Raw genomic sequence first — 57,671 nt, 5'->3', positions numbered from 1 at the left:
AGACTGCTGACCTGAATCTGGCCGCGATGAATCTGGACAATGTGCTTGACGATGGCCAGGCCCAGACCGCTGCCGCCGGCCTTGCGGCTGCGGGCCTTGTCGACCCGGTAGAAACGCTCGAACAGCCGCGGCAGATGCTCGGCCTCAATCCCGCAGCCCTCGTCCTGTACGGCAATGACCAGCTCGTTCTGCTCGGCCCGACAGGACACCCGGATGCAGCCGCCGGTGCTGCTGTACTTGATGGCATTGTCAAGCAGATTGGTCAGCGCCTGCTCCAGCAGGGGCGCGTTGATGGCAACACGCCAGTCACCGTCGCACTGCCGGTCGATCCGGATATCGTGCTGACTGGCCTGCAGAACGCAATCGTTGATGGCCTCGGCCACCACCGGCGCCACCGGTGCCACCTCCAGCACGAAGCTGTGGCGTTCCTCGCCCTGCTCAATGCGCGACAGGCTCATCAGATCCTCGATAATGATCGACAGGCGCTCGACCTGCCGCTCGATAATCTGCAAAAAGCGTTCGGCCTCCTCGCGCCGGTCAAGGGCACCATCCTGCAGGGTTTCGACAAAGCCCTTGATGGCGGTGATGGGGGTTTTGAGTTCGTGCGACACATTGGCGACAAAATCGCGCCGCAGGGTTTCCAGCCGGCGCAGGCGGGTCATGTCGTTGAGCACCAGCAGGGCACCTATGACCTGACCCTCCTGAGCCCGCAGCTGGGTGCCGTGCAGTTGCAGGCACAGCTCTTCGCCGTCGGAAAACAGCAGCACATCCTTCTCCAGGGTGCTGTCCCGGTCGAGGGTCTGGCGCAGAGCGGCCAGCAGTTCGGCCTTGCGCACCACCTCGGCGGCGTTGCGGCCGCTGGCCGCTTCGGCATCGACTCCAAGCAGGCGCGCTGCCGCCCGGTTGATGCGCAGCAGGTTCTGCTGCGAATCCACCGCGATAACGCCCTCCACCATACTGGACAGCACCGCTTCCAGCTCATGGCGCTGTTTTTCGATGGTGGCGATGCGCTCGCCCAGCTGGTGCGCCATGCTATTGAGGGTCTGCGCCAGATCGACGATCTCGCTGGAACCGGACACCCGCAGCCGCTGCTGCAGGGCGCCTTCGGCATAACGCTGGGCCTCGCGCCGGATCCGCTCCAGCGGCCGGCTGATCCGGCGTGACAGCCACAGGCACAGCAGCGCCATCAGCAGCGAAATCACCAGCCCGCCGGCCACGACGCGCCGGCGCAGCTCGGTCACTCGCTCCTCAATGGCGTCGATGGCCATGGCGGCACGCACCACCGCCACCACCTGACCATCCTGCGCCACCGGCAGGGCCAGGTACATCATCTGCTGCTGCAGGGTGCGGCTGTAACGCGTTGTCATGCCCTGTTCGCCGGCCAGGGCGGCACGCATCTCCGGCCGCTCGGCGTGATTTTCCATGCGCTGCGGCTCTTCCTGGCTATCGCCAAGCACCTCGCCACCAGCGGCCATGACCGTCAGGCGCGTATCGGTCCGCTCGCCAGCCCGGCGGCACAGCTGCTGAATACCGGTGAGATCGCCACGCCGCAGCTGATCCTCCACCTGCAGCACCACCAGGGCGGCGCGCGCCCGCAGGGAAACCACATGATCCTGCAGCTGGTGTTCCTTGAGCACCGCCGTCACATACCAGACCCCCAGGGCCACGGCCAGCACGGTCAGACTGAGAAAGGCCGGATACATCTGCCACAGCAGGCGGCGGCTCGAACGGGGCGGCTTCATCGCAGGATTCCTTCGGGAAAAAAGGGCAGGTTGCGCAATGCGGCGCACTGACGCAGGTCAAAGCGGCCAGCGGGCGACAGCCACGCCGCCGCTGGTGTGTTTTTGCGCCGCCGGACGCTGTGGCCGGTCAGTCGCGGAAACGGTAGCCGACGCCGCGCACGGTTTCGATGCAGTGGCCGCAGGGGCCGAGTTTGCGCCGCAGGCCGACGATCTGCACATCGACGGCGCGATCGGTCACCGAATAATCCTCACCGCGCACGGCATTGACGATCTGGTAGCGGGTGAACACCCAGCCGGGCCGGCTGGCCAGGAAATGCAGCACCCGGAACTCGGTATAGGTCAGTTCAACCCGCTCGCCCTCGACCAGCACCTCGTTGCGGCCGGGGTGGATCGACAGGCCATGGCGTTCAATGCACACCGGCTCGGTCGCCGCAGCACTTTCGACCGGCTCGGTGTCACGCCGCAGCACCGCCTTGATGCGCGCCAGCAGCACCCGCGGACTGAACGGCTTGGTGACATAGTCGGCCGCGCCCAGCTCCAGCCCGGTAACGATATCGGCTTCCTCCCCCTTGGCCGTGATCATGATCACCGGCAGGCGGCGGGTGTCGTCCTGGCTTTTCAGCCGGCGGCACACCTCCAGGCCATCCATCCCCGGCAGCATCAGATCGAGCAACACCAGGTCCGGCTGCTGCTGGCGGGCCAGCGCCAACCCCTCCTCGCCACAGGTGGCACTGAGCACGGTATAACCGGCGCGGCTGAGGTTGTAGTGAATCAGGGCGAGAATGTCTTCCTCGTCCTCGACAATCAAAATCGTTTCTTTATCGCTCATGGGCAGCCCTCGGTTGGCAACAGTTCATCGCCTTTTTCTGTCAGGATTCTGTGAGCCTTTGGTCAGAAGCTGGTCAGGCCGCCGCCTCGGGCCGGCGCTGCACCGCCAGCAGGGTCACGTCGTCGGTCGGCGGCTGACCATGACCAAAGGCATGGACCACCTCCAGCAGGCGGTCGCACTGGCGCTGCAGCGGCAACTGACGACTGGCCTGCAGCACCTCCAGCAAGCGGTCGCGGCCGAACTGGACACCCCGGCCATTCTCATGCTCAAGAATGCCGTCGGTATACAGAAACAGCCGGTCACCCGGTTGCAGCTGACAACGCTCTTCCTCAAAGGGCACCAGCCCGCCAAGGCCGATGAGGGTACCGTCGCAATCGAGAAAGCGGCTGTGGCCATCCGCCTGCAACAGCAGCGGCGGCGGATGGGCGCCGCTGGCATAACGCAGGGTACCGCTGGCGGGGTGCAGCAGCAGATAGCTGATGGTAAAAAAGGCGTCGAACCGCTCGAAGGGATATTCCTGATCCAACCGACTGAGCACCTCGGCAGGCGGCACCAGGCGGTAACCGTCCTGGCCGTCACGCTGCTTGACCAGGCGGCCGGTCTGGGGCGACAGCGCCTGAAAAAGCGACACCGTCACCATCGCCGCCGGCACACCATGGCCGCTGACATCGAGCATGTACAGCGCCAGCCAGTCCTCGTCCAGCTGCATCAGGTTGAACAGATCGCCACCGACCGATTCGCAGGGCGAGAAGCAGCTGGCGAAAGCATAGTCCGGCAGATCGGGAAAGCGGATCGGCATCAGGCTCTGCTGAATGGCCACCGCCGAGCGCAGGCTTTCGTGCAGTTTCTGTTCGCGCTCGAACAGGCGCCCTTGGGCCAGATCGCGCTCCATCTGCGCCTGCGCCCGCTGCAGCAGACTGCGTACCAGCAGGCGCAGTACCGCCGGTGGCGCCAGCTGCGGCAACACCAGCCAGTCGTCAGGCAGGCCACCGGTGTTACGCGCCTCCTCGGCCGCCAGGCAGCACAGCAGGGTGGGCCGGCCACTGCACTCGCACCCCAGGCAGAAGGCAGCCCAGGCCGGCGCGGCGGGCAGCAGGCCATCCAGCAACACCAGCGCCGGCAGCCGCCGCAACAGGGCATCGGCCCGCGCTGGCGTATCGGCCCGCAACAGGCGGTAGTTCGACTTCAGCGCCTGATGCAACACCGCTCCCAGCTCTTCCCGCTCACTCACCAGTAACAGCCAGTCGCTCATGATCCGCCTCCCCCGCCGCTGCGCCAGCGGCTTGAGCATTGACGCCTTCGAAAAAAGATGACTTCACCAGAAGTCGTCATCAGCGTTTCTTGCCAAAAGCCCCCAACGGCTTACCCCAGCCAGGCAGCGAACGCGCCTGCAGGGTTTCAAACAGCGCCGCCATGTCGGCCTCTTCCAGACCACACTGACAGGCGCGCTTGTACAGTTCGTTGGCCGCCGCCGTCACCGCCAGCGGTACATGGTGCACATCGCCCAGCTGCACCGCCAGCCGCAGGTCCTTCTGCATGTGCTTGAGCGGAAACTGCGGTGTCGCCGTGTCGGCCCGGCGAATCTTGTCGCCCTTGGCCTGAAAGATCGGCGCGGCCAGGGCGCCGGCAGCCAGAATCTCCAGAAATGCCTGCCCATCAAGCCCGGCCGTCTGCACCAGGGTCAGGGCCTCGCAGAAGGCCGCCATCATGCCGCCCATCAGCATGTTGACCGCCAGCTTCATGCTCGACGCGGCACCCACCTCGCCCAGATAAAGATGCTTCTTGCCCAACAGGGCCAGAAGATCCCCGATCTGGTGATACAGCGCCTCGTCACCCGCCGTCATGATGACCAACTCGCCGGCCTGCGCCTGCGGCGTCGAGCCCGACACCGGCGCCTCCAGAAACAGGGCACCGCGCGCCTGCACCGAAATGCCGATCTTGCAGGCCGTCTCCGGGTCGATGGTCGACATCTCGACATAGGCCTTGCCCGGCCCCACGCCCTGAATCACCCCATGGGGTGAAAAACACACCGCCAGCGCCGCCGCCGGATCAGCCAGCATCGAAAAGGTCACCTCCGCCGCGGCCACCACCTCCAGCGGCGTGGCCACCTGCCGCGCCCCGGCCGCCACCAGCGGCGCACACTTGGCGCCATCGCGGTTCCACACGGTCAGCGGATAACCGGCCCGCAGCAGGTTCAGGGCCATGGGCAGACCCATCAGGCCGGCGCCGATAAAACCAAGTTGGGGTTTCTCCGTGTTCATCTGTGCTCCTTTGGATAGGGGGTCGGCCCTCGTAACAAGCGACATCCGACGTCTTTCAGGGCAGCCCCAGCTGCTGTTTTTCCAGCACCAGCAGGCGGTCACGCAGCTGGGCCGCTTGTTCAAAGTCCAGTTCGGCGGCGGCCGCCAGCATGGCCTCGCGGGTGCGGCGGATTTCCCGGCCCAGGGCGGCCGGATCGTGCCAGGCGGCCGGGGTTTCGGCCACCTGCGGCAGCTCCGCCTCGGCCAGGGTCAGATCCTCCAGAATGGTACGCAGTGATTTAGTGACGCTGCGTGGCGTGATGCCATGTTCGGCGTTGAAGGCCAGCTGCTGGGCGCGACGGCGCTCGGTTTCGTCGATGCAGGCCTGCATGGAACGGGTAATCTTGTCGCCGTAGAGAATAACGTGGCCATTGACATTGCGGGCGGCGCGGCCGCAGGTCTGGATCAGCGAGCGTTCACTGCGCAAAAAGCCTTCCTTGTCGGCGTCGAGCACGGCCACCAGCTCGACCTCGGGGATGTCGAGCCCTTCACGCAGCAGGTTGATGCCGATGAGGATATCGAAGTCACCCTGGCGCAGGCTGCGGATGATCTCCATGCGCTCGACGGTGTCGATGTCGGAATGCAGATAGCGCACCCGCAGATCGAGCTCTTCCAGATAACCGGTGAGATCCTCGGCCATGCGCTTGGTCAGGGTGGTGACCAGCACCCGGCCCTGGCGCGTCAGGGTGGCGCGGATTTCACCGATCAGGTCATCGACCTGCTCGCGCGCCGGCCGCACGCTGATGGGCGGATCGACCAGGCCGGTGGGCCGCACGATCTGCTCCACCACCACCCCGGCCGCCTTGGTCAGTTCGTAGTCGGCCGGCGTGGCCGACACATAGATGGTCTGCAGGTTTTTGGCTTCGAACTCGTCAAAGGTCAGCGGCCGATTGTCCAGCGCGCTCGGCAGGCGGAAGCCGTGGGCCACCAGGGTTTCCTTGCGCGAACGATCGCCGCGGTACATGGCGCCGATCTGCGACACGCTGACGTGACTTTCGTCGATGATCAGCAGGGCATCGGCAGGAAAGTAGTCGAACAGGGTGGCCGGCGGCGCGCCGGGCCGGCGGCCGTCGAGATAGCGCGAATAGTTCTCGATGCCCTGGCAGTAGCCCATTTCCTCCATGATTTCAATATCGAACAGGGTGCGCTGTTCGATGCGCTGGGCCTGCACCAGTTCGTTGCGCTCCCGAAACCAGGCGATGCGCTGCTGCAGCTCGTCCTGAATCTGCTTGATGGCGCGCTCCAGTGCCGGTCGGGTGGCGACATAATGGCTGGCGGGAAAGATGCTGGTGCGTTCCAGCCGGTCGATCACCTTGCCGGTGAGCGGATCGATCTCGCTGATGGCGTCGATCTCGTCGCCAAAAAACTCGATACGCAGGGCCAGATTCTCCTCATAGGCCGGGAACACCTCGACACTGTCGCCGCGCACACGGAAACTGCCGCGATGAAAGTCGGCGTCATGGCGCTCGTACTGAATCTCGACCAGCTTCTTCAGCAGGGCGTTGCGCTCCAGGCTCATGCCCGTTTCCAGCCCGACCAGCATGCCGTAGTAGGCTTCCGGCGAACCCAGGCCGTAGATGCAGGACACCGAGGCAACGATGAGCACGTCGCGCCGCGTCAGCAGGCTGCGGGTGGCGCTGTGGCGCAGCTTGTCAATCTCTTCATTGATGGCCGAATCCTTCTCGATGAAGGTGTCGGTGCTGGGAACATAGGCCTCGGGCTGATAGTAGTCGTAATACGACACAAAGTATTCGACGGCATTGGCGGGGAACAGCTCGCGGAACTCGCCGTAGAGCTGCGCCGCCAGGGTTTTGTTGTGGGCCAGCACCAGGGTCGGACGCTGCACCTGCGCCACCACGTTGGCCATGGTGAAGGTCTTGCCGCTGCCGGTGACGCCCAGCAGCACCTGATGGGGCACCCCCTGGCGCAACCCTTCGACCAGTTCGGCGATGGCCTGCGGCTGGTCGCCGGCCGGGGCATAAGGCGATTTGAGAACGAACTGGGCCATATCGGTCAGAATCCCCTGCTGCCCCGGCTGAACGGCGCCGGGGCGTTGAAAAAAAGAGGGCTCGGTTTGCAAACTGCTGATTTATTAGGCAGGCGCAAGCCGCGCTTGCGCCTGCCGGTGAGCCAAAGTGCCAGGATAAACGTTTCGCGACGGCAGCAAAAAAGAATCGTAGCACATTCGCGGGCCGCGCCGGTATGCCCGATATGCCGGCCGGCGCAAGGCCGGACGCCGGCGCCCTGCTTTGCTCATGAGGCTATTGCTCTCTTATGAAACTGTGGCACACTCGCTGCACGGCCAGGGCCAAAGCGCCCGACCACGCCGGCAACCCTGCCATTTGACGCCTCCGCGTGGGCAAAACACCGAACCCCGCAATGCCACAGCTCACCTGCCATCCCAATCAAGGAGGGAAAACCACCATGAGCATCCGCCTCAAACTCATTCTGACCGGCATCGGCCTGTTCAGCGGCTGCCTGCTGCTGGCCCTGATCGCCATCTGGAGTCTGCACCGCATCGAGCAGGATTTCGTAGAGTTCAAGGACGTCTCCATGGCCGGCAAGGTGGCGCTGCTGGAAATCAGTCGCGATGTCAACTATGTCAGCCGGCTGACACGCAACATCATGCTCGGCTCCGATATCGACAAGGATCTGGCCGCTCTTGACCAAACAATTGCTGCCATCGAAAAGGCCTATCAGGTGTTGGAACAACGCTCCGCCACGGCCGAGGAAAGCCGCCTGATCGCAGACGCCAAGGCCGCCACCCTGGCCTTTGTCGAGGATGGCCGCCGCCATGTGCGCGGCCTGAAAACCCTGCCGGTGGCCGAGCGCGCCGCCAGCTATGCCGACTACCATCGCACGGCCACGCCGCTGGCCATGCAGTCACGCGAGGTGTTTCCCAAGATCATTGCCGCCAAGGATGCCCAGGCCGACGCGGGCCTGCTGGCGGTACAGCAGCGCATCCACCGGCTGGAGCTGATGCTCTACGTCGCCCTGCCGGTGCTGCTGCTGGCCATTGTCGGTATCTTTGTCGCCATGGGCCGCAACGTGGCCCGCCCCATCAGCCAGTTGGCCCGGATGGCCGATGCCATCGGCCGGGGCGATCTGGCCGCCCGCCTGCAACTGCAGTCACGTGACGAGCTGCGCCATCTGGCCGACACCATGAACCAGATGGCCGCCATGCTGGCCGGCCGCGCCGATCTGGCCGAAGCCATCGCCGCCGGCCAACTGACCGGCGAGGTCGCGGTGCTGTCGGACAAGGACCGCCTCGGCCTGGCCTATCGCCAGATGTTCCATTCGCTCAATGATTCTCTCAGCCGGGTCAACGAAGCCGCCCTGCAGATCGACCGCAAGGCGGTCCAGGTGGAGGAAGCCAGTCAGAATCTGTCTCAGGGCGCGACGGAGTCGGCGGCGTCCCTGGAGCAGATTTCCAGCTCCCTGCAGCAGATGGCGGGCCAAACCAAGCACAATGCCGACAATGCCCACCAGGTCAATCAGCTTTCCAGCCAGGCCAAGCAGGCGGCGGAAGAGGGTAACCAGAAGATGCGCCGCATGGTCGAAGCGATGGACGATATCCGCACGGCCGGCCAGAACATCAACCGCATCATCAAGGTCATTGACGAGATCGCCTTTCAGACCAATCTGCTGGCGCTCAATGCCGCGGTCGAGGCCGCCCGCGCCGGCCAGCATGGCAAGGGCTTCGCCGTGGTGGCCGAGGAGGTCCGCAATCTGGCGGCGCGCAGCGCCAAGGCCGCCCGCGAAACGGCCGATCTGATCGCCGGTTCAACCGCCAAAACCGAAAACGGCAGCGAGATCGCCAGCCAGACCGCGCAGTCCCTCGAAGCCATCTTCACCGGCGTTTCGAAGGTGTCGGATCTGGCCGAGGAGATTGCCGCCGCCTCCAGCGACCAGGCCGAGGGCATCAGCCAGATCAGCCAGGGCTTGGGCCAGATCGATCAGGTCATTCAGCAGAACACCGCCACCGCCGAGGAAAGCGCCAGTGCCGCCGAGGAACTGGCTCATGAGGCGGCGGAGTTGCTGCAAATGCTGCAGCGTTTTATTCTCCGAGACGGCAGCCGGCCGGCGCTGGCAAAACCGGCGGCGCGCCAACCGGCCGCCAGGCCCGCCGCCCAGCCAGGCCGCACCAGCTGGGGAGCGCCCACGGCCGGCAAAACAGCCCAGATCGCGCTGGACGACAACGCCTTCGAGCATTTCTGACCCCGACAGGCGACACCGCCCCCGCCTGCACCACGAACGCCCGCCGGAAAAGCTCCCGGCGGGCGTTCGTGTGTTCAGCGACGACTGGTGAAATCAGCCAGCCTTGGCCGGCCAGATGAACAACTACCAGTTTTCGCCCAGCAGCTCGATAAGGCCATCCCCCGACAGGGTTCTGAGCAAACCGATAGAATAACCACCTTGTGTCGCCTGGCGCAAATTCCCATGTTTTCTCCACCGAAGCCTTTTGTAAACCAGATTGCCGCAACCGATGTGCCTGATCGTCGGTGTAAAGGCACCTCAGAGACCACGCCCAGGGAGCTATAACTTTTTTCAATATCTATTATCGAAAATATCATAAGTTCCTATTTGACGCTTTCCATATTCCTATCTACTATCTCTGCGTTTTGAATCCCCTTAAAACCCATCAAAAACCCACACTGGTACGAAAAGCGACCATGTCAAGTATGCGTATAAATATTGCCACACCCCTCTTCGGCAGAGCGAAATCATCTTGCTTGTCACCCACGGCACCAGTGAAGCAATCTCCCTGCCTGGGCACCAGACTTATCATGTCAACAACCCGGAACAGACTCTCCCGCCAGACACAAGAGAAGGCCCATGTCGCACCATGAGCATGGTGTGATAAGCCTGGGCATCGATATCGGCTCCACCGCCACCAAGGCGGTAGTGTTTACCGACCATATTCTCGGTCAATCCATGACACCCACGGGCTGGGATCCGAAAAAAGCCGGGCTGCAGGTACTGAATGAGGCACTGGATGCCGCCGGCGTCCAGCAAAGCCAGGTAGGCGCCATCATCGGCACCGGCTACGGCCGCATTTCCCTGCCCCTCTTCACGCGCCGGGTCACGGAGATCACCTGCCACGCCCTGGGAGCCCATTTTCTCCACAACGCAACGCGCACCGTTATCGACATCGGTGGCCAGGACTGCAAGGTCATCGCTCTGGATGAGGAGGGCGAAGTGACCGACTTCATCATGAATGACAAGTGCGCCGCCGGCACCGGACGTTTTCTGCAGATCATGGCGGCAATCCTGGATGTCAGCCTGGATGATCTTGGCGCCCTGGCCTCAACGGCCGAACCAGTTGCCCTCTCCAGCATGTGCACAGTCTTTGCCGAAGCGGAGGTGACGGGGCTGCTGGCGCGCGGCGTCGGAAAAGCCGGCATTGCCGCCGGCGTCATTGATACCGTTGCCCAGCGCATCCATGCCCTGTCCGGCAAAGTGCCCCTGATGGAAGGAGTGACCTTTACCGGTGGCATGGCGCGCAACGAGCAAATCTGTCACAGGATCGCCCACAACCTCGGTACCCGGCTGCACGTTCCGGCCAACCCGCAGTTCGTCGGCGCTCTGGGCGCAGCCCTGATCGGCCAGGACCTGCTGACCTCCCCTTCATCCCGAAAAGGCCTTCGACATGATCCAAGCCAAAACCTTTGCTGAAATCGCCACCCTGCGGGAAAAAAATACCCTGGCTCTGAAGGAAGCCAAGGACAAGGGACTGCGTGTGGTCGGGACCTACTGCATCTATTCGCCGGCCGAACTGGTGCTGGCGGCCGGCGCCCTGCCGGTATCGCTGTGCGGCACGAGCCAGACCCCGATTCCGGCGGCGGAAAAAATTCTGCCCCGCAGCCTGTGTCCGCTCATCAAATCCAGCTACGGCTTTGCCGTTTCCGATACCTGCCCCTACTTCTATTTCGCCGACCTCATCCTGGCCGAAACGACCTGTGACGGCAAAAAAAAGATGTACGAACTACTCGCCGAGCTGAAGCCGCTGCATGTCATGCAGTTGCCGCAGACGCAGGACGAAACGGCGCTGAAATACTGGTGCGAAGAAATGCTGCGGCTGAAAGCGCGGCTAGAGGAAGCCTTCGCCGTCGAAATCAGCGATGAAAAACTGCATGACGCCATCCGGCTGATGAACGATGAACGGCGCTCCCTGCGCGATCTGCAGGATGTCTGCCGCCACGTGCCGTCACCCATCAGTGGTCTGGACATGCTCACGGTGTTGCATAATCGCGGGTTTTCCTGCGACAAACAGGCGGTTATCGAGCTGGTCGATCGTCTCACGGCCGAGCTGCGCACCCTGGCCGAGCAAGGCCTGTCTCCCTATTCGGCGGCAACACCGCGTATTCTCCTCAGCGGCGTCCCCATCGGCATCGGCTCGGACAAGGTGGTCCAGATCATCGAGTCCTGCGGAGCCAATGTCGTCTGCTTTGAAAGTTGCACCGCCTACAAGAAGGTGGATCCCGTGAGCCAGGGCGGTGATCCCATCGCCGCCCTGGCCGAGCGTTACCTGCGCGTGCCCTGCTCCTGTATGACACCCAACCAGGGCCGCCTGGATCTGGTCGAGCAGCTGGCGCAGGACTTCCAGGTGGATGGCGTGATCGATCTCACCTGGCAGTCCTGTCACACCTACAACATCGAATCCATCAATCTGAAAAAACATGTGCGGGACAGCCTGAAGATTCCGTTTCTGCAGATCGAAACCGACTACTCCCCGTCGGATACCGAGCAGCTGAAGGTGCGCATCGAAGCGTTCATCGAGATCATCGGCCGTAAAAAAATCGCAGGATAAACCACCACGCAGTCACGCAGCCCACAATAGGCCGAGCACGCTCTGCCGGATTCGTTCAATGAAAGCGGAAGGAGTTTGAAGATGGCACGATCACGGGAAGAGATTCTCCAGGATTTGGCGGACGGAGTCCTCAATATGGATGAGGATCTGGCCATCAGCGTGGCACAGGAAGCAATCGACAGCGGACTGGATGCGTTTGATGCCATCACCAACGGCCTGGTCGTGGGCATGAACAGGGCTGGCGAACTTTACGATCAGGAAGAGTATTTCGTGCCCGAACTGCTGATCTGCTCGGATGCCCTGTATGCCAGTCTGGAGATACTCAAACCCCATATCAAAAAAGACAACGCTCAGAAAAAGATCGGTTGCGTCATCGGGGTTGTCGAGGGCGACACCCACGACATCGGTAAAAACCTGGTCAAAATCATGCTCGATGTCGCCGGTTTCGAAATCTACGATCTCGGTCGTGACGTACCCCTGGCGGAGTTCGTGCGCAAGGCGCTTGAGGTCAACGCCGGACTGATCTGCCTGTCAACCCTGATGACCACGACCATGGACAGCATGGCCACCATTATCCGGATGCTCGAACAGGAGGGCGTCCGTGACCGGTTCAAGGTGCTGATCGGCGGCGGGCCGATCTCGCAGGGCTTTGCCGACCGCATCGGCGCAGACGGCTATGCCGATAACGCCGCCGGGGCGGTGCGGGTCGCCACCCGGCTGTTTGCCGCAGACAAGGCGGCCTGAGCCGGAGCGCATCCAGCGCCCTGGTCCGTCCTCCATCCTCCTCTTTGAACGGAAAGCGCATGAACAAGGATCAAATGACTCCCATGGAGCGGTTTGCCGCCTATGCCAAGGGCGAGTCGATCGATCGTCTTCCCTGTGTGCCCGTGGTCGGCAACGGCGCGGCGCGGGCACTGGGGTGCAAAATCTCCGAATTTCGCGGCAATGGCCCGCTCATCGCCGCCGCCCACCTGGCGGCGTACCGCCGCTTCGGCTACGACACGGTCCGCATCTTCACCGACCTCTACGTGCTGGCCGAGGCCATGGGCGCGACGGTCTGCTATCCCCGCGACGAAACCGCCCACCTCGAAACCCCGGCCATCGCGGATATCGCCGATATCGGCCGGCTGCGGCCTGCCAACCCCTGGCGTGACGGCAACCTGCCGGCATTGCTACAGGCGCTTGAAATCGCCCAAAAAGAGGTCGGCCACCAGGTGCCGGTGTCGGGCGCGGTGGTCTGCCCATTGACCACCGCCTCCTTTTTGATCGGCACCGACAAGCTGATCCGCATGATGCGCCGCGACCCCGAAGGGGTCCACCGTCTGTGTGAAATCGCCCTGGAGTCGGCGCTCAACTACGCCGAGGCGGTACTCGACACCGGCAGCACCTTCGGTCTGACCGAACCGGTTTCCAGCAACACCATCATCAGCCCGGCCTATTTCGAGGAGTTCTCCTATCCCTACCTCAAGCGCCTGTGCGAATTCATGCATGGGCGCGGCAAGCCGGTGACGCTGCATATCTGCGGTAAGACCGAGCGGATCTGGCCGCTGATGGCCGACGCCGGAGCCGACTGCATCAGCATTGATGAAATGGAAGACCTGCGCAAGGCCAAGGAGTCCGTCGGCCACCGGGTGCGGGTCATGGGCAACGTGGCCACGGCTGAAACCCTGCTGCAAGGGAGCGTTGCCGACGTGCGGGCGGAGACCCTGGACTGCATCCGCAAGGCCTACGACAACCCCAAGGGGTTCATCGTCGCTTCGGGCTGCAGCCTGCCGACGGAGGTCCCCTTCGCCAATATCGACGCCATGCTCGATATGACGCGGGAAGTCGGCTGGCCGATTACCGCGGACAAACTCGCCGCCATGACGTGATCATGGCCTGAGTCTTGGACTGATCGGCCAGAACGAACAATCGGCCGCTCACGACACCCTGTACGACGATCGAACGGCAATATCGGTCGATTCCCTATCTCTCAAGGAGACAACAACAATGAAAAAATGGTTTTCGATGGCGGCGCTGCTCTGTGTGACCGCCGCACTGCTGCTCAGCGGATGCGACAACAAAAAAAAGATGGCTGCGGACAGCACGGCCCCCGTTCAGAAACTGGACAAGGTCAATGTCGGCTATCTGGCTTCGCCGGAGCACCTGCTGTATTTCGTGGCCAAGGAGAAGGGCTTTTTTGAAGAGGAAGGTCTCGACGCCGAGCTGTTTTTGTTTACCAATTCGGCCGAGGGACTGAATGCCACCATCGCCAACAAGCTTGATGTCGGCAGTTTCGGCGTCTCGGCGCCACTGGCGTTTACCGCCAAGGGTGCGGATGTCGTCGTCATCGGCGGTCAGAACTCCGGGGCCTGCGCCCTGGTCTGCGCGCCGGAGCGCTATGAGGAGTTGAAGGATATCCACAACTACCGCGGCAAGAAGATCGCCAGCGTGCGCCTCTCCACGGCCGACGTCATCTTCCGCGGGGCGCTGCTCGATGCCGGTATCGACTGGCGTAACGGCGATGCCACCATCACCGAAATGGAATCGCCGGCCGCCACCATGGAAGCGCTGAAAAAAGGCAGCGTGGACGCCGCCCTGATCTGGACGCCGTTCGTGGCCATGTCGGAAGACATGGGGGTGAAGGTGGCCATGTATATCACTGAATTGTTTGAAAACAACGTCTGCTGCCGTCAGGCCGTCATGCGCTCGAACCTGGAGCAGAACCCGGAACGCTGGCAACGCTTCATGGCCGCCCTGATCAAGGCCTACGATTTTTATCAGACCCATCATGAAGAAACCGTCGCCATCACCGCCAAATACGTCAAGGTCGATCCCAAATACCTCGCCAAGGAAACCTACGCGGCGGATGCCACCATGATCTGCAGCCCGGACCCGCTGAAAAAGTCCGTCAACCGCTACTGGAACATCATGAAAGATACGGGCTTTATCAACACCGAGATCGACATCAACGATCACATCGATACCAGCGCCTATGTGGCGGCACTGGAACGCCTGACCAGGGAAAACCCCGACAACGCCAATTACGCACAACTGGCCAGGGAATTCCCAGTCAACAACTGATCGTCCCGGCAATGACCCGCAACGATGAGCGCAGCACTTCCGCCCGCCGGTTTCCCGGCGGGCGGACGCCATGAGAGGCAAAGCAAATGGAAAAGATCAGACTGGAGAACGTCACGTTTTCCTACCTGCAGCAGGGCGTGACCGCCCCGGTGGTCGAGAAGGTGAGCCTGACCATCCGCGAGGGCGAGTTCATCAGTCTTATCGGCCCCAGCGGCTGCGGCAAAAGCACGCTGCTGCGGCTGCTTGCCGGGCTGAGCCGTCCCGGCGGCGGCCGCATTCTGCTCAACGGCACGGAAATTAAGGGCACAGGCCATGAGCGCGGGGTGGTGTTTCAGCATTACGCCCTGTTCCCCTGGATGACGGCCCGCGACAATGTGATATTCGGACTGCAGCAATGCCGCGACGGCCGGAGCCGCAAAGAGATCGAGGCCACGGCCCAGCGCTATCTTGATCTGGTCGGACTGCATGATGTCGGCGATAAATATCCCAACCAGCTGTCCGGTGGCATGCAACAACGGGTGACCATCGCCAGGGCGTTCGCCATGGATACGGACATCCTGTTGATGGACGAACCGTTCAGCGCGGTGGACGCACGCAACCGCATGAAACTGCAGGAACTGCTGCTGGAGTTGTGGCGCGCGGGGCAGAAGAAAAAAACCGTCATCTTCGTCACCCATGACGTGGATGAGGCCATCCTGCTTTCCGACCGCATCGTGGTGCTGTCGGCCTGCTCAAAGAGCGTTAAAGAGCAGATCACGGTGGACCTGCCTCGCCCCCGTCACTGGTCCGAGTTGGCCAACACGGACAGCTACACCGCGCTGCGCAACCGGCTGATCGGCCTGTTGTTCACCGACCTGGTGGAAGAAACCAGGCTTGCCGTATAGCTTTGCAAAACCTCAGACAGAAGGGGACGACATGGAACAGATCGCTGAAAATATTGAGATCGCGGGAAAGACGTCGCAGTTCAAGCCATTTTTGCAACTCGGCGCGCGCCTGCTAAACCATGCCAACATTCTGTTCGGCGTCGCATTGCTGCTGCTGGCCATGCCGGGAAAACGCCCGGTTACCGATGTCGATGCCTGGCACCTCGTCGGCTTTCTGCTGTTTGTGATCTTTCTGTACGGCGTATCATGCCTGCTCTGGGCCAGCAATGACAGCAAACGCAGATCGACAACGGATATCACCGCCATCGTCTTCGCCGTTGTCATCCTCTGGGAGCTGACCACGACCAAACTGGATCTGTTCGAACGACTGATTTTCCCCGTGCCGGGCAAGGTCATCGCGGTGTTCATCGGGGAAATTCCCATGTTCATGAAATGCCTGGGCAGCTCCCTGCAGCTGCTGGGCGCGGGATACGGTCTGGCCCTGGTCACGGCCATTCCGCTGGCGCTGGTGATCGGTTGGCGCAAACGACTGTTTGCCGTGGTCAATCCCATGACCAAGGTGCTGGGGCCAATACCGCCCATCGTCTATATCCCCTATTCCATTGCCATCTTTCCGACCTTCAAATGCTCGTCGATCTTCATCATTTTCATCGGCGCATTCTGGCCGGTGTTCATCAACACGCTGAACGGCACCTTCAACATCGAACCGAAGATCATCGATTCCGCGCGGGTGCTTAACGTCAAGGAAAAGACCCTGCTGTTCCGCATCATCCTGCCGGCGATTCTGCCGGCCATCCTCAGCGGCGCGACCCTGGGCCTGGTTTTTTCCTTCATCCTGCTCACGGCGGCGGAAATGATCGGCTCTTCCTCGGGGCTGGGCTGGTATGTCAAGTATTTCTCCGATTTCGCGGATTATCCGCGTGTGGTGGCCGGCATCTTCTTTATCGGTCTGGTCGTCACCGCCATCACCTTTTTCTTTGAATTGATCGAAAAGAAGCTGCTGCGCTGGCGCAGCTGATCTGGCCGGAGACGTATACCATGACCCAGAAAGAACGCCTGCTGAGGACGCTGGCCGGTCAGACAGCGGACGGCCCGCCCTTCATCTGCCCCGGCGGCATGATGACCATGATCGTCACCGAGGTGATGAAGGCGGTCGACAGTTTCTGGCCCGAGGCCCATGCGGATGCGGCCAGGATGGCCGCGCTGACCCTTGGCACCAATCGCCTGACCGGTATCGAAAATCTCGGCCTGCCCTTCTGCATGACCGTGGAGGCCGAAGCGATGGGTGCGGCGGTGGATCTGGGCAGCAAAACCAGTGAACCGCACGTCATATCCTATATCATGGATGAGCTGGCGCAGCTGGACCGCCTGCGCTTTATCGATGTCACGCAGGGGCGGGCCCATGCTTGCGCCGAGGCCATCGGCCTGCTCAAGAAGAAGGCGCCCGACGTGCCCATCATTGCCAATCTCAGTGGGCCAGTCAGCCTGGCCACTTCCCTGGTCGACCCCCTGCTCTACTACCGTGCCATACGGCGCGACAAGCAGGCCGCCCACGCCCTCAACGATTGCGCGCTGCAAAACGCGCTGGCCCTGGGCGACGCCCTGATGGAGGCGGGCGCGGACGCGGTGTGCATCGCCGACCCGAGCGCCACCGGCGACCTGATCGGCCGCCGCGCCTTCGAGGAATTCGTCCTGCCCTGCCTCAACCGCATGGCCGAGCACTTCTCCCGCCGTCACAACCGGCCGACCATCGTCCATATCTGCGGCGATGTCAAAAGTCTGGGCGGCGCCCTGCAACAGCTAAGCGCCGCGGCCGTCAGCGTCGATTCGGTGGTCGGCATTCCTCAGTTGCGTAACCTGGCGCCCGGCAAGGTGAGCATGGGCAATATCAGTACCTTTCTGCTGGAGCGTGGCACGCCGGAAAAGCTGGCCCGGGTCAGCGGACAGTGTCTGGAGCAGGGCGTCGGCATTCTGGCGCCGGCCTGCGGCATCGCTCCCGGCACGCCGCTCAAAAATCTGCAGGCCGTTTCTGAAACGGTGCGCCATCACCGTTCAGCGGCTTAGCGCGAGGGCAGCCCGGCATGGTTACCGTCCGTTTTCTTCCTGAACACCAGTCCGTCACCGTCACCCCTGGCACGACGCTGCTCGAAGCGGCCCGCCAGGCCGGCGTTTTGCTCGAATCGCCCTGCAACGGCATCGGCACCTGTGGCAAATGCAGGGTGTTGCTCGCCGGCGAATCCCTGCGCCATATCAGCCTCCGGGGCGCCGACCCCGTCTCGCTCCCGACGAAGGACGAACACGTGGCGCTCCTCTCCTGCCAGGCCGAGGTGCATGGCGACCTTAGCGTGGAAATCCCGGTCGACAAACAGCGCGACCTGCTGCAGGTATTGAGCCACGGCCAAGCGGTTGCCGTCGAACAGGCTCCCTGTATCCGCAAGCTCTACGTCGAAGAACAGCAGGTGACCAATGTTTTTGCCGGGGATCTGTTGCTGGCTACCGAAGCGGGGGACACGCGCAGCTGCCATGTCGGCCTGGTCGTCGATATCGGCACCACCACGCTGGTGGCGGCCTTGGTCGATCTCGCCAGCGGGCGCGAAATCGCCACCGCCTCGGCCCTCAACCCCCAAAGCCGCCAGGCCCAGGATGTGCTTTCGCGCATTCATTTCGCCGCGCAGGAAAACGGCCTGCAGAGCCTGCACGCCGATCTGACCGGGGAGATCAACCGGCTGGCGGCGGAGTTGGCGCAGCAGGCGGGGTTGGACAGCCGCCGCATCTACGAGGTGGTGTACAGCGGCAATACCTGCATGCTCCATCTGGCCACCGGCACCAGTCCCGCTGCCCTCGGGCGCTACCCCTACACCCCCGTCATCCGTGGCGGCAATCATGTGGCCGCCGCCGGCCAGGGACTGGCAATCGCCGCCAGTGGCCTGATCTACCTGCCACCGGTCATTTCCGGCTATGTCGGCGCCGACCTCACCGCCGGCATCCTGGCCACCGGCATCCATCGCCGCCGGGGGATCACCCTGCTGGTGGACATCGGCACCAATGGCGAGATGATCCTGGCGCGTGACGGTGAACTCCGCGCCACCTCCACCGCCGCCGGACCCGCCTTCGAGGGCATGAACATCTCCTGCGGCATGCGCGCCTGCCGCGGCGCGGTGGAATCCTTTGCCGTCGCTGCCGACGGCAGCATGCACCTTGGCACCATCGGCAATGCCACGGCGACCGGCATCTGCGGCAGCGGCTTGCTCGATGTCGTCAGCGAGCTGGTGGCGCACGGCGTCATCAGCGGCAACGGCCGCTTCGCTGCCACTGACAACGCAGCCCAGCTGCCCGCTGCCCTCAAGGAAAAGCTGGTGCTGCGCGAGGGCAAGCCAGCCTTTGCGGTGACGGACGATATTTTTCTTTCACAAAAGGATGTCCGTCAGGTGCAGCTGGCCAAGGGCGCGATTCGCGCCGGCATCGAATTTCTGCTGCAGGACAGCGGCATCACGGCCGAACAGGTCGATCAGGTGTTGATCGCGGGAGCCTTCGGCTATCATCTGCGGGAGCAAAGCCTGCTCAAGCTCGGGCTGCTGCCGCGGGCCTTCGCCGGCAAGATCAAGTTCGTCGGCAACACCTCCAAAGCCGGTGGCTGCGCCCTGCTGCTCAATCAGGACCTGCGCGATGAAATGGCCGCCCTGGTGACGGCGATCGAGGTCATCGAGCTGGCCAATTTTCCGGATTTCGATCGGGTATTTGTGAAATGTCTCGGCTTCTGATTTCCGCTGCGACGCCGGAGAGCGAACCACAGGGTGATGGCGTGCGACTAGGCGTCATTGCCTGCTCCGCCCTGCGGCTGGAACTCGAAAACCTGCTGGCAGACGTCCCGGAGGTGAGTCGGGTTATCTTTCTTGACGCCACCTTGCATAATGAGCCGCAGAACATGCGCCAGCGGCTGGAAACGGAAATCCGCGCCCTGGCTTCCGAGGTGGATGCGATTTTTCTCGGTTATGGCTTCTGTCGCTCCCTGCGCGACCTGGAGCAGGCATTCGACCTTCCCGTCATTCTGCCGCAGTTTGATGACTGCATCTCCTTGCTATTGTCTCCGGAGCGTTATAACGAGGAGATCCGTCGCGAAGCCGGCACCTGGTTCATCCCGCCCGGCTATGCCATGATCAGTGCCAAAATGGTGATTGAGTCCCTCAAGCTGGACCGTGTCGTTCGCTACGGCAAGGATCCCATGGCCATGGCACGGCGGCTGTTCAGCCATTACCGGCGCGGTCTGTTCATCGATACCGGTGCGGGCGAGCGCGAGACACTGCTGGCCGCAGCCCGTCAATTCTGCAACGATTTCAACCTCAGCCTCGAAACCACCACCGGCGATACCCGTCGCCTGGAACTCTGGCTGGCCAAGGCCCGCGTGGCAGCCGCGCGGGCGGCAAAGCGGCGCTGCGCCGCCGCGAGTTCCTCCTGTCACTCTGATGGGGCCATTTAGGCAGGGGATGGCGATGTGGCGTCGAAAGGGCATGGCCCTGGTTTGCCTGGTGATCGTTCTGCTGGCCATCAAGGTGCTGGCGGCGACGTTTGTCACGGACCGGCTGCTGCAGGACAAGGTGGCGCTGCTTTATCTGGTCGTCATTTTTCTCGGCAGCCTGATCATCGTGGGCGGTTCCAAAGGAGTGAAAACAATCGTCACCCTGACCATCACGGTGCTGCTTATCCTCAAGGTGCTGCTGCCGCTGATTCTGGCGGGATACAACCCGGCCCTGGTCGCGATCCTGATCTGCGAGATCATCACCGTCATGGCCCTGCTGTTTGTCAGCGGCTTCAACCACAAGACCCTGGCTGCCATCATCGGCACCAGCGGCGGCATCGGCATTGCCGGATTGCTGGCCTTTGCCATCGGCTCTATGGCCCATCTCACCGGCCTGGGCAATGACGAGGCCATCCACCTGATCCTCTACAGCCGCCAGCTCGATTTCAAGGGTCTGCTGTTCGCGGGCATCATCATCGGTGCCATGGGAGCGGTCATGGATGTGGGGATTTCCATCTCTTCGTCCATTCATGAAATCAAGACCAACAACCCCGGCATGACCATGGGAAGCCTGATGAGCGCGGGCATGAATGTCGGCCGCGACATCATGGGCACCATGTCGAACACCCTGATCCTGGCCTATGCCGGCAGCAGCCTGAATCTGCTGCTATTGTTCACCACCTACGAAATCCCCTTCAACGAAATCATCGGCCGCGACAACCTCGCCGCGGAAATCGTCCGCGCCCTGGCCGGCAGCGTCGGGCTCATTGCCACCATTCCCCTGACAGCTCTGATCGCAGCCATGCTGGCGGAAAAAAGTTCGCGCAGGACCTGCGTCGCCTGCCGCACAATAACCCGCTGGATCAACAATCCTTTCAAACAGAAACAGAACCGATAACAGCGCTCCCAAGCGAAAAAGCCTGTTTCACTCATGGATGAGCACCCCACATCAAGCCCTGACCTGTTTGCAGGAAATTTCCATCCAGGGTGAATCTCCCTTTTTCGGTTAGCGCTCTAAAAAGGCCCTGAATAGGATTTTTCTCCCGCCGGCTGTCTTTCACACAACAATGGCCTCCCGTTGCATGGGAGGCCATTGTTGATGCTGTTTAAGATCAAGATGAAAACGGTTATGGAACAGATTAGCTGCTGCCATGAAAAACCGCAGCGTTCAGATCACCTCAACCCGGCAATGTTGCACTTGGCATCCTGATCGCAACAGGCTGAAAACTCACCAGTTTTCGCCCAGCAGCTCGAAGTGGGCCTGCGGATGAATACAGGCGGCGCACAGTTTGGGCGCCTCGGTACCCTCGTGCAGATAACCGCAGTTGCGGCAGCGCCACACCACCGGCGTGTCGCGCTTGAACACACGGCCACTCTCGACATTGGCCAGCAGTTCGCGGAAGCGCTTTTCATGCTGCTTTTCCGACACCGAAATGGCGCGCCAGGCGGCGGCGATTTCAGGGAAACCCTCGTGCTGGGCCACCGAGGCGAAGGCCGGGTACAGATCGGTGTGCTCTTCGTGCTCACCCTCGGCCGATTCCTGCAGGTTCTCAATGGTGGTGCCCATCCTGCCGGCCGGGTAGCTGGCGGTGATCTCCAGCATGCCGCCTTCGAGAAACTTGAAGAAACGCTTGGCGTGTTCCTTCTCCTGATTGGCCGTTTCCTCAAAGATATCGGCAATCTGCACATAGCCTTCCTTCTTGGCAATGCTGGCGTAGTAGGTGTAGCGCATGCGGGCCTGGCTTTCGCCGGCGAAGGATTTGAGCAGGTTCTGTTCGGTCTGGGTGCCTTTGACGGATTTGGACATCGGTACTTCCCTCCTGGTTGGAATGAACAATAAATCAGGCGCCATGCCTGAGGCTTGAGGTTGCCGGAGCCCCCGCGGGGGCTCCGATCGGATAAGAAAAATCAATCGCTAAGTTCGGTCAAGTCGATATCCATGGCGGCGGCGACGCCGGCGCCATAGGCCGGATCGGCCCGGTAACAGTTGCGCGCGTGCCGCACCTTGATCTCGCGCGGCGCGTCGCCCATGGCGCGGGCGGTGTTGCCGAACAGGGCCTCGCGCTGGGCCGGAGTCATCAGCCGGAACAGATTGCCCGGCTGGCTGTAATGGTCGTCGCTGTCGTCATAGTGACTGTAATGGGCGGCCGCGCCCTCCAGCTGCAACGGCGGCTCACTGAAATCCGGCTGCTCCTGCCATTCGCCGTAGCTGTTGGGCTCGTAGCCCAGGGTGCTGCCGTGATTGCCGTCCACCCGCATGGCCCCGTCACGATGGTAGCTATGGAACGGGCAGCGTGGCTGGTTGACCGGAATCAGGTGATGGTTGACCCCCAGGCGATAGCGCTGGGCATCGCCATAGGAAAACAGCCGGCCCTGCAGCATCTTGTCGGGCGAGAAGCCGATCCCCGGCACAATGTTGGCCGGATTGAAGGCAGCCTGCTCAACCTCGGCAAAGTAGTTGTCGGGGTTGCGGTTGAGCTCCAGAATGCCGACATCCTGCAGCGGATAGTCGCCATGCGGCCACACCTTGGTCAGATCGAAGGGGTTGAACGGGAAGTTGGCCGCCTCGGCTTCCGGCACCACCTGAATCTGCATCTGCCAGCGCGGGAAATCGCCCCGCTCGATGCTGTCGTACAGGTCGCGCTGGTTGCTTTCACGGCACTTGCCGATAACGGCCTCGGCCTCGGCATCCGTCAGGCATGCGATGCCCTGCAGCGTCTTGAAGTGAAACTTGACCCAGTAACGCTGGTTGTCGGCGCTGATCAGACTGTAGGTATGGCTGCCGTAGCCGTTCATGTGGCGATAGGAACGCGGAATACCGCGTTCGCTCATGGTGATGGTCACCTGATGCAGCGCCTCGGGCAGCAGCGTCCAGAAATCCCAGTTGTTCTTGGCGCTGCGCAGGTTGGTGCGCGGGTCGCGCTTGACCACATGATTGAGGTCGGGAAACTTCTTCGGGTCTTTCAGAAAAAACACCGGCGTGTTGTTGCCGACCAGATCCCAGTTGCCCTCCTCGGTATAGAACTTCATGGCAAAACCGCGGATATCGCGTTCGGCATCGGCGGCGCCACGCTCGCCGGCCACGGTGGAAAAGCGCACGAACAGCTCGGTTTTCTTGCCCACCTCGGCAAAGATTTTCGCCCGGCTGTAGCGGCTGATATCATGCGTCACGGTGAAGGTGCCAAAGGCACCGGAGCCCTTGGCGTGCATGCGCCGTTCGGGAATGACCTCGCGATCAAAACTGGCCAGTTTTTCCAGAAACCAGACATCCTGCAGCAGCATCGGACCGCGCGGTCCGGCGGTAAGAGAGTGGTTGTTGTGGGCGACGGGCGCCCCGCCATTGGTGGTCAGTTTTTTGCTCATCGAGGGATTCTCCTTGTGCAAGGGGAACGAAACGGGGATGGCCCCGCGGGGGAACAGGATCAGGGCGGTTTCAGCGCCTCCGGCGGCGCCACCGCCGGCGTTTCGGCCTGCTGACAGGCGCGGCACAGGCCATAGCCGGTGAGGGTGCAGCAGTCGAGCCGGCCCCAGTCGGCGGGCAACGGCAGGGCGGCTGAATCGAGCTGCGGCCAGCAGCAATCGACGATTTTGTGGCAGCGCCGGCAAATCAGGTGATGATGCTCCGACAGCGCCACCTCGAAGCGCGCCTGACTTTCCGCCGTCACCACCCGTCGCACCAGGCCGTGGGTCACCAGCGTTGCCAGGGTGCGATAAACCGTATCGAGAGACAGGGTCGGCATCTGCGCCAGCAGCCGCTGATGCAGCTGTTCGGCCGTTGGGTGGCCCGCCTCGCCGGCCAGCAGACGAAAAATCTCCAGCCGCTGGGGTGTCATGCGCAGCGCCAGGGCGCGACAGCGCTGTTCGAATTGGGCCATCTGCTCGGCCAGAGGCAGCTTTTCCATGGAAACTCCCAGATAGGAAATATTCTTGAAAAGGAAAGTATCGCAACTATTCCCTACTGTCAAGGCGCGGGACGTAAAAAAACCGCGCAGCCCGAAAACTGCGCGGTTGGTGGAAAATTCAGTGAAAACCGCCCACCATCAGAATTTGACCACCAGGGAAACCCCCAGAATGGTATCGGTATCCTCCTTGCGGCGGGGTGGATCGCTGTCGTAACGCATCACATAGCTGGTCTTGAGGGCCAGAAAGCTGTTGATGGCGGTGGTCAGGGCCGTTTCGGTATTGACCCGGTGGGAGTTGAGATCGGTCAGTTCGGCCAGATATTCGAAGTCCTGACTGAACAGGCTGTCATCGCTGATGCGGTATTCGTAGCGGGCATAGAGACGGGCGCCAATCTCGCTGCTGTCGTCATCCGGCGTCTGTTCCAGGGTATGGGTGAGACCGGCCTCGGCCACCAGCAGATGGGGCGGGCTGTCGATCAGGCGGTAACCGTAACCGACACCGCTGATCAGCCGCAGGTCGATGTCGGCGAAACGGTCCTTGAACCAGCTGAGGCTGCCATAGGTGAAACGGCGCGGTCCCAGCTGGTAATCGCCCCTCAATTCGGTAAAGTAGGATTCGGCGTTGCGTACGCCCTCGCTGTCGCCGTTGAGCGCCTCGAACTTCCACAGACCGCTGAGACGCTCACTGAACTGGTAACCCAGCTTGTTTTTGATGGAAAAGGTGGTGACCTCACTGTTGCCGCGAGTGCGGACATAGGACAGCTCGGTCTGATTGGTGAGGTTGGCAAACAGGGGGGCGTGGGGTTCGGCCGTTTCAGCCGCGCAGACCGGCCCCGCCAGCAACAGCCCGCCTCCCAGCAGGCAAAACCACAGTGAACGCAACATGAGTTTTTCCGATCTCCCTGAACTGCGGGCGCAACCCGCGCCCCGATAAAGAAAACCAGAGCAGACGGCCCGTTGCCGCGCGCCCTGAACCGCCCCACTCCGCTATGCGCCGGGAACGGGCGGCGTTACCATGCCAGCCCTTTCGCCCCGGAGCAAGGACTATCCGCATGACCGATACCGAACCGATCCGTCTGCCGCCAGCCGTAGGGCAGCAACTGCTGGCCCAGCTTGATACCGCCCTGCAACCGCTGCAGCAGGCCCTGGCGGCCAGCCATGCGGCCCTGGCGGCCGCCCCTGACCTGGCCGCCCTGGAGCAGCAGCGCAGCGCCCAGCGGCACCTGCTGCTGCGCCGGCTGTGGCCCGAGCTGTTGCAGCAGCTTGAAGCCCTGCCCCAACAACTGCCGGCAGAGGAACCGGCAGCCGGCGCCATGCGCCAGGCGCTGCGTGACCAGCTCGAACCGCTGCATCAGCAGCTTGACGACAGCCGGCTGGCCCTGCGGCTGTGTTTTCAGCTGGCCGCGCCGGCGGCGGACGAGGACCAGCCGGCGGAAACCGCGCTGGAACAACGCCGTGAATTGCTGCTCAGCGCCCTGGACAGCACCAAAGAACGCCTGCTGAAGACGCGCGCCGCCCTCGCAACCCTCGGCCAGCAACCCGCCGCGCCGGCCGCCGCCGAGGCCACAGCACCGACCGGCGACCAGGGCGAACTCGCCCGGGCCACCGCCCTGTGGCAGCAGTTACAGCCCCGGCTGTACCAATGGCTGATTGCCTGGCCACAGGCACAGCTGTCCCGCTGGCAGCAGCAGCGCCGCCACCCCGCGCCGCCGCCGGAAAAGCTGCTGCAGCGCAGCGATCTGCCGGCGCTGGACGAGATTCTGCGCCAGGGCGACAGCCTGCCGCCGCTGTACCGCCATCTGTTCGATCTGCAGGCCCTGCCCGACCGCGAACTGCTCATCGGACGTCAGGCGGAACTGGCGCAGCTCGACGAGGCCTGGCAACGCTGGCAGGATGGGCGGGCGGCCAGCGTCGCCCTCATTGGCCCGCAGGGCGGCGGCAGCAGCTCGCTGCTCAACAGCTTCATCAGCGCCCTGGGGCCCGAACCTGCCGTGCTGCACCTGCGGCCAACGCGCCGGCTGCAGCAGGAGACCGATCTGCTCCACTGGCTGGCGACCGCCTGCGGCCTGAAAAACTGTCCGGCCGATGGCACCGGCCTGATCGAGGCTCTGCTGCAGCAGCCGCGCTCGGTGGTCGTGGTGGAAGACAGTCACCTGCTGGCCCTGCGCGTGATCGACGGCTACCGCGCCGCGCGGCTGTTTTTCACGGTGCTGCAGGCCACCAGCCGTCATCTGCTGTGGCTGGTCGCCTTCCGGCGGCCCTGCTGGCAGCGCCTCGACGCCGCCTGTGGTGTCGGCCAGCTGTTCAGCCAGCAACTAACCATCGGCTTTGAGGGGGTGGCGCCGCTACGCGAACTGTTGCTGCTGCGCCAGCGCATCAGCGGCTATCCGCTGCATTTTGTTGCCGAAACGGAAACCGCCGACGAGGACAACCAGCAAAAACCGCGTGGCGACCGTTTCTTCCGCGAACTGTACGCCGCCGCCGGCAGCAACCTGACGGCCGCCCTGTACTACTGGCGCCTGTCGGCCCGCTTCCATGCCGAATCGCAGCGCATCGAACTGCTTCCCCTCGGCCGGCTCGACAGCAGCTCGCTGCGCAATCTCGCGCTGCCACTGCGCCTGTGCCTGGCCGAGGTGCTCGGCCACGGCGACCTCACCAGCGACGAACATCAGCGCATCTTTCTGTGCCCGCCCGAACAGAGCCACCGACAGCTGCAGCACCTGTGCAGCCTGGGCCTGCTGCACCGGCAGGACAGCCCCGCCGGGCCGTGCCACCGGGTCAGTCCGCTCTACCAGCATCTGGTCAGCAGCACCCTTGAAGCCATGAATCTGTTGTACTGATCGGGAGGAGACCTCATGGAACAGCAATCGCTCCAGCACCTGCTCAGCCATTTTTCGTTCACCCGCCTGCTGCTGGCGCTGCTGTTTCTGCTGGCCACCTGGGGGTTCACCCAGCTGCTGCGGCTGGCCCTGCAACGGCTGGCCGACCGCTTCAGCCGCCATCGCCTGCTGATCTCCAGCAGCTACCCGCTGCTGCGCCTGCTGCTGTGGCTGGCCGCCATCCTGTTTGTGGTGGTGGTCATCTTCCAGCCACCCACGGGCACATTGCTGACCCTCGGCGCGTCTGTCGGCCTGGCACTGGGCCTGGGCGCGCAGGACATCATCCGCAACATCATCGCCGGCGTGGTGATTCTGCTCGACCGCCCCTTCCGCGTGGGCGACATGGTGGCCGTCGGCGACCATTACGGCGAGGTCACCCACATTGGACTGCGCTCCATCCATCTGCACAGCTTCGGCGACAGCACCATCAACCTGCCCAACGCCCTGGTGCTGGGCCAGGCGGTCGCCAACGCCAACAGCGGCGCCCTCGATGAACTGGTGGAGATTCCGTTTTCCCTGCCGGCCGCCAGCGATACCGCCCTGCTCCGTACCCTGGCGGAAGAAGCGGCCTTCTGCTCACCCTACGTCTACCTGAAAAAACCGGTGGTGGTGCTGGTGGAGGATGCCTTCGACCGGCAGTTCCTCACCCGCATCCGCGTCAAGGCCTACGTCTTCGATGTGCGCTACGAGCGGCTGTTCGCCTCGGATGTCTGCCTGCGCTTCAAACTGGCCCTGCGCCAGCGCGGTCTGACACCCCCACTGCCGGCCGGCGCTCCCGACAGCGCCTAGCCGGCGCCGGCAGAAAATCGCGGAAGAACAGCGGCTGCCGTGTTAGATTCAGGCCGCGCCACTGTTGCCACGGAGCGCGCGCCATCCGCTACCCCTTCAGCGAAGGAACCGCACCATGATCCTGCTCCTCCCCTGTCTTTGCAAAGGCCACGACCTTGTCCCGCCCCCTGGTCAGTGACCCGACCGCCACCGCCCTGATCGACCGCCTGCGCCACCAGGTAGGCGGCGATGCCATCGGCAGCCTCGGTCAGATGCTCGACTGGGTGCATCAGCCAGGCTTCGAGCGCGTCCGCTTCGACCGTCTGGTGCAGGCCCTGGAAGACGATCCGGCCGCCGCCCAGATTCTCGGCGAACGCCTGTGCCACTGGTTGTGCCGCGCCCATCTGTACCCGGCCTTTGTCAGCCTGGGGCTGTTCTCGCGGCGCGGCTTTCCCACCGAGTTTGCCGCCCGCCTGTATGAACGGCTCAATCCGGCGCCCCTCGACCGGCAACGCCTGCGCGATGTGCTGGCCCTGCTGTTTCACCACGGCCGCCACAGTGACTGGATCAGCCAAATTGATGATGACCGCTGGCTGCGCCTGCTGCACAGCCTGAGCCGGCAGGTTCCCGCCAGTCTGCACCAGCAGGCCCGGCAGCACCTGCGCGATGAAGCCCTTTACGCCCTGGAAATGCTGGCCATCTGGGTGGCGGCCGAGGAAATGGAGCCCGACCTGCTGCGGCTCGACCCCATTCTGTGCGAAAGTGACAGTCGTTTCGTCAGCCTGCAGCGCGCCGTGGCCCGCCTGGTGCGCCAGCTGCCGGCCGGAGGCGCCAGCGACTTCCCCCAGCTCCAGCATCTGCTGAGCCAGTGCCGCCAGCAGCTCGACCAGTTTCGCCAGCGCACCGTCCTCAAGGGGACCAGCCTGGCCCTGGGCCATCTGCTGGAGCGACTGGAGCAGACCCTCGAACGCATGGCCCAGCTGCTGGCGCTGCTGCAGCCGGACAGCCCCGACGACCGTGGCGCCCCGGCCGCCCTGCTGCCCTTGCTGCGCTCTCTGGTGCGGGCCAGCGCCGAACGCTACAGCCTGGCCCGCCTGTGGCAGCGCAACCTGCGCCTGCTGGCCCGCAGTGTCACCGAAAACAGCAGCGATCACGGCGAGCACTATATCTGCCACAACCGCCTGGAATATCTTGGCATGCTGGCCTCGGCGGCCGGCGCCGGCATCCTCATCGCCCTGATGGCGCTGGCCAAGATCCAGCTCTGCAAGCTGGGACTGCCGCCCCTGGCCCAGACCCTGCTGGTCAGTCTCAATTACGCCTGCGGTTTCGTGCTGATTCATCTGCTGCACGGCACCGTCGCCACCAAGCAGCCGGCCATGACGGCCGCCCGCATCGCCAAGCACATCGAACAGGGCGAAACCGGCCGCGCCAACGTGGCGCGCCTGGCCGATCTGCTCATCGAGGTGCACCGCTCACAGTTCGCCGCCGTGCTCGGCAACCTCGGCGTCGCCCTGCTGGTGGCCCTGCTGCTCGGCGGCGCCTGGTCCTGGTACGGCAGCACCCCCCTGCTCGACACCGAGGCGGTGGCCTACCAGCTCAAACAGCTGCGCCCCTTCACCGGCCTGGCCCTGTTCCATGCCGCCATCGCCGGCGTCTGGCTGTTTCTCTCCGGCCTGATCGCCGGCTTTTTCGACAACCGCGCCGCCTATGTCGATCTGCGCGCCCGCCTGCGCCACCATCCCTTGCTCACACGCCTGCTGAACGAGCGCCGCCGCCAGCAGCTGGCCGACTATCTGCACGACAACAGCGGCGCCCTGGCCAGCCATTTCGGTTTCGGCCTGCTGCTGGGCATTACCCCCTTTGTCGGCCAGCTCGCCGGCCTGCCCCTCGATATTCGCCACATCGCTTTTTCCGCCGCCAATCTCGGCTATGTCAGCGGCAGCGCCGAGTTAAGCCTGCCCGTGCTGCTGCAGGCCTTTGCCAACGTGCTGCTGATCGGCGGCGTCAACCTGTGGCTAAGCTTCGCCCTGGCCCTGTGGGTGGCCCTGCGCGCCCGCGAAACCCGCCTGAGCCGGCTGCGGCCGCTTTACCACCGCCTGCGGGAGCAGGTGCGCCACCATCCGCAGGATCTGTTTCTGCCGCCGGCCCAGCCCTGCGCCAGCTGCAGCCCCACCGCTACCGCTGGATCGGACAGCGCCTGCGGCCGGCAAAAAAAATGACGAAGCCGAACCGGGGAGGCAGCCGGTTCGGCTTCGTCGTGAAACAAGGAAGAAAGGAGGTTTCAGCGCCTGCCTGCCACAACAGGCGTTGATGGTGGTGACTCTAGCAGAGCCCGCCAGCCGCCAACAGCGTGAGCCGCGCATTTTTTCGGCGGCGACTGCCCCTGCCGCCACTGTGCGGATGCACAGCCGCCCCGGTCAGGGTCTGGCCGGCAGCGTTCGGCCGTGCTAGGCTGGGGTCGCATTGCCGCTCCGCCTTCCATCAACTGCTCGCAAGGGAGAAATCCATGTCCGACATCTTCCGTCAGCGTCTGCGCGTCACCGCCGCCATGACCGACGAAAACGGCCATGTCAACAATGTCGAATACATCCGCTGGATGCAGCAGGTCGCCATCGCCCACTCCCGCGCCCAGGGTGGCCTGGCCATTCTCGAACCGCTGGGTTGCACCTGGGTGGCGCGGCGGCACGAAATCGAATACCTGCAGCCCGCCCTGCCGGGTCAGATTATCGAACTGCAAACCTGGGTCAGCGATCTGCGCAAGGTGCGCTCGCTGCGTAAGTACCGCTTCGTGCGCTGCCCCGACGGCATGCTGCTGGCCCAGGCCCAGACCGACTGGGTCTTTGTCGAAACCGCCAGCGGTCGGCCGCGCAGCGTGCCGGACGCGCTGATCCGCTGCTATCCGCTGGTCGGGCCGGAACGCGAGCAGGGCCTGTTGGCCGCCCTGCGCTATGAAACCTCCCTGGCCGATCAGCCGGTGTTGGCCGCCGATCTGCTGGCACCGGCCGCCACCCCCCTGCATCCGCTCCTGCGCTCCCGCTTCAGCCCCTATGTCTTCGCGCCCCGGCCCGTCGCCGGCGCCGACCTGGCGGCCCTGTTCGAGGCGGCTCGCTGGGCGCCGTCGGCCTACAACGAACAGCCCTGGCGCTACCTGCTGACCGAGCGCGGCAGCGAGGCCTTCGCCCAGCTGCTCGCCTGCCTGGTGCCGGGCAATCAGGAATGGGCGGGCCGGGCGCCGGTTCTGGTGCTGTGCCTGTGCCAGCGCCAGTTCAGCGCCAACGGCAAACCCAACCCGACAGCAGCCCACGATCTGGGTCTGGCGACCGGCAACCTGCAGATCGAGGCCGGCGCCCGTGGCCTGCAGGTGCACCCCATGTCCGGCTTCGATCCGGCAGCCGCCGCCGCGACCTTTGCCGTGCCGGAAACCGTGCGCCCCGTCGCCGTGCTGGCCATCGGCTACACCGGCGACCAGGAAGACGCCGCCAGCGCCGAACTGTGGCAGCGTGACCAGCAGCGCCGGCCGCGCCGCCCCACCAGCGATTTCCTCTTCGCCGGCCGCTACGGCCAGCCCTGGCAAGCCGCTGATGCCTGATCTGGTGCACCGGCGAGAAGCCGCTGAAGGGATGAAAGGGGGCTTAACGGCCGGGGTAAGCGGCGGCAATCGAGCACAGCGGGTAACCGGTCGGCTGGAGCGCCGTGCCAGAAGCGTTACCCGCCAACCTTGTTGTACGCCGTTTCAATGTATGGCTTAATCAGTTCAAAATCTTGCTCCGACGAAATCGTGAATTCAGTATCGCCCGTGCCATAGTGCCCGATTTCCGTAACGTCACGATAGAACTTCGGTGGTGACTCAACATCGGCAGCACTGAGTTTTACAAACAGCTTAATGTTTCGACTCTTCGGTTCCATGCAAACGATATTCTGAGAAATTTTGTAAGCAACGTAGAATTTCTTTGGCACTTCATCGATAGCCGGGTCGAGCCCAACAATGAATTCCCGAATGCAGTGCATAAGTGACTGGATGTGTGCAGGCTTACCCTCAAGGTGTTCATTGAATTCATAAGTGGCTGTAGCGCGTACCTGAGCTGCCTTTTTCCCAGCCTCCACCATGACCGGGTTTTTCCCTCCATCGACAGAAGACGACGATGCGGTGACCTTCGTTGCCTGGAACACCTCTTCAAGATAAATGAAACCGTTCTTGAACAGGCGGTACTTCCATAGCTCTATATTCGCTCCCATCACTTGAACCGCATGTAGATCGTATTTCTTATAGTTCGGTGCAATGCAGATAACTCGAACATTGGACCAATCGACCTCAACGCTGTTTCCGAGCGCCCGCTGAACGGCTATTTCAAAATCACCCTTGTGATCTTGAATCCAGTGCAGATAGAAAAGGCTCTGGTTTATAAGCTCGGAAGATTCGACTTTCTTGTATTCAATGATTACGGGATTGTTGTCCTCGGACAAGGCCAGGCTATCTATGCGCCCGGCATGCAATGCACCCGTTGAGAACTCTGAAGCAACAAAACGGCAGTTAAACACCGCTGCAAGATTCCTCTCAATAAGGGTCTGTAGATCCTTCTCCAGAGCAAAGTTCGCTTGCTCCACAGGAACAAGACTTTCCCCAGACATCTCAAATAGTGGCATTACGAAAGGTTCTCCTGCTTTTTCTCAAGCTTCTAACGATTAAATCAGCGGCGCGGCTTTTTGTGTCTGCTGAATTTATTGGTTATATGTTTTTATTACTTTTTGATTCTATGGAGTTAAGGGCTTTTTGTAACAGCATATTAAATTCTTCTGGCTTTTCCAGCATTGGAAAGTGACCTGTTTCTTCAATATAAAAAAGTTGATAGTTTTTTATATGCTTTTTGTTTTCTTCAGGTGCTGTCGGCCATAATCTTGCATTTATGGAGACCACAGGAATAGTGATATCTTTAAATACAATGGCAGCCTCTCCGTTTACATACTGACCTAGATAGTTGCGAAAGGCACTTAAAGCAACTTCCTTTGGGGCAGAAGACATATCTTCTTTTACCCAATTCATCAATTGTTGATCAGTGCCTTTCGGAAACATTGGTGCAACAAAATTCTGTGCGGCTCTTTTGAAATCAGCTTCAAAGGGTTTTACCATTTCATCAATTACATTTTGAGGGGTGCGCTCCGCGACATTTTGTAAGGTATCAATTCCTACAATCCCAACTACTTTTTGTGGCATTAATCTGGCCGCTTCTGCAATTACACCGCCTCCCATTGAATGCCCGATCAAAATAGCTCTATTAATATTTTCTTTATCAATAACTGCTTTCACATCGTTGGCGAAAGACAAAATTGAAAACTCAGATCTATCTAGTGAAGAATGTCCATGACCAGCCAAATCAACTGTGATCACTTGATACTCTTTTGCGAATACAGGAATTTGTTTCTGCCAGTAACGTCCGTCACAACTCCAGCCGTGAATAAAAATCAGCGCGGTTTTTCCTTTGCCGACCACATCATAAGCGATACGTTCTGAGTCAAAAGACAATGCGACATCATGCCTGAGAGAAAGCTGGTTGCTCGCACATCCTGATAATAGGAGTAAAATTATTAATATAAATAATATCTGTTTTTTCATGTTTGTTCCTTTTATTTCATATAACAACAAATAGACAGTTCTGTATAAAACCTCCGGCAAAGAAAGCCGAAGCTGTATAAATCTCTCTAGAAATAACCACTATACGGTTTTTACCTTAAAAAATCAGCCAATTGCGAGACCGCCATCAATCACGGCCCCGTTTTATAAAGACCTGTATTTCACGCCCTGACCACCACATGTCACCCCGAGCCTCAGCCCATCAATCCGTAAATGTTTCTAACGTCTATTAGCTGAAATTCAGCAAAATTTAAAGTTAAAAAAGCCCCGTCAACAGCAGGGTTGACGGGGCTTTTTACGCGGCAGGGCCGGCAGATCAGGCCAGGGCGAAGCCGACCACGGCTTCCGGCGCCACCAGCCGGAAGGTGAAGGACTCGGTAACAAACAGCTGAATCTCACTGGCGCTGTGGCTGTGATAGCCGATGGCCAGATCCTGGCCGACGGTCAGCTCCAGATCGCCGCCGCGGCTGGCCACCAGCAGCGCGTCGCGCACGCATTCGGAATAGATTACCTTGCCGCCGATCTGCTGTTCGACAATGGCGCGCAGGGTGCCGCCCGGTGCGCTGCGGGCGAGAAATTTCCAGATGGCCGGCGACACCACCAGATTGGCGGCGCCCTCGACACCCTCCTTGAGCATGCGCGCCTGACCTTCCGACACGGCATCGACCAGCGCATCCATGTCAAGCTGCAGCGGCAGGGCATCGGCCTGCACGGCGGCTTGCAATCCGACAATGCCGGCCGGCGCGAAACCCTCGTACAGCGCCCGTTCCTCGAACAGGGCAATCTCGCGACAGGCCGCCACCAGCGCATCAAGCTGGATATCGCGCGCGCCGCGTTCGATATTGTCCAATTCCCAGGTCTGCAGGCTGAAGTTGACCCGCGCCTCCACCAGCGGCTGCACCTGATGGATACCGTAGCCGACATTGCCTACGCGCTGATCCTTGCCGACGGCCAGGCGGCCGAGGGTGACGCAGGCGTGGCCGATGCCAAAGGGGCCGGCGACATCGACAAACTTGCGGCCCGACAGGCTGGCGACCAGGGTTTCGCGCGCCAGGGCATCGATTTCGGCCCAGCCCTGCGGGCTGATGGGCGCCAGTTCTCTGCGCAGTAAGTCCATGATGATCACTCCTTTCGGAAATTATTGCCTGATAGCGACACACCTGGCCTTGCGGCGTCAGGTGTTTTAGCAACGCCTTATTTCTTGAGACTGCCGATCCCCAGACCGGCACCGGCTCCACCGCTTGCCGTTGCCGCCGCGCCAGCGGCCGGCGCCGCGCCGAGAAACTCCTCCTCCACCTCTTGGGCGCCCTGCTGGTAGAAGCCCTCCTCGGCCGGGTCGAGTTCCTTGAGCAGGCGCAAAAACTCGCCGGCATGAACCTTTTCCTCGTCGGCGATATCGTTGAGCACCTGCTGGGCCAGCACATTGTCGGTCGATTCGGCCAGCTGCTGATAGAGCTGGATGGCTTCGTACTCGGCCGCCACCATGAAGCGGATGGCGCGCACCAGCTCGGCGTGGGTCAGCAGGCGGTCCTGCTTGAGCACGTGAAAAGGATTGCCAAAATCGGGCATAGCGGTCCTCCTTGGAGAATGCGGGCGAAAATCCGCAGCGACACGCCCTTCGTGCGCCGCCACGGCAGCTGATGTGCGAGTATAACCGAGAACGCCGCCGACGCCAGTGACCGCTGTCACATTCCCCTTGCCGGCCGGGCGAAAGGGAAGGACGCGCCGCCATCACACGTGGTTGAGCAGCTTCAGTTCGCGCGGATGCGGCTGCAGGTAAACCTGCTGGCGCAGATAGGCGTTATCGTACTTGCGCACAAAATGGTTGAGCAGCGTCACCGGCACGATCAGCGGCACCAGCCCGGCGCGATACTGCTCGATCAGTTCCAGCGCCTCCTGCTTTTCGTCGGCGCTGAGGTACTGCTTGAAATAGCCCAGAATATGCTGCAGCACGTTGATGTGCTTTTTTACCGTCGGCCGGGTCTTGAGCGCCTTGAGCAGCAGCACACGATAGCGGGCAAAGGCGTCTTCGAAGGGCGCGCTGGCGGCCGTCGCCACCAGCCGGCCCAGCTCACGATAAAGCTGCGGACTGCGCGACAACAGCAACAGCTTGTGACGACTGTGAAACGCCACCAGGGTGCCCAGGCCGGGCTGCTGCGCCAGGCTGTGACGCAGGCGCTGCAGGGTGAAGATACTAGCGATGAAGTTTTCCCGCAGGCCGGCATCGTTGAGACGGCCGTCCTCCTCCACCGGCAGCAGCGGAAAATGCTCCATGAAGATGCCGGCAAACAGACCAACGCCCTGCTTGCGCGGCATGCCGCTGCCATCGTAGAGCTTTACCCGCTCCATGCCGCTGCTGGGCGACTTGGCTTTGAAGATGAAACCGTCGAGCTGCTCCTGTTCCAGTTCCGCCACCCGCCGCCGCGCCCAGTCGCGCATCGGTTCGGTGATGTCCCCACCGCTGCGCGAAAATACCAGCCGCACCTCGCCATCCGGGCGGGCCACCAGCCGCAGGGCTTCGCGCGGTATCGGCAGGCCCACCTCCACCTCGGGGCAAACCGCCACATAATCAACATAGGTGCCCAGCACATCGCGCAGATAGGTATCCAGCTTGTGGCCGCCATCGTAACGCACCCGGTTGCCCAGCAGACAGGAACTGATCCCCAGACGGATACGGCCCTCGGCAGATTCGCTCATCAGGAAACCTCCCAACCCAAAAGAGATAAATTGACAACAGGAAATCTGAGTCTACAGGAAGGCGGCAGGTTGTCAGCAGAGAAAAGCGGCTAAACCCGTTGCGGCGACAGCAGCGCATCCGTCGGCTATACTGCCAGACAACCGGGTTCCACCAGGGAACCCTCTACCCCCTTTTCAGGAGATCCGCCATGAAACCGACTGCCCTGCTGACATCTTTTGCGGCATTGCTGGCCACCGCCAGCCTGCTGAGCGCCAGCCCCGCCCTGAGTGATCAGAACAGCACCGCTGGCAACCTGCTGCGTGGTCTTTCCAGCCTGGCCGGTGGGCTGGGCCAGCAGGCGGTTGCCCCGGCCGGCAGCAGTATCGATGCCGGCACGGCCGCAGCCGGCCTGAAGGAGGCCTTGCGGGTCGGTGCCGAGCGGGCCGTGGCGGCCACCTCGGCCCAGGGCGGTTTTCTCGACAATCCGCAGATTCACATTCCGCTGCCGGGCAAGCTCGACACCATGGCGCGCGCCCTGCGGGCCGTTGGCCTGAGTGGCCAGGTGGATGCCCTGGAGGTCGGCATGAACCGCGCCGCCGAGCAGGCGGCGGCCGAGGCCAAGCCAGTGCTGGTGGAGGCCGTCAGCCAGATGACGCTGCCCGACGCGCTTGGCATTCTGCGGGGCGGCGACACGGCAGCGACGGATTACTTCCGTGCCACCACCTCGAACAGCCTGCGCGAGCGGTTCAAACCCATTGTACAGAACCAGATGAGCCAGGTCGGCGTTTACCAGCAGTACAACCAGCTGCTGCAAAGCTATAACGCCCTGCCGCTGGCCAAAAAACCGTCACTGAACCTGGAGGATTATGTGGTGGAAAAGGGGCTGGCGGGCCTGTTTACCGTGCTGGGCCAGCAGGAACAGGCCATCCGCGCCAATCCGGCAGCCCGCACCACCAGCCTGCTGCAGCAGGTGTTCGGCCGCTGAGGCCGGTAACGCAAGCCGTTCAGGATGCTGTGCCACCGGCGCAGGGCAGCCAAGCCAGCGGCTGATAGCGGACACCGCCGGGCTGCGGAATGCTGCGATACAGCACCAGCGCCTCCACCCGGAAGGGGGACGCACGGAAACCCTGGGCCAGAAAGTCCGGCAAGTCGCGCTCAAGATCCAGCGGCTGGCGCAGGCGCGCCAAGCTGACATGCGGCACAAAGGGCCGAGGTTCCGGCGCCAGGCCCTGTTCAGCCAGGGCGGCGGTCAGAGTGCCATGAAGGTCGGTCAGCAGGGCATGGCCATCGCCCACGCCCAGCCACAGAATGCGCGCCTGGCGCGGCGCGGGAAAGGCGCCGCAACCCTGCAGCTGCAGACTGAACGGCGCCTGGGCAGCGAGTCGCGCCTGGCAGGCGGCCACCAGTCGGTCACGCTGCTCTGCCGCCAGCTGCCCCAGAAAATGCAGGGTCAGATGGAGATTGGCCGGCGCGATCCAGCGGATGCGCGCCGGTGGCAGCGCCGCAGTCTGACACCAGCCGGAAGTGGCCGCCGCGATCTGTGCGCGCACGGCGGTCGGCAGCGCAATGGCCAGAAAGCAGCGGCAAGGGTCTGGCAGCAGCGGCCGCTGGTTCATCGCCGAGGACTTGGCGGCGACGCCGGCCTGGGCGGATACAGCGGCGGCAGCAGCTCGTGCTGGGGTCGCTCGGCTGCCGGCGCCTGCCAGTCACGCACGGCATTGAGCAGCGCCTGCCCCTCCCAGTCGGTGGCCGACGGGGCATACAGGGCGCGATCCAGCTCGGCGCTGGCCTGCCGCAATGCCGCCGAGCCTTCCTCCAGCAGCCGCTCCAGCGGCGCCGGGCCGGTCGGAAACAGGCTTTGCGCCCAGCGTTGCAGCGCCTGACGACTGGCCCGGGCATCATTGCGGCGGGCGGCGGTCAGCACCTGCTGACGCAGCAGGGCCGGCCGGGTCTGCTCGGCCACAGCGGCCGGTTGCGGCCGAGCACCCCTGCGGCGGCGCAGCACAACCATCACCAGCGTCAGCAGCCAGCCGGCAGCGCAGAACAGCGCCAACATGCGCCACAGGTGCATCTGCGCCGCCGTCACCGTTGTAGGCGACGCGGCAGCAGCCATCGCTGCCGTCTGCCTAGCCGCCTGATCCGTGGCCGGCTCCACAATCTGTGGCGGCGCCGGAGCAGCGTCTTCCACCGCTGCGGCTGTCGGCCCGCTGACGCCTTTCGACGCTTCTGGCGGCGGCGCGGCCAAGGTCGCCGTCGGTTCCGCCGCGGGCGCCACCGTTAACGACAACGCCGGCACCACCGCCTCGCGCCACTGCTGCGTTGCCACATCCCACCAGGGCAGGCGAATTTCCGGCACCACCAGCGGGCCGGCCACCGTTGGTACCAGCGCCAGCTGCTGCTCCAGCACCGCACTGAGCCCCTGCGGCCCGGCCAGTTCGCTGCGCTGCGGCTGATCGGCATAGAGCCGGGTACCGGGCATCTCGCCCAACAGCAACTCCGGCAGCTGGTCAGCGGGCAACCCGGCCACGCGCAACACCAGCGTACGGCTGGCCGGTTCGCCCACCCGCAACAGCGGCGCCGCCTGCTGCCAGTCATCCTCCAGCCGCACCCCCTGCGCCGGCAGCCAGGAACCCGGCCCGGCCACAGGCGCCGTTACCTCGACCTGCAGCGCTGGCGTTTGTCGCCGCAGCAGGCGACCGGGCCGGGCCGCCGTCAGGCCGGCAAAGGGATCAAGCGGATCAATGGCCGTCGGTTCCGCCCCAGCCACCTGTGCTTCGAGCACCAATGGCGGTAACCGCAGAAGTCCGGCCTGCTGGGGGAACAGGGCATAACCGCGCTCGATCACCTCATAACGCCAGCCCTCGCGCTGCAGTTCAAAACGCCGCTCATCACCCAGCGGCACCAGCCGGCACTCAACCCCCTCGGGCTGCGGTTCGCTCAGGCGGGCCTGCAACAGCGGCACCCGACTGAGCAGGCGCACACGGTAAAGCAGCTGGGCCTGCTGCGGCACCTGCGCCGGCAGCGGCTCCACCTCAAGCAGCACCTCGGCCGCGCTGTTTTCCTGGGGCTGCTCGCTTACCTCGATCGGCAGCGCCGCGCTGCAGCGTTTCCCCTGACACAGGGCGGGAATCTCCAGCAGGCCGGCCCGTTTGGGCCACAACTGCAGTTCGAGGCGCTGGCGCCGCGACAGCTGACCGTTTTCCAGCCGCATCTCCGTCGACTGCCGGCGCCCACCCAGGGTGAAATCGCGCTCCAGCGGCCGCAGATCAAGGGCCTCAGCCTCATCCGCGTCCAGTTCCAGCCGCAGAGTGAGGGACTCGCCCAAACTCAGAACGGTGCGCGATGCCGACAGCGGCAGCGGCGACACCGCTGTCGCCCAGACACAGACCGGCAACAGCCAAAGGATCAGAAAAAGCGATAGAAACCATCGACTATTCACCATGCCTTCTCCTCTCCCGACCTGGCCTGATGGCGGTACTGGTGCAGGAACTTGCGCCGTAACAGCACAGCCGGATCGTCATTAAGCCGGCGCAAACGTTGCCAGTCCTGTTCCTCCTGCGCCGCTTCCGCCGCTTCCGCCGCTTCCGCCGCTTCCGCCGCTTCCGCCGCTTCCGCCGCTTCCGCCGCTTCCGCCGCTTCCGCCGCTTCCGCCGCGTCCGCCGCGTCCGCCGCGTCCGCCGAGTCCGCCGAGTCCGCCGAGTCCGCCGAGTCCGCCGAGTCCGCCGGATTCTGCTGATTCTGCTGATTCTGCTGATTCTGCTGATTCTGCTGATTCTGCTGATTCTGCTGATTCTGCTGATTCTGCTGGTCGCGCAGAGCCTGTTCCACCAGCTGGCGGTTATCCCGCGCGGCGGCGAAATCGGGCTGTCGCGCCAGCGCCTGATCGTAGGCGGTCAGCGCCTGGGCCAGCTGGCCGCTGTGGGCCAGGGCATTGGCCAGGTTGTACCAGTCGGTGGCTGTTTCGGCGGCCTGCCAGACCTGGGCCGCCTCGGCATAGCGCTGCTGGCGGTAAAGACTGGCGCCGCGCCAGCGCCAGTCGGCAAAGGTCTCGGCGGCGGTCGCATAGTCGCCGGCGGCAAAGGCTCGGGCCGCGCGCTGATCACCAGCCTGCCACAGACCGTTCCAGTCGAGCGCCTGGGCGCCGGCCGGCCACAACAGCAGCGGCAGCAGCCACAGCAGGCCACGGCGCCAGCACAGCAGCAGCACCAGCGTTAGCGGCCACAGCAGCCAGATGCCTTCATCGCGCCACAGGACCGTCTGTTCCGGCGTGGCCTGGGCGGCGGTCGCTACCCCATCGGGCTGGAGAAAGGCCAGATCCGTCGCGCCGGAAACCAACTGCAGCGGCAGGCACCGGCCACCACCGGCCGCAGCCAAAGCCTGCAGCGCCGCGTGGTCGGGCCGCGCCAGCAGCAGGGCGCCATCGGCCTGGCGCACAAAACCACCGTCCGTTGCCGGCACCGGTGCGCCAGCGGTGGTGCCAACGGCCAGCACATGCAGCCGATGGCCCTGCCGGCGCAGGGTCCGCGCCATCTCCAGGGCAATTTGCGGCTGGTCCTCGTCGGTCACCAGCAGCAGATCAGCCCGCTCGCTACCGGCCTGCTGCAACAGTTCAAGGCCCAATTCCAGCGCCCGCTGCGGCGCGCTACCGGGTCGCGGCAGCAGGGCCGGCGTCAGGCTGGGCAACAGCAGTTCGATGGTGCGCACGTCCTCGGTCAGAGGCACCACGGAAAAGGCGTCGGCCGCGAACACCACCAGGGCGGTCTGGCCCTCGTGGCGCTGGCGCAACAGTTCGGTCAGTTTCAGGCGGGCCTGCACCAGCCGGTTGGGAGGCAGATCAGCGGCCAGCATCGAGGGCGACAGATCAAGCAGCACCACCAGGGCGCTGTTGTCGCGGTAGAGCGGAACCGGCTGGCGCCGCCAGCTCGGCCCCGCCAGGGTCAGCACCAGCAACAACAAGGCCAACAGCAGCCACGGCCGTTCGCGGCGGCCAGCCGCCTGCGGCCCCACCAGCGCATGGGGCAACAGGGCGTCATCGCACAGCCGCTGCCACAGGGTCAGAGCGCTGCCGCGACGCCAGCGCCACAGCCACAGCAGGGCCAGGGGCAGCAGCAACAGCCAGGCGGGCCGCAACCAATGAAACTGACGCAGGGCATCGAGCAGGGTGGCGCCATTCATGCCTGTTCCCTCCGCAACAGCAGCGGCAAGACGCACAGCAGCGCGCCGGCCAGCGGCCAGACGTAGAGTTCCGTCACCGGCCGCAGCGGCCGCTGGTCGCTCTCGACCGGCTCCAGTCGGTCAAGTTCAGCCATGATACCGGCCAGCTCCAGGCTGTCGCGGGCGCGAAAATAGCGGCCGCCGGTGGCCCCGGCCAAGGCGCGCAGCAGCTCTTCATCCATCTCGGCCGTCGGCTGGAGACGACGGCGCAACAGCAGCCCGACCGGGTCGGAGTGCTCGGCGCCAATGCCGACGCAATAGATGCGGACACCCTGGCGGGCCGCCAGCCGCGCCGTCGCCAGCGGATCGAGCTGACCGGCGGTATTGACACCGTCGGTAAACAGCACCAGTACCGGAACGGCCTGGCCCGCCGCTGACGGATCGGCCGAAGCCGGCCCGCCAGCCCGCCGCAGCCGCTTGACGGCCAGTCCGATGGCATCGCCGATGGCGGTCCGTTCGCCGGCCAGGCCGATGACGGCCTCGTCGAGCAGCTGCCGCACCGTGGTGCGGTCGAAGGTCAACGGCGCCTGCAGATGGGCTTCGTCTCCAAACAGGATCAGCCCCAACCGGTCGCCCTGGCGCCCGGCGATGAAGGCGCCGGCCACGGCCTTGAGAGCGGTCAGGCGGGCAACACGCCGGCCGTTGAGAACAAAGTCAGGCGTTTCCATGCTGCCCGACAGGTCCACCGCCAGCAGCAGGTCGCGGCCGGCCAGCGGCAGGGGCACGGCCGCGCCCAGCCATTGGGGTCGAGCACAGGCCAGCACCAGCAGCAGCCAGCTCAGGGCCGCCAACAGCGTCCGCCAGCGGCGCCAGCAAGTGCGGAAACCGTCTCTGGCGGACGCACCCGCCGGCAGCACCGGCAACCAGAGCGCCGGCTGCAGCGGCGGACGGCGGCGCAGTACCAGCGGCAGCGGCAACAGGGCCAGTGCCCACAGCCAGGCCAACTGCATCATGGCCGCCTCCGGCCGGCGCCGCGCCGTGGCACGGCGGGCAAAGTCCGCAGCCAGCGCCGACACAGGGCATAGAGTTCCTGGCGCTCGACCGCCGACAGGGCCGCGCCCGGCTGATAGGGCCCCAAGGCCAGACAGCGGCCGATTCCGCCACGAAAACCGCGCTCCCGCCAGCGACGCGGCAGGCTCTGGTCGAGGAAGGCCAGCCAGGCCTCGCCCTGCAGACCGGCACAGGCGCTGGTGGGAAAAGACCGCAGCGCCGCCTGCCGCAGCAGCCGCGACAAGGCCGCCAGTTCGCTGCCCGCGGCGGCCCGCGCCTGCAGCCGGGCCAGTTGGCGCAAGGCCGCGCGGCGGTAACGGCCCCGCCGCCAGTGAACCAAGGCCAGCAGCGCCGCCAGGAGAATCAGGGTCAGCAGCAGCCACCAGCCGGGCGCCGGCGGCCACCAGCCAGGCGCCGGCGGCAGCTGGATATCCTGCAGCGGCAGTGCTGTCGCCAGGGCAGAGCTCATGGCCGGCCTCGCCACAGCTGCGGCCGGGCCGCCAGCCAGGTGCCGGCATCCTCGTTGGTGGCGCAGGGCAGAAACAGGGCAGCGCGATCCTGGCAGAAGCTGGCCAGGCGCTGCCAGCGAACGGCAAAGGGCTGCTGCAGCTGGCGCTGCAGCTCGGCCGCGGTCAACGCCAGGCGGGCGTGGCCGTCGCTCAGCGTCAGGCGGGCCTGGGCCGGCAGGGTCACGGGCAGCTGCCGTTCGAAGGGGTCGTAACACAGCAACACCGCCAGATCGGCATGACGCCGCAGCTGCGCCAGCTGCTGTTCGACAGCGCTATCCCACTGGTTGCCGTCGGTGAGCAGCACCAGCTGACTACCGGGTCGCACCACCTGATGCAGGCGGGCCAGCTGCTGCTCCAGCCGATGGGCGGGCACGAACGGCTGATGGGCCGGCCGCTGCCAGGCCGGATCTTCGGCCAGCAGGCGCAAGGCCTGCAGCACGGCGGAGCGGCCACGGCGGGGGCGCAGCTCAACGGCAGCGTCATCGGAAAACAGCGCCAGGCCAAAACGGTCGCCCCGCCGCAGGGCATTCCAGCCCAGCAGGGCTGCCAGGCGGGCCGCCTGCACCGCCTTGTAGCATCCCCGGGTGGCAAAGAACATCGGCCGGCGGTAGTCGACCGCCACCAGCAACGGCCGTTCCCGTTCCTCATGAAACAGTTTGGTGTGCGGTCGGCCGCGCCGGGCGGTGACGCGCCAGTCGAGGTTACGGATCTCATCGCCCGCCTGATAGGGCCGTACCTCGGCGAAATCCATGCCACGGCCGCGCCAGCGTGTCGGCCGGCTGCCATCGCCGGCTTGCCGTGCCGGCCCCTGAGGGGCGCGCCAAGCCGGCAGATCGACCCCAAGGGCCAGCAGTTCCTCCAGCTGAATACGAACCGGGCTTGACGGGGCTGCGCTGGTCATAATCAGGGCACCGGCAGACGTTCAAGCAGACGGGCAATCAGCGCATCGGGGCGCAGACCGCGCGCCTCGGCCTCGTAGCGCAGCAGAATACGGTGACGCAGCACATCGGGCGCCAGACTCTGGATATCGTCGGGCGTGACAAAATCGCGGCCGGCCAGCCAGGCCCGCGCCCGGCTGCAGCGATCGAGCGCAATGGTGGCACGCGGGCTGGCACCATAGTCGATGGCGCTGGCCAGATCCTCGCCCCAGGGTGCCGGATCGCGCGTGGCCAGCACCAGCTGCACCAGATATTCCTCCAGCGCCTCGGCCAGATGCACCTGCAACACCTGGCCGCGCGCCTGGCGCAATTCCTCGGCCTGCAGGGGCGCCAGCACCTTGCCCACGGGCAGGGCGGTGGCGCTGGCGGCCTCCTGCCGCGCCAGCTGCAGAATGCGCCGTTCGGCGGCGGCATCGGGATAGTCGATGACCACATGCAGCAAAAAACGGTCAAGCTGGGCTTCGGGCAGCGGATAGGTGCCTTCCTGCTCGATGGGATTCTGGGTCGCCATCACCAGAAAGGGATCGGCCAGCCGGTAACTGGTCTGACCAACGCTGATCTGCCGTTCGGCCATGGCTTCGAGCAGGGCGGCCTGCACCTTGGCCGGCGCCCGATTGATCTCGTCGGCCAGGATCAGGTTGTTGAACAGCGGGCCGGGCTGGAAGACGAAGCTGCCGTCCTGCGGCCGGAAGACATCGCTGCCGGTCAGGTCGGCCGGCAGCAGATCGGGGGTAAACTGAATGCGGTGAAAGCGGCCCTGCACGGCGGCACCGAGCAGGCGGATGGCGCGGGTCTTGGCCAGGCCGGGCGCACCCTCGACCAGCAGATGACCATCGGCCAGCAAGGCGATGAGCAGGCGTTCCACCAGCCGCGGCTGGCCGATGATGCGTTCCTGCAGCGACTGGGACAGAGCGACAAAACGGTGCTGCACAGAGTCCATGGGCGATCTTCTCCGGGAAGACGGACAACAAAAGCGGGCCGGAACAACGGCAGGCACTATAGTCAGGCCCGGTGGCAAAATCAAGGCGACCGGCAACGGACAAAGGGGCTTGTCAGGGCCGCAGCCATTGCCTAGAGTGAGGCCCTGCGTCGCGCCCTTCTGCCCTGTGGTGACGCAGCACAGGCCACCCGGAAAGCCACCGTCGCCACCATGAGCCCCTCCGTCGTCCCGGTCAAGAACAGTGTCCTGCTGCTGCTGTTGATGCTGCTGCTGGTGCTCTTCCGTGGCCCGCATCTGCTCTATGGGGCCCTGAGCCTGCTGCTGGTGACGCTGTATTACTTTTTCACCGACCACCGGCTGACGCCGGCCCAAATTGCCGAGCGCGGCTTCCTCGGCCGTCACCTGCTGGTGTCACTGCTGTTGTGTACGCTGGTGATCTGGGCCACCACCGGGCGGGAGGAAAGCCATTACTGGATCATCTACCTGCTGCCGATCATCACCGGCGCCTCGGTGCTGAACCTGGGGCGCAGCCTGGCACTGTGTCTGCTGGCCTCGTTCTGTTATCTGACACTGGTTCCGCCGGCGGAATACTTGCACGATCCCAGCGAATTGCCGGAATTTCTCATTCCCTGCATCGCCCTGTTCTTTGTCGGCGTGCTGGTGCAGAGCCATGCCGAGCAGAGCCGGCGGCAGCTGCGCCGCCAGCAGCAGCTCAACCAGCAGCTCAGTGCCAACGAGGAGGCGTTGCGCCAGTCGCTGCAGAAACTGCGCACCACCGAGGACAGTCTGCGGCGACAGGACCGGCTGGCCGCCCTGGGCGAGATGTCGGCCGGCCTGGCCCACGAAATCCGCAACCCGCTCGGCGTCATCCGCTCCTCGGCCCAGCTGCTCAGCGCCACGGCCGAGGCCCCGGCCGACCCGCTGCTGGCGGTCATCGCCGAAGAAAGTGACCGCCTCAACCAGCTGCTCAGCCGCTTTCTCGACTTCGGCCGGCCATTGCAACCGCAGCGCGCCCCCTGCGATCTGGTGGCGCTGCTGCAACAGGCCCATGACGCCCTGCTGCCGGCCGCCGAGCAGCAGGGCGTGCGCCTGAAACTGTTCGTGCCGCCGGCACCGTTGGTGCTGGCGGTCGATGCCGCCCTGTTGCGCCAGGCCATCGACAACCTGCTGCTCAACGCCGTGCAGGCCTGTCAGCCCGGTGACCATGTGACCCTGAGCCTGACGAAGCGCCGGCAGCAGCTGTGCCTGAGCGTCGAGGACAGCGGCTGCGGCATCGCCGCCGCCGATCTGCCGCACATCTTCAACCCCTTCTTTACCCGCCGCAAGGGCGGCACCGGCCTGGGGCTGGCCAACGCCCACAAGGCCGTCACCCTGCACCAGGGCGAAATCCAGCTCCACAGCCAGCCCGGCAGCGGCAGCACCTTCAGCATTCTGCTGCCGCTAACCGCCCCCTCACAGGAAACGGATCATGGCCCACATCCTGATCGTTGATGACGAAAAGAACTACGGCACCGTGCTGAGCCGGCTGTTGCAGCAGCAGGGCCACCGCACCAGCTGGGTCGGCAATCCCTTCGCCGCCCTGGAGCTGCTGGCCCAGGAAAACATTCAGCTGATCCTGTCGGACCTGAAGATGCCGCTGCTCGATGGCGTCGCCTTTCTGCAGCAGGTGCGGCGGGAGCATGGCGCCATCCCGTTCATCATCCTGACCGCCTACGCCAGTGTCGATACGGCGCTGGCCGCCATGAAGGCGGGCGCCTTCGACTACCTGACCAAACCCTTCGACAACAGCGAGCTGTTGCTGATCGTCGCCAAGGCCCTCGACTATGCCCGCCTGCAGGCGCAAAACCAGCTCCTGCGCGCCCAGCTCGAACGCAGCCAGCACCGTCAACTGCTGGGCGAGAGCCCGGCCATCCGCCAGCTGCTGACCGATATCGAGCGGGTGGCGCCGGAGAGAACCTCGGTGCTGATTCTGGGCGAAAGCGGCACGGGCAAGGAGCTGGTGGCGCGCGCCCTGCACCAGGCCAGCCCGCGTGCCGGCGAGACCCTGGTCAGCCTCAACTGTGCCGCCTTCGCCGAGAACCTGCTGGAAAGCGAGCTGTTCGGTCACGAGCGCGGCGCCTTCACCGGCGCCAGCGAGCGCAAGCGTGGTCTGGTGGAAATGGCCGAGGGCGGCACCCTGTTCCTCGACGAAATCGGCGAGCTGCCCCTGCCGCTACAACCCAAACTGCTGCGGCTGTTGCAGGAAAAGCGTTTCCGGCGGGTTGGCGGTCTGAAGGAACTCGACTGCAACGTCCGCATCGTCGCCGCCTCGCACCGGCCCCTGCCGCAGATGATCGCCGAAGGCCGCTTCCGGGAGGATCTGTTCTACCGTCTGGCGGTGGTCACCCTGGAACTGCCGCCGCTGCGCCAGCGACGCGAGGATATCGCCCTGCTGGCCACCTTCTTCCTGCAGCGTTTCGCCCGCGAAATGGGCCGGGGGGTCAGCACCATCGCCGCCGAGGCGCTGCAGGCGCTGCAGCAGCACGACTGGCCCGGCAACGTGCGTGAACTGGAAAACGCCATCGAACGGGCGGTGATCTTCAGCCGCGGCCCCTGCCTGCAGCGCAGCGATCTGCCCGCGCCGCTGAATTGCGCCGTTGAGGGTAATCCCCCCGGCCTGCCACCCTGCGACAGCAGCAGCCCCCTGCCCCAGCGCCTGGAACAGATCGAAATCTTCTTCATCCGTCAGGCCCTGCAACAGGCCCAGGGCGTGCAGGCCCAGGCCGCCGAGCGCCTCGGCATCAGCCGCAGCAATCTGCAGTACAAGCTGAAAAAATACGGCCTGATTGGTGACAGCGAGGAATAGAATGGACGTTCAAATTTTGCGACATACCGCCGCAAAAGCTGGCGCTGGTGTTCAAATTTCTGTACGGGGGACAGGGTCGGGCCTTGCCGGCGCTCGACATCTGCCTTGTGTTTTCAATCTCTTGGACCTGCTGCGGCCCTGCTGGCATCGTCCTTGCGGATCGGCCGGACAGCTTCTATCGTCCGGCGCGGCGCGACCTGCCAGCGCGCCGGCAGTCCGTCCAGCGAGGTCCGCCATGCCCCAGTCCAGCCTCTCCGATTCCTTCGATTACCGCAGCCGCATCAAGCATTCGGCGGAAAAAGCCGAAAAATACCAGCGCCGCCGGGCGCGCAAACACCGCAACGAAATGGCCCTGCTCGACCGGGGGCTGCGGCATCTGCGGCAGGTGCGCAGCGTGCTCGACGCGCCCTGCGGTGTGGGTCGCGCCTGTCTGCTGCTGGAACAGCGCGGTTTCGAGGTTACCGGCGTCGACCTGGGCGAAGGCGCCCTGCAAGCGGCCCGCGAAGCCGTGCAGGCAGCCGGTGCCAGCGCCCTGATCGAACGGGCCGATCTCGAACGGCTGCCCTACAACGCTGGCCAGTTCGATGCCTGCCTGTGTTTTCGCTTCATCCATCATCTGCCAACCGCCGCGTTGCGGCAGCGCATCATCGCCGAGCTGTGCCGCGTCGCCGGTCGCTACGTGCTGATCAGCTATCTGAGCCCGCTGTCGGTGACCAGCCTGCGCCGCCGGTTGGGCCAGACCTGGCGCAAACGGCCGCAGGTACAGCACTGCACCCGCCTGACCGAACTGCGTCAGCATTTTGCCGCCGCCGGCTTTGACTTTGAGGCCGATCTGGCGCAACTGCCGCTGCTGCACAGCCTGCACCTGGCCATTTTCCGCCGCCGCACGGTGCTGCCATGACCTCCGGCCCGCAAAGCGGCGTTCGCCTGCTGTACCGTGCGCCGGCCTGGCAGGAGCGCCTGACACGCGCTGGCCTGCAGGAGTTCGGTGATTTCTGGGATCTGCAGCTGGAGGCGGTGGACGAGGGCAACAGCGGTCGCGGCCAGGCCGGCTGGAGCCGGGTGTGCCTGCACCCGCTGTGGGTCGATGGCGCGCTGCTCGGCCGACTGGTGATCAAACGGCAGAGCAACTATTTCAGCCGCGACTGGCGCCATCCGTTGCGCGGCCGGCTGACCTTCGAAAAAGAACTGGCCAACCTGCGCCATTACCAGCAGGCCGGCATCGCGACCATGGAGGCGGTCTACTGCGCCACCCGTCAGCACAACGGCAGCCGCCAGGCCGTACTGGTGACGGCTTTTCTCGATGGTTTTATTTCGCTGGAGGAACAGCTGCGCCGCTGGCGGGACCAGCCGCCCCCAAGACGGCAACGCGATCTGCTGCTCGATGCCGTGGCACGGCTGGTGGCCAATCTGCATCGGCAGGGGCTGGAGCATCGCTGCCTGTTTCCCAAGCATATTTTTGTCGAACCCGCCAGCGACAACCCCCAGGTGCGACTGATCGATCTGGAAAAAACCCGCTGGGTGCCCTGGCGGCCGGCCCGCCGGGTGCGCGACCTGACCGCTCTGGCGCGACGCTGGCCGGGACTGAGGCCACGCGACGCCCTGCGCTTTCTGTGCAGCTACAGTGGCCACGCCCGCCTGCAGGCAGGCGACAAACAGCTGTGGCGGGCAGTGGCCCAGCGCATCCGCGCCAAACGGAATGACCGGAGTCTATCCTAATGAATTCAAGCATCCCCCCCATAGGCTTCTGGCGACTGCTGCTCTGGCCCTCACTACTTTTCGTTTTTGCAATGATTTTAAGCCTCGCCAGGTTTGATCAATTCATTGCGGAGGCATTCTACAATCAACAACTTGGCCTCTGGCCTTTCAAGCACAGCTGGTGGGCCGAAACCATCATCCATAGGGGAGGACGAAAAATTATCATTTTTACCGCATCCGGGAGTCTCTTGGTCATGCTTCTGAGCTGGTCCGACAACTTCTGGCGCCCCCTCAGCCGTTCAGCCTTCTATCTGTTGCTCTGCATCGGTCTAGGAACAGGTTTGGTCGCCACTGGCAAATACATTCTGGACAGGCCCTGCCCTTGGTCTCTCCAGCAATATGGCGGCACGCGGCAGGAAATCTCCTGGCGAGAAACCCTCTCCTGCGTCGGGCTGACGCGGGCCAAGTCAGGGCACTGTTTTCCCGCTGGGCATTCGGCAGGTGCTTTCTCCCTTTCCGCTGGATACTTCATCTTTTTAAAGCATAACCGCAAACGGGCTCAACAAGCTCTGTTCCTGTCCCTGGCATTAGGTTGCCTGTTCAGCTTCGGACAGATAGCCCGTGGCGCTCATTTCCTGTCTCATTGTCTTTGCTCTGCTTGGCTTTGCTGGGTTGTAAACTGGGTTTTATATTTTGGCCCTTTCAAAGGCAAACTCTGACCGACTTCCCCCCATTCAAGCATTCTTCTCGACCTTCTAGCTCTACAATCTATTTCCAAAAAAATTCGCGTCGCTCGCGAAAAACTATAGCTGCGCGAAAAAAATAAAACTAATTATTTTTCATATTAACATTAAAAGGGGCCGGAAAACATGAGTGGAAAACCTCATTCCAAAAAAATCCTGGTGCCGCCACAACCTTACAATTTTATCTTTATCTTGTACGGTGTTCTGCTGACCGGCTTTTTTATACTGCGCCTTGGTCTGACTTTTTCCATGTGGAAAGAAATCCCGCATGGTTTTACAGCTCTTACCTATATTTTTGTCAAGGGCTTGGCCTATGATAGCGCTTTTCTTTTCCCTGCTCTTCTCCTGCCAGCTCTGCCACTCATTTTCAAGTCCAGACCTCTAACCCGCAAAAAATGGTTCCGCTTTTTATATGAGGGCTTGCTCTTCGCCAGTCTAGTGATGTTCTTCTTCATTCTTGCCGCTGAAATCCTTTTCTGGCAGGAATTCGGCACAAGATTTAACTTCATTGCCGTAGACTATCTCGTCTATCGCCGGGAGGTAACCCAAAATATCTACGAATCATATTCCATGTTTCTTGTTTTCCTTTACCTTCTGTCGACTTCTCTCCCATCATTTATTTTTTTACGCTGCCGCCTTGCCGCCTGCCTGGAAAAAATCCCTAAAAATAAAAACAACATCAGCTACTTATTTCTTCACGGCGTGCTCGCGCTGCTTTTACCGCTTATTTTATCAACACAAAATCTTTCAGGCTCGAACAACAACTATGTCAACGAATTGTCTGTCAATGGCCCTTATCAGTTCATTACAGCATTTCGCCTGAATATTCTGGACTACGAAAAATTTTATGCCCTTGGAGACCCCCAAAATCTTTCAAACCTGCTCAAGAAACAACTACATGTTAATTCAGCCACATCCGAGTTGTTTGACATCCACCGTGAAATTACAGCCGCAGGATCGCCTCAACGGCTTAATGTTTTTTTAATCACCGTGGAGAGCCTAAGTGCTCAGTATCTCACCCGCTTTCGGAGTCCTGACGTGCCCCGTCTGACCCCGTTTCTGGATCAACTGATCCCGGAAGGACTGTTTTTCAGCAATCTTTTTGCAACTGGAACACGCACCACCCGCGGGTTGGAGGCAATCACGCTCTCAATTCCGCCAACCCCTGGCCGAGCGCTGGTAAAACGACCGGACTGCGGCCCGTTTTTCAGTCTGGGACAGGTCTTACGCCAACAGGGCTATGACACGGCTTTTCTCTACGGTGGCCGCGGTTTTTTTGACAATATGAACACGTTTTTTTCACGTAATGGCTACCGCATCATTGATGAAGGCAATTTTCTCACGGAAGAGATTCAGTTTAAAAATGCCTGGGGAGTCTGTGATGAGGATCTGTATGCCAAAGCCATTCGGGAAGCCGACACCGTTGCCGCAAAGGGAAAACCCTTCTTTTTCCATCTGATGACCACCAGCAACCACCGCCCCTATACCTATCCAAAAGGAAAAATCAACATACCCTCGGGCAGCAGCCGGGAAGGCGCCGTCCGTTATACCGATTACGCCCTCGAACAGCTATTCCTAGAAGCCCGTTCACACGCCTGGTTTGACGATACCCTGTTCATTATTGTCGCCGATCACTGCGCGGGTAGCGCCGGCAAAGTTGGCCTGCCCATAGCCCGCTACCACATTCCAATGCTTTTTTATAGCCCAAAACATCTGGCAAGCGATGAGTTTGCGAACACGGCAAGTCAAATTGATTTAGCACCAACGCTGTTGGGCCTACTCAGCTTTAATTACAAAAGCCACTTCTTCGGGGAGAATCTGCTCGCTGCCGATTACCACCCGCGAGCGCTCGTCGGAAACTACCAGAAATTAGGTCTTTACTGCGATGATCAGCTTATTCTGTTGGAACCCCGTCAAGGCATCAAAAAAATCCACCATCCTTGGGAAAGTGAACAAATAGAGACTTCCTCGCCTGAAGACCCCCTAGTCCAAATTGCCCAAGCATACTATCAAGGGGCTGATTATATTATTCGCCACAAACTCAATCAGCCCCGCTCGGCGCAACACGTGGCCAAAGCCAGGCCACACCAACCAAAGCTTGGCATAAAAGAAGCCAAAAAAAACCTGCTGATTCAGGCAATTCTACAGCATCAGAGCAAGGCAGGCTGTTTCGCTAAAATCTTTTAAAAAATTACAGAATCGAAGGTTTCCATGATCAATCAGCAAAAATCTACTCAAAAGGGTCGAGCTATATTCTCCCTGTTGGCCCGAGAAAACCACGGGGGAGAGGCTTCCGGTTTCGAGCTTTTTTTCGCTCTCTCGTGCCTGGGACTACTGCTTCTGTTGACACTCCTGCGTCTGAGCCTCCATCTCACCAACCTTGACCAAAGCAGCACGGCTACCTGGTCAGACCTTATGACCGCTTACTTCAATGGTCTACGCTTTGACTCTCGGATCATCGCCTATACGGCGTTCCCTTTGCTCCCATTCATCGTTCTTCAGCATCGTTCCTGGCACCGACCAGTTCAAGTTGTCTACCTGACTGCAGTTGCCAGTCTCTTTATTTTGCTTGGCTTGATTGAGCCGATTTTTTACCGTGAATTCCATCAACGGCTGAACGGACTGGTCTTCCAGTATCTCACCGAGAATCCCATTACCGTTCTGCGCATGCTGTGGCATGGCTTCCCCCTTTCGCGCCTGATCGTCGCTTGGGGCTTACTCAGCTGCTCATCGTTCATGGCGCTACGCTGGCTCAGCAGAGCGATCTCTAAAGAAGAACCGTCGAGAAAATCGCATGCAAAACGCTGGTTTCTGTTGCTGCCGGCACTACTCGTAGTCATTCTCGCCGCCAGAGGAACTCTGCGCCAGGGCCCCCCCCTGCGCTGGGGTGATGCCTTTACAACCCCATCCATTTTTGCCAACCAACTGGGGCTTAATCCGGAGCAAACGCTTTATACCGCCATCGTCGGTCGCTTGGCCAGGCGGAAACCGCCCCTGTGGAAAAACTCCATGGCCGCTACCGAAGCCATCCGCATCGTCCGACAATCCTTGCTTTTGCCCCAGGAAACCCTTGTAGACGCTGAACAGGCCGTTGTTCGTCGCGTCTACCAACCACGGAGCGATGGCCAGCTCCCCGTTCGCAATGTCGTGGTCATCCTCATGGAAAGTTTGGCGGCGCGATATGTTGGCGCGCTGGGAGACTCTCACAACATCACTCCCTGCTTCGATGAGCTAAGCAAAAAAGGGTTGCTGTTCAGAAATTTTCTAGCCAATGGCACCCACACACATCAGGGGATATTCGCCACCATGACTTCGTTTCCAAATCTGCCGGGCTATGAATATCTGATGCAGATGAGTGAAGGAAGCCATGATTTTTCAGGGCTAGCTCCTCTCCTCAAACTTTTAGGATATGAGGACCTATATGTTTATAATGGAGATTTTGCTTGGGACAACCAGTTGGGCTTTTTCAGACGACAAGGTTTCCAGAATTTTATCGGCCGCAACGATTATGTGAATCCTGTGGTCAAAGATCCTACTTGGGGCGTCAGCGATCAGGACATGTTCGACCGAGCAGCCAAGGAGCTCGCGAGCATGCCCCGCAAAAAACCCTTCTTTGCCTTGTTGCAAACACTGTCCAACCACACTCCCTATGCGCTTCCAAACCCACTACCTGTCCCCGCCGTAACCACTGCGGGAAGTCTTAACGCGCATCTTACCGCCATGCGTTACGCAGACTGGGCACTGGGGCGGTTTTTCGCTGCCATAGAAAAACAGCCGTTCTTTCAGGAAACCCTTTTTGTCATCGTCGGCGACCATGGCTTTGCCAATTCCGAACAGCTAACAGAACTTGATCTCAACCGATTTCACGTCCCCCTACTGCTTGTGGCGCCAGGAATTCAAAAACGCTACGGTTCTTTTTGCGACCGCGTTGGATCACAGGTTGATATCGTGCCCACCATCCTTGGCCGACTCGGCCACAACATTCAGCACCAATGCTGGGGAAGAGATTTGCTGGCCCTATCCCCGTTTGATGCCGGTTTTGCCGTCATCAAGCCCTCGGGCAGTGACCAAACTGTCGGGCTTGTCCAAGGCAACCGATTGCTGGTCTGGCCACAAAGCCGGCAGCCCCTGCATTTTCAAATCGATCTGCGCAAACACCAGGCTATCGCCACAAACCCTTCACCGGAAGAATCCCGCCAAAGCACTGATTTTCTGCAAGCCTACATTGAAAGCGCAAGTCACTCTCTGCGCCAAAATACTGCGGGCATCGCTTCCGCACAGGAAAAAACCCTATGAAAAAGAATACCGGTATTCGACGCGTGATACGCGCGATGAGCTATTCCCTCGCCGGTCTCAAGGCCGCCTTTCGTTCCGAGGCCGCGTTCCGTCAGGAAATCGCGGTAGCGGCGCTACTCCTGCCTTTAGCCTTCTGGCTTGATCTGGTCATGACTGACCGTTTGTTGTTAATTGGCTCGGTCCTGCTTGTGCTCATCGTGGAGCTTTTAAATTCCGCCATTGAGGCAGTTATCGACCGTATAGGCCCAGACTGGCACGAACTCGCCGGGCGCGCCAAGGACATGGGTTCGGCCGCAGTCCTTATAAGCCTGTTGTTTGCTACCCTGTGCTGGCTGACGATTCCCTGGCCACGCTGATCTTTTAAAGCCACCGCGAAGGAGAAAGCACATGACTAAAATTTACATACCGACCAGCGCCTCACAATTACCTCAAAGTGAAGCACCAATTTCAGGAAAAACTTCCGCGCAAACAGCCAAAGAACGTTTCGCAACTCCTCAGGCCGCCCTGAAATACAGCTCAGCACTCATACACACGCGCAGACACAAACGTGAATGCACCTGTATTGGCGCTTCTCCGGTTCCGTCAACGGAGAGGACATACATTTCTCAAGGTAGGAGAACAGACCTTATTATATGACTCCCATCAACTATGAGACATAAGCCTTGAGCTTCATTGACAGCTTCCTGATCGTTTTTGGTATCGCAACCAAACAATATCAGACGATTGTCTAGTAATCTTGACTTTTATATTATTTCGCTAATAATGCTAGAAGGCCTGCATGTACTTTTACAAGAAGCTCTGATATCCCAAAAATGTTAGCGGCGGCTACTCAGGCGGGCAACGAGGATGCTGACCTCGTAGAGCAGGATAAAGGGCACGGCCAGAGCCAGCTGGGAAATGACATCCGGCGGCGTCAGCATGGCACCGATGATAAAGGCGGCGACAAAGGCATGACGGCGCCAGCTGGCCAACCGGGCGCCAGTGATCAACCCCAGCCGGGCCAGAAAAAAGCTGAGGATGGGCATTTCGAAAACCAGGCCGAAGGCCAGCAGCAGCCGACTGGCCAGGCTCAGATAGGCGCCCATGGACAGCATGGCCTGAATCTGGCCGCTGTCGGTACCGAATTGAATCAGAAACTGAAAGATCAGCGGAAACACCAGCTGGAAGCCGAACCAGGTGCCGGCGCCGAAACACAGGCAGCCGCTAAGCACGAAGGGTACGGCAAAACGCTTTTCCCCAGGATAAAGGGCCGGCGCGACAAAGGCCCACAGCTGATAAAGAAGGATCGGCAGGGCAACGAGGAAGCCGGCCAGGGCGGCGGCCTTGAGATAGGTAAAAAAGGGTTCGGTGGCCTGAACAAACACCATTGAGCTACCCGGCGGCAACACCTGCAGCACCGGCGCGCTGAACCAGACAAACAGCTCCTGCGCCCAGTGGTAGCACAGGGCGAACCCCGCCAGCCAGGCCAGCAGGGCGCGCAGCAGGCGGCGACGCAGTTCCTCCAGATGCTCGACCAGCCCCATGTCCGCCGCCAGGCCCGGTTGCGCAGCGGGTTGCTCATCGACCGGCACGGTCGGCCTCCTGGCCAGCGGCGGATAAGGCTGGCGCCGCGACGATCTCTGCCTCGTCCTCGGCTGGGGCGGCAAAATCAATCGGCTGGCCGGCAGGCGCTGCCGGCGAAACCTTCTGCTCCGCTGCCGACCGATCGACCTCCGTCAGTTCCAGGCTGGCGCGCAACTCGTCACTGGCACGGCGCAGTTCGCGCAGCCCCCGCCCCAGGCCACGGGCGATATCGGGCAGCCGGCGGGGCCCCAGCACCAGCAGCGCCAGCAGCAGAATCACCAGCAGTTCGGTCATGCTGATGCCCAGCATCCGCGCCCTCCTTCAGGCCTGAGTTCAGGCGTCGTCACGCTCGTCGCGCCCATCGTCCCGCCCTTCTTCCTTGTCCCCCGGCGTTTTCAGGCCGCTTTTGAAATTACGAATGCCCTTGCCCAGGGCCTCCCCCAGCTGCGGCAAGCGCTTGGCACCAAACAGCACCACAACAACCAGCAGCACCAGAAACAGTTCCTGACTCCCCAGTCCGAACATGCTGATTTCCCTCCTTCAGGATACGTCTGTAGCGCCGACAGGGCGCTTACGCGGCCGGCGGCTGCGGCCGCAGCCGCACCGCCAGATCGGCCGGCGGGCCACTGTACAGGCTCGAAGTCACCAGAATATCGACGCCGGTGGCGGCATAGGCCACCAGATTGTCCTGGCGGATGCCGCCAGCGGCGACCAGCAGGGTTGCGGGATGGATGGCGCGCACCTGGCGCACCAGCTCGGCCAGTTCCGCCACCCCGATCTTGTCGAGCTGCACCGCATCGACCCCCAACCGCGCCAGTTCGAGGGCTTCGGCACTGTCCTTGACCTCGATGGTGATCTTCTTGTCGGGCAGGCTGCGGCGCAACTGCGCCACCAGTGCCGCCAAAGGCTGATCGGGTGGCAGAAAATGGCGGTGATTGTCGAACACCAGCACCGTTTCCGACAGCCCCAGCCGGTGGAGCTGACCGCCACCGCACAGCACCGCCTTGGTCACCAGCGCCTTGGTGCCGGGAAAAATCTTGCGTGTTGCCGTCACCAGCACCTGCGGATTGACCTGGCGGGCGCTGTCGACCAGCTGGCGCGTGCGGCTGCTGATGCCACTGAGATACTCCAGCAGATTGCCCGCCATGCGCCAGCAGCGGTGCAACGCCGCAACGGAACCGGTCAACCGCAGCACCGGCTCCCCTGCCGCCACCAGGCTGCCGCTGGGGCACAGTTGCGTCACCCGGCAGCCGCACAGCTCGGCCAGTCGGGCCGCCTCCTCGCTGCCACAGACACAGGTGGCCGCGCGAAAGCTGCATTCCATCTCACCCGGCTGGGCCTCCAGACCAAGGGCCTGACAGGTCAGATCGCCATAGGGCGCATCCTCCAGGATAAACGCCTCCAGCACGGACTGGGGCACAAACGGCAGGGGCATGGCATCTCCTCCCTAAACGGTGGCCGGACAGAAAAAAAGACCGCCTGAGACTCGCACTCCCGCGCCGCAATTGCAAGCCCCACAAGCCCCGCCCCCTGCCGCCAGTGGTGTCAACGCACAACGGCCCGGCCCTCCCCGTGCGGGAGAACCGGGCCGTCGCCTGAGCGGTCAGGGAAGCGGATTATTTGCTGTAGGAGGTCTTGAACGCCATGCCCTGACGGGTCTTTTCATCATACAGACCCTTGGCGGCAGCCTCCTTGAGCCACTGCGGCCGCAGGTTGTCGAGGAACTGCATCTGGAGCGGCGCCGGTTTTCTTGGACACTGATTTGGGGTAATGTCCCCGTGTCCAAGGAGATTAACAATGACCAAACAGAACCAGAACGAAACCGTCACAGGACCGTTGGCCGAGGGGCAGCGCTGGAGTGCCGCCCGCAAGCGTGAAGTGGTCCTACGTCTGCTGCGGGGCGAATCCGTTGATGCGCTATCCCGCGAACTGAGC

General features: G+C 62.5%; 50 protein-coding genes and 1 pseudogene (1 of these 51 running past the window's edge). 26 read left to right on the top strand and 25 right to left on the bottom strand.

Annotated elements, in window-relative coordinates; translation table 11 throughout:
- From BLR80_RS00250 to uvrB, 5 genes are all read right to left on the bottom strand, one after another.
- Positions 1–1,742, bottom strand: partial view of a HAMP domain-containing sensor histidine kinase gene (locus BLR80_RS00250; protein WP_092075214.1) — the 5' portion only. It extends 46 nt beyond the left edge of the window; 1,742 of the gene's 1,788 nt are visible here — the first part of the coding sequence; the start codon lies at positions 1,740–1,742; its stop codon lies off the left edge, out of view.
- 127 nt (positions 1,743–1,869) lie between these two features.
- On the bottom strand, positions 1,870–2,571 hold the full coding sequence (locus tag BLR80_RS00245; RefSeq protein WP_092075213.1) for a response regulator transcription factor: 702 nt from the start codon (positions 2,569–2,571) through the stop codon (positions 1,870–1,872).
- A gap of 73 nt (positions 2,572–2,644) precedes the next feature.
- On the bottom strand, positions 2,645–3,823 hold the full coding sequence (locus tag BLR80_RS00240) for a PP2C family protein-serine/threonine phosphatase (protein WP_171906252.1): 1,179 nt from the start codon (positions 3,821–3,823) through the stop codon (positions 2,645–2,647).
- 79 nt (positions 3,824–3,902) lie between these two features.
- Positions 3,903–4,832 carry an NAD(P)-dependent oxidoreductase gene (locus tag BLR80_RS00235; RefSeq protein ID WP_092075211.1) on the bottom strand — a complete coding sequence of 310 codons (930 nt, stop codon included), beginning with the start codon at positions 4,830–4,832 and terminating at the stop codon, positions 3,903–3,905.
- A 55-nt stretch (positions 4,833–4,887) separates the two neighbouring features.
- The gene (gene uvrB / locus BLR80_RS00230; protein ID WP_092075210.1) at positions 4,888–6,879 is read right to left on the bottom strand and encodes an excinuclease ABC subunit UvrB; all 1,992 of its coding nucleotides are present in this window, start codon (positions 6,877–6,879) and stop codon (positions 4,888–4,890) included.
- Between the two features lie 416 nt (positions 6,880–7,295).
- Between uvrB and BLR80_RS00225 the strand changes: the two genes are divergently transcribed.
- The 12 genes from BLR80_RS00225 (at position 7,296) to BLR80_RS00170 (ending at position 21,043) form a co-directional block, all read left to right on the top strand.
- Positions 7,296–9,089: a methyl-accepting chemotaxis protein gene (locus BLR80_RS00225; protein ID WP_171906251.1), complete on the top strand. Its 1,794-nt coding sequence runs from the start codon at positions 7,296–7,298 to the stop codon at positions 9,087–9,089.
- 618 nt (positions 9,090–9,707) lie between these two features.
- Positions 9,708–10,547, top strand: coding sequence for an acyl-CoA dehydratase activase (locus BLR80_RS00220; RefSeq protein WP_245691260.1), 840 nt, complete (start codon positions 9,708–9,710; stop codon positions 10,545–10,547).
- On the top strand, positions 10,522–11,682 hold the full coding sequence (locus tag BLR80_RS00215; RefSeq protein WP_092075208.1) for a double-cubane-cluster-containing anaerobic reductase: 1,161 nt from the start codon (positions 10,522–10,524) through the stop codon (positions 11,680–11,682). Before BLR80_RS00220 ends, BLR80_RS00215 begins: the two co-directional genes overlap by 26 nt.
- An 81-nt stretch (positions 11,683–11,763) precedes the next feature.
- A complete protein-coding gene (locus tag BLR80_RS00210) occupies positions 11,764–12,426 on the top strand; it encodes a corrinoid protein (protein ID WP_092075207.1) in 663 nt (220 codons plus the stop codon).
- A 59-nt stretch (positions 12,427–12,485) separates the two neighbouring features.
- Positions 12,486–13,553 (top strand): uroporphyrinogen decarboxylase family protein, encoded by a 1,068-nt coding sequence (locus tag BLR80_RS00205; protein ID WP_092075206.1) that lies wholly within the window; start codon positions 12,486–12,488, stop codon positions 13,551–13,553.
- 118 nt (positions 13,554–13,671) lie between these two features.
- Positions 13,672–14,745, top strand: coding sequence for an ABC transporter substrate-binding protein (locus BLR80_RS00200; protein WP_092075205.1), 1,074 nt, complete (start codon positions 13,672–13,674; stop codon positions 14,743–14,745).
- An 86-nt stretch (positions 14,746–14,831) separates the two neighbouring features.
- Complete coding sequence (locus BLR80_RS00195; protein ID WP_092075204.1) at positions 14,832–15,629, top strand: ABC transporter ATP-binding protein; 798 nt, start codon at positions 14,832–14,834, stop codon at positions 15,627–15,629.
- A gap of 31 nt (positions 15,630–15,660) precedes the next feature.
- Complete coding sequence (locus BLR80_RS00190) at positions 15,661–16,647, top strand: ABC transporter permease (RefSeq protein ID WP_092075203.1); 987 nt, start codon at positions 15,661–15,663, stop codon at positions 16,645–16,647.
- Between the two features lie 20 nt (positions 16,648–16,667).
- Complete coding sequence (locus BLR80_RS00185) at positions 16,668–17,693, top strand: uroporphyrinogen decarboxylase family protein (RefSeq protein ID WP_092075202.1); 1,026 nt, start codon at positions 16,668–16,670, stop codon at positions 17,691–17,693.
- A 17-nt stretch (positions 17,694–17,710) separates the two neighbouring features.
- Complete coding sequence (locus tag BLR80_RS00180; protein WP_092075201.1) at positions 17,711–19,390, top strand: ASKHA domain-containing protein; 1,680 nt, start codon at positions 17,711–17,713, stop codon at positions 19,388–19,390.
- Positions 19,375–20,106, top strand: a complete 732-nt coding sequence (locus BLR80_RS00175; protein ID WP_092075200.1) for a DUF1638 domain-containing protein — start codon at positions 19,375–19,377, stop codon at positions 20,104–20,106. The genes BLR80_RS00180 and BLR80_RS00175 overlap by 16 nt, the downstream gene beginning before the upstream one ends.
- A gap of 13 nt (positions 20,107–20,119) precedes the next feature.
- Positions 20,120–21,043 (top strand): YibE/F family protein, encoded by a 924-nt coding sequence (locus tag BLR80_RS00170; RefSeq protein ID WP_171906250.1) that lies wholly within the window; start codon positions 20,120–20,122, stop codon positions 21,041–21,043.
- A 330-nt stretch (positions 21,044–21,373) separates the two neighbouring features.
- Here the strand turns inward: BLR80_RS00170 and rbr are convergent, their stop codons facing one another.
- The 4 genes from rbr to BLR80_RS00150 all read right to left on the bottom strand — a co-directional run bounded on the left by rbr (position 21,374) and on the right by BLR80_RS00150 (position 24,932).
- Positions 21,374–21,952: a rubrerythrin gene (gene rbr, locus BLR80_RS00165; RefSeq protein ID WP_092075198.1), complete on the bottom strand. Its 579-nt coding sequence runs from the start codon at positions 21,950–21,952 to the stop codon at positions 21,374–21,376.
- Between the two features lie 101 nt (positions 21,953–22,053).
- Complete coding sequence (locus BLR80_RS00160; protein ID WP_092075197.1) at positions 22,054–23,508, bottom strand: catalase; 1,455 nt, start codon at positions 23,506–23,508, stop codon at positions 22,054–22,056.
- A 59-nt stretch (positions 23,509–23,567) separates the two neighbouring features.
- Positions 23,568–24,047, bottom strand: coding sequence for a Fur family transcriptional regulator (locus BLR80_RS00155; protein WP_092075196.1), 480 nt, complete (start codon positions 24,045–24,047; stop codon positions 23,568–23,570).
- Between the two features lie 138 nt (positions 24,048–24,185).
- Positions 24,186–24,932 (bottom strand): DUF481 domain-containing protein, encoded by a 747-nt coding sequence (locus BLR80_RS00150; RefSeq protein ID WP_092075195.1) that lies wholly within the window; start codon positions 24,930–24,932, stop codon positions 24,186–24,188.
- Positions 24,933–25,099: 167 nt separating this feature from the next.
- On the opposite strand from BLR80_RS00150, the gene BLR80_RS00145 reads away from it, so the two are divergent.
- The 4 genes from BLR80_RS00145 (at position 25,100) to BLR80_RS00130 (ending at position 31,283) form a co-directional block, all read left to right on the top strand.
- Complete coding sequence (locus tag BLR80_RS00145) at positions 25,100–26,887, top strand: ATP-binding protein (protein ID WP_092075194.1); 1,788 nt, start codon at positions 25,100–25,102, stop codon at positions 26,885–26,887.
- 15 nt (positions 26,888–26,902) lie between these two features.
- Positions 26,903–27,715, top strand: coding sequence for a mechanosensitive ion channel family protein (locus tag BLR80_RS00140; RefSeq protein ID WP_092075193.1), 813 nt, complete (start codon positions 26,903–26,905; stop codon positions 27,713–27,715).
- 155 nt (positions 27,716–27,870) lie between these two features.
- Positions 27,871–29,913 carry a site-specific recombinase gene (locus BLR80_RS00135; protein WP_216095150.1) on the top strand — a complete coding sequence of 681 codons (2,043 nt, stop codon included), beginning with the start codon at positions 27,871–27,873 and terminating at the stop codon, positions 29,911–29,913.
- A 287-nt stretch (positions 29,914–30,200) separates the two neighbouring features.
- Positions 30,201–31,283, top strand: coding sequence for a nitroreductase family protein (locus BLR80_RS00130; protein WP_216095149.1), 1,083 nt, complete (start codon positions 30,201–30,203; stop codon positions 31,281–31,283).
- Positions 31,284–31,399: 116 nt separating this feature from the next.
- On the opposite strand, the gene BLR80_RS00125 is transcribed toward BLR80_RS00130, so the two are convergent.
- The 5 genes from BLR80_RS00125 to BLR80_RS00105 all read right to left on the bottom strand — a co-directional run bounded on the left by BLR80_RS00125 (position 31,400) and on the right by BLR80_RS00105 (position 36,020).
- Positions 31,400–32,338: a DUF5655 domain-containing protein gene (locus tag BLR80_RS00125; RefSeq protein ID WP_092075192.1), complete on the bottom strand. Its 939-nt coding sequence runs from the start codon at positions 32,336–32,338 to the stop codon at positions 31,400–31,402.
- A gap of 82 nt (positions 32,339–32,420) precedes the next feature.
- The gene (locus tag BLR80_RS00120; RefSeq protein WP_092075191.1) at positions 32,421–33,305 is read right to left on the bottom strand and encodes an alpha/beta fold hydrolase; all 885 of its coding nucleotides are present in this window, start codon (positions 33,303–33,305) and stop codon (positions 32,421–32,423) included.
- Positions 33,306–33,639: 334 nt separating this feature from the next.
- On the bottom strand, positions 33,640–34,440 hold the full coding sequence (locus BLR80_RS00115) for a family 1 encapsulin nanocompartment shell protein (protein WP_092075190.1): 801 nt from the start codon (positions 34,438–34,440) through the stop codon (positions 33,640–33,642).
- A gap of 77 nt (positions 34,441–34,517) precedes the next feature.
- Positions 34,518–34,892 (bottom strand): ferritin family protein, encoded by a 375-nt coding sequence (locus BLR80_RS00110; RefSeq protein ID WP_092075189.1) that lies wholly within the window; start codon positions 34,890–34,892, stop codon positions 34,518–34,520.
- Between the two features lie 162 nt (positions 34,893–35,054).
- Positions 35,055–36,020 (bottom strand): YbgA family protein, encoded by a 966-nt coding sequence (locus tag BLR80_RS00105; protein ID WP_092075188.1) that lies wholly within the window; start codon positions 36,018–36,020, stop codon positions 35,055–35,057.
- Between the two features lie 188 nt (positions 36,021–36,208).
- Here BLR80_RS00105 and BLR80_RS00100 point away from each other — a divergent pair, with 188 nt between their 5' ends.
- Positions 36,209–36,985, top strand: a complete 777-nt coding sequence (locus tag BLR80_RS00100) for a DUF4197 domain-containing protein (protein WP_092075187.1) — start codon at positions 36,209–36,211, stop codon at positions 36,983–36,985.
- A 19-nt stretch (positions 36,986–37,004) separates the two neighbouring features.
- Here the strand turns inward: BLR80_RS00100 and thpR are convergent, their stop codons facing one another.
- From thpR to BLR80_RS13280, 7 genes are read right to left on the bottom strand one after another with little or no spacing between them, the layout of a single operon-like run.
- A complete protein-coding gene (gene thpR, locus BLR80_RS00095) occupies positions 37,005–37,616 on the bottom strand; it encodes an RNA 2',3'-cyclic phosphodiesterase (protein ID WP_092075186.1) in 612 nt (203 codons plus the stop codon).
- A complete protein-coding gene (locus BLR80_RS00090; protein ID WP_092075185.1) occupies positions 37,613–39,442 on the bottom strand; it encodes a BatD family protein in 1,830 nt (609 codons plus the stop codon). The genes thpR and BLR80_RS00090 overlap by 4 nt, the downstream gene beginning before the upstream one ends.
- Positions 39,436–41,175 carry a VWA domain-containing protein gene (locus tag BLR80_RS13285; RefSeq protein ID WP_092075184.1) on the bottom strand — a complete coding sequence of 580 codons (1,740 nt, stop codon included), beginning with the start codon at positions 41,173–41,175 and terminating at the stop codon, positions 39,436–39,438. Before BLR80_RS13285 ends, BLR80_RS00090 begins: the two co-directional genes overlap by 7 nt.
- Entirely contained in the window at positions 41,172–42,230 is a 1,059-nt protein-coding gene (locus BLR80_RS00080) for a VWA domain-containing protein (RefSeq protein WP_245691257.1), read from the bottom strand. The genes BLR80_RS13285 and BLR80_RS00080 overlap by 4 nt, the downstream gene beginning before the upstream one ends.
- Positions 42,164–42,673, bottom strand: a complete 510-nt coding sequence (locus BLR80_RS00075) for a DUF4381 domain-containing protein (RefSeq protein WP_092075183.1) — start codon at positions 42,671–42,673, stop codon at positions 42,164–42,166. Before BLR80_RS00075 ends, BLR80_RS00080 begins: the two co-directional genes overlap by 67 nt.
- Entirely contained in the window at positions 42,670–43,614 is a 945-nt protein-coding gene (locus BLR80_RS00070) for a DUF58 domain-containing protein (RefSeq protein WP_092075182.1), read from the bottom strand. The genes BLR80_RS00075 and BLR80_RS00070 overlap by 4 nt, the downstream gene beginning before the upstream one ends.
- A 2-nt stretch (positions 43,615–43,616) precedes the next feature.
- The gene (locus tag BLR80_RS13280) at positions 43,617–44,591 is read right to left on the bottom strand and encodes an AAA family ATPase (RefSeq protein ID WP_092075181.1); all 975 of its coding nucleotides are present in this window, start codon (positions 44,589–44,591) and stop codon (positions 43,617–43,619) included.
- A 210-nt stretch (positions 44,592–44,801) separates the two neighbouring features.
- On the opposite strand from BLR80_RS13280, the gene BLR80_RS00060 reads away from it, so the two are divergent.
- The 8 genes from BLR80_RS00060 to BLR80_RS00025 all read left to right on the top strand — a co-directional run bounded on the left by BLR80_RS00060 (position 44,802) and on the right by BLR80_RS00025 (position 54,529).
- On the top strand, positions 44,802–46,082 hold the full coding sequence (locus BLR80_RS00060) for a sensor histidine kinase (RefSeq protein WP_092075180.1): 1,281 nt from the start codon (positions 44,802–44,804) through the stop codon (positions 46,080–46,082).
- A complete protein-coding gene (locus BLR80_RS00055; protein WP_092075179.1) occupies positions 46,060–47,436 on the top strand; it encodes a sigma-54-dependent transcriptional regulator in 1,377 nt (458 codons plus the stop codon). The genes BLR80_RS00060 and BLR80_RS00055 overlap by 23 nt, the downstream gene beginning before the upstream one ends.
- A gap of 235 nt (positions 47,437–47,671) precedes the next feature.
- Positions 47,672–48,337 (top strand): class I SAM-dependent methyltransferase, encoded by a 666-nt coding sequence (locus tag BLR80_RS00050; protein WP_171906249.1) that lies wholly within the window; start codon positions 47,672–47,674, stop codon positions 48,335–48,337.
- Positions 48,334–49,155 (top strand): lipopolysaccharide kinase InaA family protein, encoded by an 822-nt coding sequence (locus BLR80_RS00045; RefSeq protein WP_092075177.1) that lies wholly within the window; start codon positions 48,334–48,336, stop codon positions 49,153–49,155. Before BLR80_RS00050 ends, BLR80_RS00045 begins: the two co-directional genes overlap by 4 nt.
- The gene (locus BLR80_RS00040; protein WP_092075176.1) at positions 49,155–49,853 is read left to right on the top strand and encodes a phosphatase PAP2 family protein; all 699 of its coding nucleotides are present in this window, start codon (positions 49,155–49,157) and stop codon (positions 49,851–49,853) included. Before BLR80_RS00045 ends, BLR80_RS00040 begins: the two co-directional genes overlap by 1 nt.
- A gap of 150 nt (positions 49,854–50,003) precedes the next feature.
- Positions 50,004–52,064: an LTA synthase family protein gene (locus BLR80_RS00035; protein WP_092075175.1), complete on the top strand. Its 2,061-nt coding sequence runs from the start codon at positions 50,004–50,006 to the stop codon at positions 52,062–52,064.
- A 24-nt stretch (positions 52,065–52,088) separates the two neighbouring features.
- The gene (locus tag BLR80_RS00030; protein ID WP_092075174.1) at positions 52,089–54,173 is read left to right on the top strand and encodes an LTA synthase family protein; all 2,085 of its coding nucleotides are present in this window, start codon (positions 52,089–52,091) and stop codon (positions 54,171–54,173) included.
- On the top strand, positions 54,170–54,529 hold the full coding sequence (locus BLR80_RS00025; protein WP_092075173.1) for a diacylglycerol kinase: 360 nt from the start codon (positions 54,170–54,172) through the stop codon (positions 54,527–54,529). Before BLR80_RS00030 ends, BLR80_RS00025 begins: the two co-directional genes overlap by 4 nt.
- A gap of 459 nt (positions 54,530–54,988) precedes the next feature.
- Here the strand turns inward: BLR80_RS00025 and tatC are convergent, their stop codons facing one another.
- The 4 genes from tatC to modD are packed head-to-tail and all read right to left on the bottom strand — an operon-like array spanning position 54,989 to position 57,171.
- Complete coding sequence (gene tatC, locus BLR80_RS00020; protein ID WP_245691255.1) at positions 54,989–55,744, bottom strand: twin-arginine translocase subunit TatC; 756 nt, start codon at positions 55,742–55,744, stop codon at positions 54,989–54,991.
- Entirely contained in the window at positions 55,731–56,045 is a 315-nt protein-coding gene (locus BLR80_RS00015; protein ID WP_092075172.1) for a twin-arginine translocase TatA/TatE family subunit, read from the bottom strand. The genes tatC and BLR80_RS00015 overlap by 14 nt, the downstream gene beginning before the upstream one ends.
- 24 nt (positions 56,046–56,069) lie before the next feature.
- On the bottom strand, positions 56,070–56,261 hold the full coding sequence (tatA, locus tag BLR80_RS00010; protein WP_092075171.1) for a twin-arginine translocase TatA/TatE family subunit: 192 nt from the start codon (positions 56,259–56,261) through the stop codon (positions 56,070–56,072).
- A gap of 46 nt (positions 56,262–56,307) precedes the next feature.
- Positions 56,308–57,171: a ModD protein gene (gene modD / locus BLR80_RS00005; protein ID WP_092075170.1), complete on the bottom strand. Its 864-nt coding sequence runs from the start codon at positions 57,169–57,171 to the stop codon at positions 56,308–56,310.
- Positions 57,172–57,578: 407 nt separating this feature from the next.
- Here modD and BLR80_RS13430 point away from each other — a divergent pair.
- Positions 57,579–57,671, top strand: a pseudogene (locus BLR80_RS13430) (IS3 family transposase); the annotation flags it as partial.

Source organism: Desulfuromonas thiophila, assembly GCF_900101955.1.
Taxonomy (GTDB): Bacteria; Desulfobacterota; Desulfuromonadia; order Desulfuromonadales; family Desulfuromonadaceae; genus Pseudodesulfuromonas; species Pseudodesulfuromonas thiophila.
This window is presented reverse-complemented; position numbering and strand designations above follow the sequence as displayed.

Coding starts and splice junctions, on each gene's coding strand:
- BLR80_RS00170 (WP_171906250.1), top strand. CDS start 20,120: ATGTGGCGTCGAAAGGGCATGGCCCTGGTTTGCCTGGTGATCGTTCTG.
- BLR80_RS00115 (WP_092075190.1), bottom strand. CDS start 34,440: ATGGACTTACTGCGCAGAGAACTGGCGCCCATCAGCCCGCAGGGCTGG.
- BLR80_RS00195 (WP_092075204.1), top strand. CDS start 14,832: ATGGAAAAGATCAGACTGGAGAACGTCACGTTTTCCTACCTGCAGCAG.
- BLR80_RS00105 (WP_092075188.1), bottom strand. CDS start 36,020: ATGAGCGAATCTGCCGAGGGCCGTATCCGTCTGGGGATCAGTTCCTGT.
- BLR80_RS00190 (WP_092075203.1), top strand. CDS start 15,661: ATGGAACAGATCGCTGAAAATATTGAGATCGCGGGAAAGACGTCGCAG.
- BLR80_RS00140 (WP_092075193.1), top strand. CDS start 26,903: ATGGAACAGCAATCGCTCCAGCACCTGCTCAGCCATTTTTCGTTCACC.
- BLR80_RS00180 (WP_092075201.1), top strand. CDS start 17,711: ATGGTTACCGTCCGTTTTCTTCCTGAACACCAGTCCGTCACCGTCACC.
- BLR80_RS13285 (WP_092075184.1), bottom strand. CDS start 41,175: ATGAATGGCGCCACCCTGCTCGATGCCCTGCGTCAGTTTCATTGGTTG.
- BLR80_RS00110 (WP_092075189.1), bottom strand. CDS start 34,892: ATGCCCGATTTTGGCAATCCTTTTCACGTGCTCAAGCAGGACCGCCTG.
- BLR80_RS00200 (WP_092075205.1), top strand. CDS start 13,672: ATGAAAAAATGGTTTTCGATGGCGGCGCTGCTCTGTGTGACCGCCGCA.
- BLR80_RS00240 (WP_171906252.1), bottom strand. CDS start 3,823: ATGAGCGACTGGCTGTTACTGGTGAGTGAGCGGGAAGAGCTGGGAGCG.
- BLR80_RS00055 (WP_092075179.1), top strand. CDS start 46,060: ATGGCCCACATCCTGATCGTTGATGACGAAAAGAACTACGGCACCGTG.
- uvrB (WP_092075210.1), bottom strand. CDS start 6,879: ATGGCCCAGTTCGTTCTCAAATCGCCTTATGCCCCGGCCGGCGACCAG.
- BLR80_RS00235 (WP_092075211.1), bottom strand. CDS start 4,832: ATGAACACGGAGAAACCCCAACTTGGTTTTATCGGCGCCGGCCTGATG.
- thpR (WP_092075186.1), bottom strand. CDS start 37,616: ATGAACCAGCGGCCGCTGCTGCCAGACCCTTGCCGCTGCTTTCTGGCC.
- tatA (WP_092075171.1), bottom strand. CDS start 56,261: ATGTTCGGACTGGGGAGTCAGGAACTGTTTCTGGTGCTGCTGGTTGTT.
- BLR80_RS00100 (WP_092075187.1), top strand. CDS start 36,209: ATGAAACCGACTGCCCTGCTGACATCTTTTGCGGCATTGCTGGCCACC.
- BLR80_RS00070 (WP_092075182.1), bottom strand. CDS start 43,614: ATGACCAGCGCAGCCCCGTCAAGCCCGGTTCGTATTCAGCTGGAGGAA.
- BLR80_RS00025 (WP_092075173.1), top strand. CDS start 54,170: ATGAAAAAGAATACCGGTATTCGACGCGTGATACGCGCGATGAGCTAT.
- BLR80_RS00075 (WP_092075183.1), bottom strand. CDS start 42,673: ATGAGCTCTGCCCTGGCGACAGCACTGCCGCTGCAGGATATCCAGCTG.
- BLR80_RS00040 (WP_092075176.1), top strand. CDS start 49,155: ATGAATTCAAGCATCCCCCCCATAGGCTTCTGGCGACTGCTGCTCTGG.
- BLR80_RS00160 (WP_092075197.1), bottom strand. CDS start 23,508: ATGAGCAAAAAACTGACCACCAATGGCGGGGCGCCCGTCGCCCACAAC.
- BLR80_RS00125 (WP_092075192.1), bottom strand. CDS start 32,338: ATGCCACTATTTGAGATGTCTGGGGAAAGTCTTGTTCCTGTGGAGCAA.
- BLR80_RS00090 (WP_092075185.1), bottom strand. CDS start 39,442: ATGGTGAATAGTCGATGGTTTCTATCGCTTTTTCTGATCCTTTGGCTG.
- rbr (WP_092075198.1), bottom strand. CDS start 21,952: ATGTCCAAATCCGTCAAAGGCACCCAGACCGAACAGAACCTGCTCAAA.
- BLR80_RS00145 (WP_092075194.1), top strand. CDS start 25,100: ATGACCGATACCGAACCGATCCGTCTGCCGCCAGCCGTAGGGCAGCAA.
- BLR80_RS00150 (WP_092075195.1), bottom strand. CDS start 24,932: ATGTTGCGTTCACTGTGGTTTTGCCTGCTGGGAGGCGGGCTGTTGCTG.
- BLR80_RS00215 (WP_092075208.1), top strand. CDS start 10,522: ATGATCCAAGCCAAAACCTTTGCTGAAATCGCCACCCTGCGGGAAAAA.
- BLR80_RS00220 (WP_245691260.1), top strand. CDS start 9,708: ATGTCGCACCATGAGCATGGTGTGATAAGCCTGGGCATCGATATCGGC.
- BLR80_RS00060 (WP_092075180.1), top strand. CDS start 44,802: ATGAGCCCCTCCGTCGTCCCGGTCAAGAACAGTGTCCTGCTGCTGCTG.
- BLR80_RS00120 (WP_092075191.1), bottom strand. CDS start 33,305: ATGAAAAAACAGATATTATTTATATTAATAATTTTACTCCTATTATCA.
- BLR80_RS00035 (WP_092075175.1), top strand. CDS start 50,004: ATGAGTGGAAAACCTCATTCCAAAAAAATCCTGGTGCCGCCACAACCT.
- modD (WP_092075170.1), bottom strand. CDS start 57,171: ATGCCCCTGCCGTTTGTGCCCCAGTCCGTGCTGGAGGCGTTTATCCTG.
- BLR80_RS00205 (WP_092075206.1), top strand. CDS start 12,486: ATGAACAAGGATCAAATGACTCCCATGGAGCGGTTTGCCGCCTATGCC.
- BLR80_RS00050 (WP_171906249.1), top strand. CDS start 47,672: ATGCCCCAGTCCAGCCTCTCCGATTCCTTCGATTACCGCAGCCGCATC.
- BLR80_RS00210 (WP_092075207.1), top strand. CDS start 11,764: ATGGCACGATCACGGGAAGAGATTCTCCAGGATTTGGCGGACGGAGTC.
- BLR80_RS00225 (WP_171906251.1), top strand. CDS start 7,296: ATGAGCATCCGCCTCAAACTCATTCTGACCGGCATCGGCCTGTTCAGC.
- BLR80_RS00245 (WP_092075213.1), bottom strand. CDS start 2,571: ATGAGCGATAAAGAAACGATTTTGATTGTCGAGGACGAGGAAGACATT.
- BLR80_RS00155 (WP_092075196.1), bottom strand. CDS start 24,047: ATGGAAAAGCTGCCTCTGGCCGAGCAGATGGCCCAATTCGAACAGCGC.
- BLR80_RS00185 (WP_092075202.1), top strand. CDS start 16,668: ATGACCCAGAAAGAACGCCTGCTGAGGACGCTGGCCGGTCAGACAGCG.
- BLR80_RS00175 (WP_092075200.1), top strand. CDS start 19,375: ATGTCTCGGCTTCTGATTTCCGCTGCGACGCCGGAGAGCGAACCACAG.
- BLR80_RS13280 (WP_092075181.1), bottom strand. CDS start 44,591: ATGGACTCTGTGCAGCACCGTTTTGTCGCTCTGTCCCAGTCGCTGCAG.
- BLR80_RS00030 (WP_092075174.1), top strand. CDS start 52,089: ATGATCAATCAGCAAAAATCTACTCAAAAGGGTCGAGCTATATTCTCC.
- BLR80_RS00130 (WP_216095149.1), top strand. CDS start 30,201: ATGTCCGACATCTTCCGTCAGCGTCTGCGCGTCACCGCCGCCATGACC.
- BLR80_RS00015 (WP_092075172.1), bottom strand. CDS start 56,045: ATGCTGGGCATCAGCATGACCGAACTGCTGGTGATTCTGCTGCTGGCG.
- BLR80_RS00045 (WP_092075177.1), top strand. CDS start 48,334: ATGACCTCCGGCCCGCAAAGCGGCGTTCGCCTGCTGTACCGTGCGCCG.